Below are 56333 nucleotides of genomic sequence, written 5' to 3' on the forward strand. Positions count from 1 at the left end.
GCATAATGGCATTCGCCAGCTTATTTGCCAGCATATAACTCAGCGCGCCGCCGAGGTTCTCGTGCTTAAGCAACGTCGCGTGAAAAAAACTCGCCAGCATGGGTTCACAATCGGCAAGGGCGCGCCCTTCCGCTTTAATGTTATTCCAGACCAGCTGTAACTCTTCATCCGACATTGCTCTCTCCCGATAAAAAAATAGCGTCCGGTTGGCCCGGAACGCCACAGATATTCAGCCGGGCTTCCTGCCTCAGCGACTGCTCTTTTCATCCTTGCGGGTACGGCCCAGCAGATTTAATGCTGCCTCGCGCGCCGATTTTTCGCAATACAATACCTGATAAATTTGCTCGGTTATTGGCATTTCCACGCCGTAGCGGGCCGCCAGCGCACGTACCTCTTTGGTATTGCGATAGCCTTCCACAACCTGGCCTATTTTGGTCTGCGCGCTTTCCACGTCTTCGCCCTGCCCCAGCATGATGCCGAAACGGCGGTTACGTGACTGATTATCGGTACAGGTCAGCACTAAATCGCCCAGCCCCGCCATGCCCATAAAGGTGGTGGGATCGGCGCCCAGCGCCTCGCCAAGACGGCTCATTTCCGCCAGTCCACGGGTAATCAATGCGGTACGCGCATTCGCGCCAAAGCCGATACCGTCAGAGATGCCCGCGCCGATGGCGATCACGTTTTTCACCGCGCCGCCCAGCTGTACGCCAATAAAGTCAGGGTTGTTATACACGCGGAAGCTTTTCCCGCAGTGCAGCAGCTGTTGCAGATCGTCCGCAAACTGCGGATCGGTCGCGGCCAGCGCAATAGCAGTGGGCAGCCCTGCCGCCAGCTCTTTCGCGAAGGTCGGGCCGGATATCACCGCCAGCGGCAGCGTATCGCCAACAATTTCGCGCGCTACATCCTGCAACAGCCGTCCCGTTTCGCGCTCCAGCCCTTTGGTCGCCCATACAAGACGCGAGTCGGCACGCAAATGCGGCTTAACCTGCTGCAAAACTTCGCCGAAAACATGGCTCGGTACCACAATCAGCAAATCACGGCTGGCGGCAACGGCCTCGGCAAGGTCGGGTTCGGTAGAAAGGGTGGCGGGAAAAGCGACGTCCGGCAGAAAGGCCGCATTGCAGCGATCCGCTTCCAGCTGGGACAAATGTTGAGGATTATGGCCCCACAACAGCACCTGATGGCCGTTGCGGGCTAAGGTAATCGCCAGCGCGGTGCCGTAAGATCCGGCACCGAGCACGGTAACTGCTGCGTTACGCTTATTCATCAGGCATCCTGACGGGGTTCTTCGCCTTCTTGCTGCTGCAGATAGTTCATAAACAGCGCATCGAAGTTAACTGGCGCAAGGTTAAGCTGCGGGAAGGTGCCGCGTGAAACCAGATTGGTGATGCATTCACGGGCATACGGGAACAGAATATTCGGGCAGTAAGCGCCAAGGCAATGCGCCATCTGGGTGCCTTCGATACCGGAAATGGTGAAGATACCCGCCTGCTGCACTTCGCACAGGAACGCCGTTTCCGTACCAACGGACGCGGTTACCGTTACGCGCAGTACCACTTCGTAGATGCCTTCAGAGAGCTGGCTGGATGCGGTATCCAGATCCAGTTTTACTTCCGGCTCCCACTCTTTCTGGAAAACCTGCGGTGCGTTAGGCGCTTCAAAGGAAATATCTTTCGTATAGATACGCTGGATCTGGAATGACATTTCGCTGGTGTTTTGTTCTGACATTTTTATTGAGTCCTGTTAGTTAAAAAAATCCATCGTGGTGCCAGTTAAGCCATTATTTCAGCAAAGGATCAAGGCCTTCGCGGCTGTCCAGCGCATAAAGATCGTCACAACCACCGATGTGTTGTGCATCGATAAAAATCTGCGGTACGGTGGTGCGGCCGCTGCGCTTGATCATCTCTTCACGCTTATCTGCATCGCCATCGATCGGAATTTCCTGGAAAACGACGCCTTTCTGAGCCAGCAGCGCTTTCGCCCGATGGCAATAAGGGCAGGTCGCTTTGGTATACATCTCTACGTTAGCCATTTTCAGCACCTTTTAAGGTTATTTGCCGCGTACCAGCGGCAGATTTTCACTGCTCCAGCCAGCGATACCGTCTTTCAGTACGCTCACCTGCTCGAAACCTGCTGCGTTCAGCTGAGAAGCAGCATCAAAAGCGGAAGTCCCCGTCGCGCAGACTACAATTATGGGCTGAGCTTTATGCTTTTCCAATTCGCCGAAAGTGCCCTTCTTAATATCCGCCGCCAGAATGTTGTGCGCACCGGAAATATGGCCTTTACGAAAATCGTCGCGGGCGCGGGTATCCACAACCACCGCGTCTTCCTTGTTAATCAGGCGAGTCGCTTCGCCGCGGCTGATGGTTTTAACTTTAGAAAACATGCCCTTAAACGTGGCCACGAGCACCAAAACCAGCAATGCGACCCATGCCAGACAAAGAATGGGGTGATTGCTTGCGAATTGCATAATTTCTTGCATGAGGGGTAACAGCTCCCGACAGGGTTAATAAGCGAAAAATAGGTTTCTGAGTATACCTGCGCCACCTCGCATGTACAGTCGCGAAGCGGTGAGAGTCGTGTTTTCTGTGGCATAAAACGGAAAAAATTTGCCGTGGCGCAAACAATCCCGTGGCCTGACGATAAAAAGACGCGGCAGAGGCGGCAATTATCCGCTAATGTCCTTTTAATAGAGCCAATTGTCTCTTGCACCGCCTGTTGTACGGCAAAGAGAGACGTTTGAAACGAACAGAAACGCAAAAGCCTTGCCCATCGCTGGCAAGCGGCTATTCATCATGGAATAATCGCCCCCTTATGAGGGAAAAAGCATCGGTTTTACATACATGGACTTCAGGTAATTTTATGGCCGGTTATGCGCCGTTACGCACCAGCCTGTCCGCGATCTCCGCCAGCCTGTTATGTGCTGGCGTGTTGCTGTTGCCGCTGTATGCCAGCGCCGCGGATGACAATAAATCCCAGCTTAAATCGATTCAACAAGATATCGCTGAAAAAGAGAAAAGCGTTCGTTTACAAAAAGAACAGCGCAGCAAGCTGCTGGATGCCTTACAAAGTCAGGAAAAAATCATTGCCGAAGCCAGCCGGAAGCTGCGGCAAACGCAGCAGCTGCTGACGCGCCTGAACAAAGAGATCGACGCCCTCAACCGCTCTATCGCCCAGTTGCAAAAGCAGCAGACGCAGCAGGAAACTCTGCTGGCACAGCAGCTTGATGCGGCGTTCCGCCAGGGCAAGCACAGCGGGCTTCAGCTGCTGCTTAGCGGCGAAGAGAGCCAGCGCAACGAACGTATTCTTTCTTACTTCGGTTACCTCAACGAAGCGCGACAAAAAAGCATTGATGAACTGCAAAAAACGCGACGCGATCTCGCCACGCAAAAGGCGGATTTGCTGAACAAACAGAGCCAGCAAAAATCATTGCTCAGTGACCAGCAAACGCAACAGACGCGGCTGGAGCAGGCGCGCGCCGCCAGACAAAAAACGCTCACCACGCTGGAAAGCGCGCTGGAAAAAGACCAGGCCGACCTGGTAGAGATGCGCCAGAATGAAAGCCGCCTGCAGGATAAAATCGCCCGGGCCGAGCGCGAAGCAAAAGCGCGCGCCGAACGTGAGGCGCGTGAGGCGGAGCAGGTGCGTAAGCGCCAGGCGCAGGCGAAAGCCAAAGGCTCCACCTATAAACCCACTGAAAGCGAGCGTTCGCTGATGTCACGTACCGGCGGCCTGGGTCGTCCCGGTGGTCACGCGCTGTGGCCGGTACGCGGTCATATTGAGCATCGCTTTGGGGAAGCGCTTCAGGGCGAGCTGCGCTGGAAGGGCCTGGTGATCGACGCGCCGGAAGGCACCGAAGTCAAAGCGATCGCTGACGGGCGCGTGCTGATGGCCGACTGGCTGCAAGGTTACGGGCTGGTGGTGGTGGTTGAACACGGTAAAGGCGATATGAGCCTGTATGGTTATAACCAGAGCGCGCTGGTCACTACCGGCGCGCAGGTCAAGGCCGGACAGCCGATCGCGCTGGTCGGCACCAGCGGCGGCCGCGGCACGCCGTCACTCTATTTTGAAATCCGTCGTCAGGGACAGGCGGTCAATCCACTTCCGTGGTTAGGAAAATAAGTGTTGTTTTCAGTTAAAAAAATGGCCGTAGCGCTAAGCGGCCTGCTTTTCGCTTGCTCGGCAAACGCCGGTAAGCTGGCTATCGTGATTGATGATTTTGGCTATCGTCCACACCAGGAAAACCAGGTGTTGCAGATGCCGAACGCCATTTCGGTGGCGGTGTTGCCCACTGCGCCGCACGCGCGTGAAATGGCGACCAAAGCCCACCAGCACGGACACGAAGTGCTGATCCATCTGCCGATGGCGCCGCTCAGCAAGCAGCCGCTGGAGCGGGATACGCTTCAGCCGGAGATGAGCGCTGAAGAAATCGCGCGCATTATTCACAACGCGGTAGAGAACGTGCCCTACGCCGTCGGCATGAATAATCATATGGGCAGTAAAATGACCTCCAGCCTGCCGGGAATGCAGAAAGTCATGCAGGTGCTGGATCACTACAGCTTCTACTTTCTCGACAGCATGACCATCGGCAATAGCCAGGCGACGCGCGCTGCCGCTGGCACCAGCGTCAAAGTGATTAAGCGCCGCGTGTTTCTTGATGATAATCAGAATGAGGCGGAAATCCGTAAGCAGTTCAGCCGTGCGGTGCATCTGGCACAGCGTAACGGCTCGGCGATCGCCATTGGCCATCCGCATCCCAGTACCGTACGCGTTCTACAACAGATGCTGCCCAACCTGCCCGCCGACGTGACGCTGGTGCGTCCCAGCCAGCTGCTGAACGAGCCGCAATCTAGCCCTGCCGCGCCTGCACCAACCGTGCCGAAAGCCGCGCCGAAGCCGCGCAATCCGTTCCGTGGCGTGGCGGTTTGTCGCCCGCCGCAGCCGTTAGCGCCGGTACCGGCAACGCGCGCGCTGAGCGTGGTTGGCGAGAGCATTGAACAAAGCCCGGTGGTGAAGAAGATCGGCAGCCTGTTCTGACATATTGTCCATCGTCAGGGCGGCAGGAAATCTCTATAATGCCGCCCTGATAATTTCTCCCTGCGTGGACGTAAGGATATGGCACGATGACGCAAGCTCGACAAAAAATCCTGTTGCTGGATAACGGCAGAGAATGGGGCGGCGGCACCAACAGTATGCTGGAGCTGCTGAAGCGCATCGACCGCGATCGTTTCGATGTTACCTGCTGTTTTTATTACAATTACCAGCGCGGCGAGGGGGAAACCATCGAGTCGGTGCTACAGGCCATCGGCATTCCGGTCATCTTTATTCCACAGCGCAAGCAACCCCTCGCGGCCAAGCTACAAAAAGAGCTGCTGCGCTCGCTGCTGTTTTTCAGTCGCCCGCTGAAAAAGCGCGTGGCAGAGGTTATCGATCGCCGCTGGCGCGTTGAGCCTAACGCCCACAAACTGCGTGAGCTGCTGCGGGCGGGCAATTACGATACGCTTTATATGAATAACCAGCCCAGCACCAACATTGAAGGTTATCTGGCGGTGGCCGATATGCCCGTTGGTCTGGTGCAGCATTGCCGTATCGAACCGCTGCTGACGCCGCAGCTGGTGAAAATAATCAATCAGCGGGTGAATGCGGTGATTGCCGTTTCTCATGGCGTTTGCCAGGCGTTGCGTGCAGGCGGCGTTGACGCTGCGCGCTGCTTTACGGTCTCCAACGCCATTGATATCCATCAGCCGCTGCCCGATCGCCATGCGGTACGCGCGCGTCTTGGCCTGCCGGAGAGCAGTTTTTTATTTGGCAGCATCGGTTCACTGATTGCCCGCAAGTCGACGCATCATACTTTGCAGGCGTTGGGGGCGTTTCACCAGGCCTGCCCGCAGGTTAACTGGCATATGGTGGTGGTCGGCGCAGGCCCAGAGCTGAATCGTCTGGAGCAGTTGGCTGCGCGCGAAGGCATTGCCGATCGCGTCACCTTTACCGGTTTTCGTAATAACGCGCTTGATTATCTGGCGGCCATGGATGTGTTTGTGTTGGCCTCGAAAAGCGAAGGCCTGCCGCGCGTGGTACTGGAAGCGATGCTGGTCAATACCGCAGTGATCGGCTCCAACGTGGTGGGCACCGCCGAGCTGGTTGATGATGGTCAAACCGGTTTGCTGTTTGAATATGGCGATACCGCGCGCCTCTGCGCGCATATGCAGGCGCTTGCTCAGGATAACGCCCTGCGCCAGCAGCTGATTTCACAGGCGAACGCCAACGTTAAAGACCACTACGCTATTGAAAATTATGTTGCGGGCGTCGAAGCTCTGCTGCAAAGCGTGGCAAAGGAATCTTCTTCTCATGTTTAACTTTTTAAATCCTCAATACCGTTATATTCAGTCGCGCCACAATATTCCCTATACGCAGGCGGATGTTCAGGGCGAGACGCCTGTCACCTCTATCGTGATCCCCTGTACCGGCGCGGACTTTATCGAGGAAGCGGAGCTAAGCGCGCTGTTCGCTGCGCGCTATGCCAGCCAGGCGGAAGAGATTGTGATTGTCAGCGACCAGCCTGCCGCACTGTTCCGCAATTTGCCGCCGAAGGCGCGCGTGGTCACGTTGACGGTGCCAGATCGCGAAGAGAGCTATCGCTACCGGCAGATCTATCGCAGCCGGTTGATTAAGCTACAGGCGCCGCTTCAGGCGCAAACCGACGGTATTTTGATGATCGATTCCGATCTTAACCTGCTGCAAATGCCTGAAATTAATATGAAAGCAGGCCATATCTATTCCAGCTTCCGCCAGGGAAAGATGATTGCCAAACTGGATAAGGCCGCGCCTGAGAAGCAACCCGCCTATTATGCACGGTCCGTGCGCCCTTATCTGGTCGATCACGTTAACGGCGCTTTTCTCGCCGCGACGCGTCAGTGCTGGAAGCGTATCTGCCCGCTGTGGCTGACGCTGTTTCAGGATACCTGGGAGTTAATGGACGATTCACAGCCGCCGACGGATCAGCTGCCGCTGGCTGCGCTGCTGGATTTGCTGGATCTAAAAACCGTTAACCTCGGCGAATGGATGAACTGGCCGGTGTCCAAACGTATTGGCGGTCAGGAAGCCATGATTCCAAAAGAGGTGATTGGCGCGCACGGCGGCTTTCCGCTGAGCGAATGGCAGAAATATCTGCAATCCGCTGATGCCCCGCTGCTGTTTAAAGGTCAGGACTATACGCGCAAGGTGCGCTACCTGACCGATGCGGAAAAGAAACAGTAAGCGTACATTTGCCCGCATCGCGTTGATGCGGGCAACCGTTCATGCTTAATCCCAGCTCAGCACCACTTTACCTGAGCGGCCCGAGCGCATTTCATCGAATCCCTGCTGAAAATCATCAATGCCATAGCGATGGGTAATAATCGGTTTCAGGTCGAGGCCCGACTGGATCAGCGCGGCCATTTTGTACCAGGTTTCAAACATCTCCCGGCCATAAATCCCTTTAATAAATAGCCCTTTAAAGATCACCTGATTCCAGTCGATAGCCATATCCGACGGTGGAATACCCAGCAGCGCAATACGTCCGCCGTGATTCATCGCTTCCAGCATGGTGCGAAACGCCGGTGGCGCGCCGGACATCTCCAGCCCGACATCAAAACCTTCGGTCATACCCAATTCGCTCATCACCTGACGCAGCGATTCACGGCTGACGTTAACCGCCCGCGTGACGCCCATTTGACGCGCCAGCCCCAGACGATATTCATTCACATCGGTGATCACCACGTGACGCGCGCCGACATGCTTACATACCGCCGCCGCCATAATCCCGATCGGCCCGGCGCCGGTAATCAGCACATCTTCGCCCACCAGATCAAACGAGAGCGCGGTATGCACCGCGTTGCCGAACGGATCGAATATCGCCGCCAGCTCATCGGAAATGTTATCGGGAATTTTGAAGGCGTTAAACGCCGGAATCACCAGATATTCAGCGAAGCAGCCCTGGCGGTTAACGCCCACGCCAACGGTGTTACGGCAAAGGTGCGTGCGTCCGGCACGGCAGTTGCGGCAGTGACCGCAGGTGATGTGCCCTTCTCCCGAAACGCGATCGCCCACGGCGAAGCCTTTCACCTCCTGCCCTATCGCCACCACTTCGCCGACATATTCATGCCCGACAATCATCGGCACCGGAATGGTTTTTTGTGACCACTCATCCCAGTTGTAAATATGAATATCGGTGCCGCAGATGGCGGTTTTACGGATTTTAATCAGCAGATCGTTGTGGCCCGGTTCCGGAACCGGCGCATCGGTGACCATCCAGATCCCTTCCGTCGCCTTGAGTTTTGCCAGTGCTTTCATTGCCGCTCTCCTCAGGCGATCACGCCAAGCTGTTTACCGATACGCGTAAAGGCATCAACCGCACGCTCCAGCTGCTGATGCGTATGTCCGGCCGAAATCTGCGTACGAATACGCGCCTGCCCCTGCGGCACCACCGGATAGAAAAAGCCGGTTACGTAGATGCCTTCTTGCTGTAGCAAACGCGCAAACTCCTGCGCCACTTTCGCCTCGCCCAGCATCACCGGAATAATGGCGTGATCGGCACCGGCCAGCGTAAAGCCTGCGTCGGTGAGCGCCTGGCGGAAGTAACGGGCGTTATCCCACAGACGCTGCCGCAGCCCATCGCCGTCGCTCAACATCTCCAGCACCCGCAGCGAGGCGCTGACAATCGCCGGAGCCAGCGAATTAGAAAACAGATAAGGGCGCGAGCGCTGACGCAGCCACTCCACCACCTCTTTTTTCGCCGCCGTATAGCCGCCGGAAGCGCCGCCGAGCGCTTTACCCAGCGTGCCGGTAATGATATCGACGCGCCCCATGACTTCGCAGTACTCATGCGTGCCGCGACCGCCCGCGCCGACAAAGCCCACCGCGTGCGAATCATCCACCATCACCAACGCATCAAACTCTTCGGCGAGATCGCAGATGCCGCGCAAATTAGCGATGACGCCATCCATAGAAAACACGCCATCGGTAGCGATAAGAATATGGCGCGCGCCCGCCGCCCGTGCCTCTTCCAGCCGGACGCGCAGTTCGGTCATATCGTTATTGGCATAGCGGTAGCGCCGCGCCTTGCACAGACGCACGCCGTCAATAATCGAGGCATGATTCAGCGCATCGGAAATCACCGCATCTTCCGCCCCCAGCAGGGTTTCAAACAGCCCGCCATTGGCATCGAAACAGGAAGAGTAAAGAATGGCGTCTTCCATACCGAGGAACTCAGCCAGCCGCTGCTCCAGCTGCTTGTGGATATCCTGCGTGCCGCAGATAAAGCGCACCGAGGCCATCCCAAAACCGTGACTCTCCATCCCCTCCTGAGCCGCGAGGATTAGCGCGGGATGGTTAGCCAGCCCCAGATAGTTATTGGCGCAGAAGTTCACCACCTCCTGACCCGCAGCGAGACGAATATCGGCCTGCTGCGCCGACGTAATAATGCGCTCCTGCTTAAACAAACCTTCCTGTTGCGTCACTGCCAGCTGTTGCTCAATTTGACGATAAAAATCCGCAGGCATTTTTATTCTCCATGACCGGCTTATAGTTGGCACATCATACTGAACGCTTAGTAAGCAAACGATAATTGACGCAACAGAATGTCAATTTTGCAGCATATATCACGCCTGCGATCGGGGTTACATTTGGTTACGGACTCCTCTGGCTGTCTGGATGCTGATGAAATGTTATGATGATAATTATTTAGGTGTGGAACCCCCCGTTCCGCCTCACTGTTTAAGGTTAAGCACATGATTATTGTGACTGGCGGCGCCGGTATGATCGGCAGCAATATTGTTAAAGCGCTCAACGATGAAGGGATCACCGATATTCTGGTGGTGGATAACCTGAAAGACGGGACGAAGTTCGTCAATCTGGTTGACCTGGATATCACCGACTACATGGATAAAGAAGATTTCATCGCCAGCGTGATGGCGGGCGATGATTTAGGCGATATCGACGCGGTTTTCCATGAAGGTGCCTGTTCGTCCACCACCGAGTGGGACGGCAAGTACATGATGGAAAACAACTATCAGTATTCGAAAGAGCTGCTGCATTTCTGCCTGGAGCGCGAAATTCCTTTCCTCTACGCCTCTTCCGCCGCCACCTACGGCGGGCGCAACGATAACTTTATCGAAGCGCGTGAGTATGAGCAGCCGCTGAATGTCTACGGCTATTCAAAAATGCTGTTTGACCACTATGTGCGCCAAATCCTGCCGGAAGCGAACTCACAGGTATGCGGCTTCCGCTACTTCAACGTTTACGGCCCGCGTGAAGGCCATAAAGGCAGCATGGCAAGCGTTGCGTTCCATCTCAATACGCAGCTGAATAACGGCGAAAACCCTAAGCTGTTTGAAGGCAGCGATAGCTTCAAGCGCGACTTTATCCACGTCAGCGATGTGGCGGCGGTTAATTTGTGGTTCTGGAAAAATGGCGTGTCCGGCATTTTTAACTGCGGAACCGGCCGTGCCGAATCGTTCCAGGCCGTGGCGGATGCCGCGCTGGCTTACCATCAGAAAGGCGCGATTGAATACATTCCTTTCCCGGAAAAACTGAAAGGCCGTTATCAGGCTTATACCAAAGCGGATTTAACTAATCTGCAGGCGGCAGGCTATGACAAGCCGTTCAAAACCGTGGCCGAAGGCGTGGCTGAGTACATGGCCTGGCTGAACCGAGACGCATAAGGAAGGCGCATCCGGCATGAAAATACTGGTTATCGGCCCTTCCTGGGTCGGCGATATGATGATGTCGCAAAGTCTCTATCGCACGCTGAAGGCCGAGCATCCTGATGCCGAAATCGACGTGATGGCGCCCGCCTGGTGCCGTCCGTTGCTGTCGCGCATGCCGGAAGTGAACGACGCGCTGGCGATGCCGCTGGGGCACGGCGCGCTGGCGCTGGGCGAGCGCTATCGTCTTGGTAAAGCGCTGCGCGATAAAAAGTATCAGCGCGCCTATGTGTTGCCCGGCTCGTTTAAATCAGCGCTGGTGCCTTTTTTCGCCGGTATCCCGCAACGCGTGGGCTGGCGCGGAGAAATGCGCTACGGCCTGTTAAACGATCTGCGCGTGCTGGATAAACCCGCGTTTCCGCTGATGGTGGAGCGCTATGCCGCGTTAGCCTATGACGCATCGCGCATTAAAAGCGCCCGCGATCTGCCGCAGCCTCTGCTGTGGCCGCGCCTGCAGGTAGAAGAGCAGGAAAAAATTGAAACCGCCGCGCAGTTTGCGCTAAACGCCGAGCGGCCGATAATCGGCTTCTGTCCGGGCGCAGAATTTGGCCCTGCCAAGCGCTGGCCGCATTATCACTATGCCACGCTGGCGCAACAGCTGATCGCCGCGGGCTATCAGGTGGTGCTGTTTGGTTCGGCAAAAGATCGGGAAACCGGCGATCAGATTCGCCAAACGCTGGATGAAGCCGGACGCCACTATTGTCATAACCTCGCCGGTGAAACCAAACTGGAGCAGGCGGTGATCCTGCTGGCGCACTGCCATGCGGTGGTGACCAATGACTCCGGGCTGATGCATATCGCCGCCGCGCTGAATCGTCCGCTGGTAGCGCTGTACGGACCCAGCAGCCCTGACTTTACGCCGCCGCTGTCGAAACAGGCGCGCGTTATCCGCCTGATTACCGGCTATCACAAAGTGCGTAAAGGCGAGGCGGAACAGGGCTATCACCAAAGCCTGATTGATATTCAGCCCGCTCGCGTCATGGAAGAACTTACGGCGTTGCTAAGCCAGCAGGAGCGTGCATGAAGGTACTGATCGTTAAAACCTCTTCTATGGGGGATGTCCTGCATTCGCTACCGGCGCTGACTGACGCCATGCGGGCGATTCCCGCCATTCGCTTTGACTGGGTAGTGGAAGAGAACTTTGCGCAGATTCCTGGCTGGCATCCGGCGGTGGACCGGGTGCTGCCGGTCGCGATTCGTCGCTGGCGCAAGCACTGGTTCGGCAGCCAGCAGCGCGAGGAACGCGTGGCCTTTAAGCGGGCACTACAGGCGCGTGAATATGATGTGGTGATTGATGCCCAGGGCTTGATTAAAAGCGCCGCGCTGGTTACCCGGCTGGCGAAAGGCGTGAAGCATGGCCAGGACAGCCGCAGCGCACGCGAGCCTTTCGCCAGCTGGTGGTATGACAAACGTCATGAAATCGATAAGCGTCAACATGCCGTAGAGCGCACCCGCGAACTGTTTGCTAAAAGCCTTGGCTATGAGAAGCCGCAAACGCAGGGCGATTACGCCATTGCCTCGCATTTTCTTGCTCATCCACCGGCAGATGCGGGACGCTACCTGGTGTTTCTGCACGCCACCACCCGTGACAATAAACACTGGCCGGAAGATCACTGGCGCGAGCTGATAGCGCTGATTGAGCCAACCGGTTTACGTATCAAGCTGCCGTGGGGCGCAGAGCATGAGCACCAACGGGCACAGCGCCTGGCCGCAGGTTTTAACCATGTGGAGGTGCTGCCGAAGCTGACGCTGGAGCAGGTGGCGCAAACGCTGGCAGGCGCGAAAGCCGTGGTATCGGTGGATACCGGTCTGAGCCATCTTACCGCCGCGCTCGATCGTCCCAACATTACGCTCTACGGCCCGACCGACCCAGGCCTGATTGGTGGCTACGGGCTGAATCAACAGGCGTTGCGCGCACCTGAAGGCAATGAGATGGCGGCCATCACGCCCGACAGCGTCAATGCTGCGCTGCTGCCTTTGTTGAATATCAACCCATGATGACTACGCCGTATCGCCTGAGCGTTATTGTCACTGCGCATAACTGCGCAGGCTGGCTTGAGGAGACGCTAAACAGCGTGATCGCCTCGCTGGCAGAGGCCGGACCACGTTGTGAAATCGTTATTATTAATGATGCCTCAACAGATGACTCCCAGCGCATTATTGCGCGCTTTGCCGGGCAATATCCTCACGTCCGCCACCAGCAAACGCAGTTGCGTAATATCGGCAAGGTCAGAAACCATGCCGTCGCACTCGCCCAGGGCGACTACGTTTTGATGCTCGACGGAGACGACCGGCTGCTGCCGTGTGCCATCGCCGATCATTTACCGATACTGGATACGCAAGCGCCGGATATTTACCTCAGTAAAATCATCGAACAGCGTAGCGATAGCGCCGACAGGCTGCCGGAATGGCATTTTCGCCCGCCTGCGGAGTTAACCACCGATGATGCTATCACGCGTTTTCTCATCCATCGGGATTTTCAGGCGCATTTTATTGGTCAATATTTCCGGCGCGATCTATTACTGGCGAACCCTTTTCCGCCGTTTATCTGTTACGAAGATGCCTGGCTTTTTCCGCAGCTGCTGGCACAGAGTAAAAAAACGCTGTTTTCCGAGGCAGGTTTTTACCTTTACCGAAAACATGCCTCCAGCCTTTCAACCGTGATGACGCCGGAAAAAATCAGCTGCCTGTTGGCCGCCACCGCCCATATGGATGAGGTGCTGCCTGCTCATGTTAAGCCGTTGATTACCTGCCACTGGATTGATGTGATCAATCGTCACGCGGTGGTATTGAAACAGCAGGGAGAATGGGAAAAGGTAAAAAAACGGCTCCGCCAGCAGAAGCTATGCGCTTTCTTACTGAATGGCAAAATCAGAATGAGCTATAAAAGAAAGATGCTTAAAGTCAGGCGGCTCAGCTAGCCGCCTGACCGCGCCTTAACGCCGCTTTTGCGGCGTGGCGTTAAGGTTCTGCCACAGCAGGCAGAGAACAAGCAGCAGTGAAACGCAGACGGTTAGCTCACGGCTGATAAAAACCACATCCGTTAAGCCGCTGATCACCACCGCCAGCATCACAGAAAACAGCAGAGCATTATTTTTGCGCAGCGCATAAATAATGAGCGTCAGGTAAAACAGCACCATGATTAACGCTCCCGGAATGCCCTGTAAGGTCGCGCTATCGATCAGCTCATTATGCAAATGGATAGAAACAAAGTTTAACGCGCTGGCATCCTGGTGCGTTTCTTTAACGTACGCCTTAAACCACGCTGTGCGCTGTTCCATGTTCATACCCAACGGATTGGCGGCGAAGCAGGCTATGCCAATATTCCACATCGCCAGGCGGCTGGTAAGGGAGCCATGTTTATTACCATGATCCTGGCTATAACGGTTAAATTCAGCAATGGCGATATCAGCCCTGGGTTTGATCATTGGCTTGTAGCAGGCCGCCGCCAGCACCGCTACGGCGATAACAATACCTGCCGCCGCTTTCCAGCCTAAATGGCGGAACTGAAAAATCCCCACAAAGAAAATAATGAACGGGAACGTGGCGATCATATTTCGCGTGCCGGTCTGAATAATCACAAACCAGGCAATAATGAAAACGCCGAGGCAGAGCAACAGCTGGCCCTTCGCATGGCTTTTGGCGGCCAACATAAACAGCACCACCGCCGCCAGCATCGCGTAGCCATAAGCGGAGATCGTGGCGCGATCGAGCGCAAACTCCACCCGATGTGCGCTGCTGAAATATTGATAAAGCCCATACGCCGTGGTGCCAATAAAAGCAGCGATCAGCCCCCACTCCATCATGCGGCGAATAAGCTGCGGATGGCGTGTCCGCTGACTAAACAGATAATAACTAATCACGGCGGCAATCAGCAGACGTTTACCGGCGTTGAGGTAATCGTTAAACGGGTCATAGTCTGCATTGCCAAGATAGTGCCAGTAAAACCAGATCACTTTGCTGCAACCCAGCAAAGCCAGCGCTCCCGTAAACCAAAGATGGCGGCGACTCAGCTGCCGCCCGTTGGCGATAATGCCGATTAGCGAAAAATAGAACGCCCAGTAAAAAGAGACTTTTGCCGTTTTCTCGTTAATAAAAGTAAACATCACGGCAAATAACACCGCCGCTATCGCCATAAAATAGAGCGCATCGCGCCAGCGATTTTTAATCAGCGAGCGGCCCGTTTCGCCCGAATATGCGATTTCCCTGGTCATTTTCACCTTGCCTGAAAGTATTGATAATATTCTGCCAGCGTCATGCCCTGCGTACGCTGCTGTAGCCAGCTGAACAGCGCCTCTAACTCCTGGTATAAGCGCTCAATATCGGCTTCTGTTTTAAAGGTGGGGCTGCCATCCGGCATAAATTCGGAGGAGTGCAGCATAAACTCAACGTAATCATTGCCCTGCGCCAGGCTTTGCTCCGCCACACGCTTCATGGCCGCCAGGTTGCCGCCGGAAGGACGCAGCCAGTTAACCGACGGGCCGCGTTTTTTGCCGCGTAACCGATCGTAACCCTGCTTCAGCTGGTTCATAAAAGCGGAGTGCTTGTATTGGATGCTCATCGGCACTTCCAGCAGCGTGGAATCGCCGCTGCGTGAAATATCCTGCGCATCAAGAAAATAGGCGTGCTGCGGGAAGTGGCGATAGTCGGTGCCGCCCTGCCCCTGCGGCGCGCCGGGCGAGCTGCGCCAGCTCACGCGTGGGGTAACCGAGCAGTCAACCTGATAGCCCAGCTCACGCAGCACGGCGGCATAACGTTCATCAAAAGCCCATCGTCCGGCGCGATGGCTGAGCATTTTGGTCTGGAATTTCTCTTCCAGCAGATCGGTCATGAACCTGACTTTGTCCCGCAGCAGATGGTCCGGGAATTCAATCAGGTAAGGCTGCCAGCGCCAGTCGTCATCGGTCAGCGGCGTTTCCGGCGGGCTATTCCACGCATGCAGATGCATACCGACTTCGCCTTGACCACGCTGGATCACATCACGGGCAAATTCGACGTAGGCCGGGTCGCTGGCCATTTCATAGTTGGTCAGCCAGGTCGGCTTAAAGCCATATTTTTCACAGAGCGCCTGAAAACGCGGCAAAAAACGCGTGTTATGAGTAGTAATGGTCTGCCGATTGCGCCAAAGATTGTCGCCTTCGGTATCAATTGTGATGAGAAAAGCCGGTTTATTCATCTTACGTCCAACGCTCCACGAGTTGAGCCGCCATGTTACGCAGCCCCTGAAGGCAGAGCAAAATTATTTCATTACGATAATTCCCCTTCTTTTGCTGCCAATGGCAGGCTAAGCTTCGGCAGTTAAGCGCTCGCTGCGTTGCGTTGAGCGTTAGTCAGGCGCGTTACCCGGCTTGTAGAATGAGAAACTTAACGAATAACAAAATAACTCTTACACTTTTGCCAGTGACATTGCTGCACACATAAGGATTTCAAAATTGTCCAGGCGTATTTTGATGGTCATCGATGGCTTACCAGGAGGCGGCGCAGAGAAGGTGGTGCTGACGCTGGCGAAGGGCTTGCTGTCGCAGGGGCATCAGGTTTCGCTCTTTTCTTTACGCAGCGTATGTGATTATCCCCTACCTGCCGGGCTGGATTATCAGGTGATTCAGGATCGCTGCCGTAAGCCATGGCGTAAAATCACCGAGCTGCCACGGCGGGCTCGCCTGTTGGATCGGGCGGTGGTCAAGGCGGAACAACAAAGCGGCGCGTTTGATTTGGTTATTTCCCACTTGCACAAAACTGACCGCATTGTTAGCCGCTGCCGCCATCTCGATCCCACGAAAACCTGGTACTGCCTGCACGGCGTATTCTCTGCCTCTTATCTGGCGCGTCGCAAAGGCTTTTCCCGCTGGCTTAAGATCCAGAAAACCCGCCGCGTTTATCAACATCGCAACGTGATCGGTGTGTCCCAGTTTGTGCTTGACGATCTGAAGCAGCACTACGGCATCAGTCCGGCGAAAGAGGCGGTTATTTATAATCCCTTCGACATTGAGCATATCCGGCAACAGGCGCAGGAAGCATGCGAGCTGGCAGATCAGGATTATTTGCTGCACGTGGGGCGCTTTCATCCGACAAAACGGCACGACCGTCTGTTGCAGGCCTATGCGCTCAGTGGCTTGCAGGCGCCGCTGGTGCTGATTGGTCAGGGCGACGCCGCCCGCGTTAACGAATTAAAGCAGCTGGCGCAGCAGTTGAACATTGCCGATCGCGTCATTTTCAAAGGCTTTACCCCGAATCCCTATGCATGGATAAATCATGCACGTATGCTAATCGTTAGTTCCGATAGCGAAGGGTTCGGCAACGTGTTGGTTGAAGCACTGCTGTGTCAAACGCAGGTGGTCAGTACCCGCTGCCCCGGCGGCCCGGAGACCATCTTGCAGGGCGAACTGGCGCGTGGCCTGGCGGAAATGAACAGCGAATCACTGGCAGAAAGAATGAAGGACATTTATCATCGGCCCCTCGATCTGCAGCAGCTCGATCTCTCGCCTTATCATATCGAGACTATCTGCCTGCGCTATCTCGCCTTGATTGAGCACGAACGATGATGCGCAGTAATAGAATAATATTTTTAGCAGGGGATGGTTATGCTTTGCCCCGTTGCCAGTCCCACTGAGGAAACGGTGTGAATTACATTTTCATTTTTATTTTACTGCTGCCGATTAAAGGGCTTCGCAAGCTTCTCCATAAAAAGAGAGGGCGCAATCTGGTGATCCAGACGGCCAAAATTGGCGACTTCGTTAACATCACACCGTTACTGGCGCATCTGCAACACAGCGATGCGCTGCTCAGCCGTAGCGTTGCGCCGCTGGCAGAACACGACGCTACGCTGCAAAAAATCTGGTATATCGAAGATCATAAAAACAGTTTGCTGGCAAAAATCGGCCTGGCTTTGCAGTTAATGAACCGGTATGACAACGTCTATCTATTGCACCCCAACAACCTTAACCTGTTTTATGCCGCCTGCTGTAACGCGACGAATAAACGTTTTCTCTCTCACTATCGCCGGAAATGGTATCAAGGCCTGTTTTACTGGACGGCTAACGGGGTGGTAGAGCATGAGAAAAACACGCTGACGCTGGAAAATTACCTTAAGCTGGCCGACTCCCGCTTAACGAAAGACGCTTATCCGAAGCATGCCACGCATCCGCTCTATCCTCTCGCTTCGGTGCCTGCGGCGCTTCAGCGTCAGGATGGCATTAAAATCGGCTTAAGTATCTCTGCTGGTAATCAGGCGAAGACGATTCCGCCTGCAATCTGGAAAAAGCTGTTTGATCGCCTGTCTGACCTACCCTGCCTGTTTTATATTTTTGGTGCGCCGTCGGAACTGCCTCGGCTGCATGAGCTGTATAAAGAGGTAGGCGAACGCGAAAATATCATTAACCTGATCGGCTCCGTTCCGCTGGAAGGCTTGCCCCACGCCATCAGCATGATGGATTTTTATATCGCTTCTGATTCGGGCAATGTCTATATCGCTGATGCTGTCGGCGTGCCGGTTGTGCTGATTTATGGCCCTTGTTGCGTAGAAGAGCAACGGCCTTTGGGCGATGTGCTGTTAATTGGCCCCGACCATATTGCACCTTCTTCGTTTGTTTTCGCCGCGCTGTATCAGTTCCATCATCCGGCAGAGCAGCTTTATGCGCTTGATAACCGCAAACTTGACGATATTTACGCCTTTATCGCAGCCCGTCAGCCGGAGCGGCTGTGTCAAAACAAGCCTCATTAACTATGACTCAACAATCTGTAACCGCTTCGCCTTTACTGAGCGTCATTATTCCGATGTATAACGCCGGGAGCCTGTTTGACACCTTTATGGCATCGTTGCTGGCGCAAACCTTTACCGACCTTGAAATCATCATTGTGAATGATGGTTCCACCGACGGCAGCGCCGAGCGGGCCGCGGACTATGCCGCCCGTTATCAACATATCAGCGTCATCAATCAGGAAAACGGCGGGGTTTCGCGCGCGCGCAATGCGGGCCTGGCGGTGGCGCGCGGAAAATATGTCACCTTTCCCGACGCCGACGACACCCTGTCGCCCAGCATGTATCAGACACTGGTGGCGATGGCCGAGCAGGACGATCTGGATGCCGCGCAATGTAACGCAGAATGTTTTTACGTTGGCAGCCAGCGCGTCAGAACGCTGATTCCGCTTGATCGCCTGACCTCGACCGGGGTTCTGGAGGGTGCCGCCTGGCTGAGCAAAGCGCTGGCGACCCGGCGCTATCTGCATGTCGTCTGGATGGGCATTTATCGCTTATCTTTGATTAAATCCCGTGAGCTGCTGTTTGAGCCAGGGCTGCATCATCAGGATATCCCCTGGACCACCGAGTTTATGCTTAACGCCCGCCGGGTGCGTTACACCGATAGCGCGCTGTATCGCTATCATGTACACGATCAGTCAATCAGCAACCGCAAGCGCACCGGGCAGCGTAACGTAGAGTATCAGCGTCACTATTTGAAGATTGCGCGCATGCTGGAAGAGATTAATCAGCGTTACCGTGACAAGGTAAAAATCTATCCGCAGTTTCATTACCAAATCACGCATGAAGCGCTGAGCGTCTGTCATGCCGTGCGGCGCGAGCCGGAAGCCGATGCGCAACAGGCGATCATTGCGGATATATTCTCAACGCAAACCCACCGAAGAATGTTGCGTAACGCGCGCGGTCTGAAACAGTGGTATCAGCTATTGCTCTGGCTGAGCCGTCTTTATCGCTGGCGCAAACAATAAGCGGGCAAGGTCAGGGGAATGCCGCAAACTGCGCTTTCGTCCCTGGCCGCTTTGTCCTAAGATCGGCTCACTTCATTCTGAGACAGGTTTTGTATGGTAAATCAGATTCCTGCATCGTTTACCCCCCGCAATATTCTGGTGATTAAACTGCGTCACCATGGCGATATGCTGCTGACCACGCCGGTCATTAATGCGCTCCACCAGCGTTATCCCAATGCCGCCATTGATGTGCTGCTTTATCAGGAAACGCGCCCGATGCTACAGGCGCATCCGGCCATTCGTAAGCTGCATGTGATCGATCGTAAGTGGAAAAAACAGGGCATCTGGTATCAGGCCAAACAGGAACTGAAGCTGGTCAACGCGATTCGGGGCAGCCATTACGATGTGGTGATTAATCTGGCCGATCAGTGGCGCAGCGCGTTGTTGACGCGGCTTTCTGACGCGCCAGTGCGCATTGGCTTCGCGTACAACAAGCGCAATAACCGCTTCTGGCGCTTCTGCCATACGCATCTGATCTCGACGCAAAACTTCGGTCAATTGCATACGGTAGAGCAAAACCTGCTGGCGCTGACGCCGCTGGATGTGCCGACCAACCACGCGCCGGTCTCAATGTATTATGCCGATGAAGACTGGCAGGCCACGCAAAAACAGCTGCATGAGCAAGGCGTTAGCGGTGCTTACCTTGTGATTCAACCCACGTCGCGCTGGATGTTTAAATGCTGGGAAGATGAGAAAGTCGCGGCGTTAGTCGATCGGTTACAGCAGCCAGGGCTGCAAATTGTCTTAACCGCAGCGCCCGACCAGAAAGAGATGGCGATGATTACCCATATTCTCTCTCTGTGCCACAACCCTCCGGTCACGACGCTTGCAGGCCAGCTCAGCCTGACGCAGCTGGCAGCGCTTATCGATCACGCCCGGCTGTTTATCGGCGTCGATTCCGCCCCGATGCATATGGCGGCAGCGCTGCAAACGCCCTGTGTCGCGCTATTTGGCCCCACCAAGCTGCAACAGTGGCGGCCGTGGGGCGCGAACAATCGGGTTATCTGGGCGGGCGATTACGCTGCGCTACCCACGCCCGACTCGATTGATACCAAAACCGAGCAGCGCTATTTAAGCGCGATTCCGGTTGAAGATGTGGTTGCTGCGGCAAGGAGCTATCTGGATGCGTAAAATACGGCTGGCGATTGTGCGCCAAAAATATCGGCCCGACGGCGGCGCTGAGCGCTTTATCGCCCGGGCGCTGGAAGCGTTAAACAGTGACCAGCTCGATCTGAATATTATTACCCGCAGCTGGCAAGGCACCCCTAAACCTGACTGGCATCTGCATATCTGTAACCCGGCGAAACTGGGACGCATCTCCCGCGAGCGCGGCTTTGCCACGGCGGCGCGCGACTGCTGGCAGCGTGAGCAGTTTGATATTGTTCAAAGCCACGAACGCATTGCCGGTTGCGATATTTTCCGTGCCGGTGATGGCGTACACCGCGTCTGGCTCGAGCAGCGCGCGCGTATCGTTTCACCGCTGCAACGGCTGAGCGCAGCGCTCAGCCCCTATCATCGCTATGTGCTGAAAGCGGAAGAGGAAATGTTCCACTCCGCCGCGCTGAAAAAAGTGATCTGCAACTCTGAGATGGTGAAGCGAGATATTATTCGCTGTTTTAACCTGCCCGACGATCGCATTACCGTGATCTATAACGCCATCGACTCGCAGCGATTTCAGCCCGCCACGGACGCCACGCGGCATGCCAGCCGACAGCAACTGGCGATACCGCCGCAGGCTGTGGCGCTGATCTATGTTGGCTCTGGTTTTGAACGCAAAGGACTGAAGGCGGCGATCCAGGCGATCGCTAATAGCGATCGCTATCTGATCGTGGTGGGTCAGGACAAGCATCAGGCACGTTACCAACAGCTGGCCAATCAGCTGAACTGCCTGGATCGCCTGCGTTTTGTCGGCGTACAGCAGGATGTGCAGCCATTTTATCATGCGGCGGACGGCCTGATTCTGCCGACGCTATACGATCCTTTCCCTAACGTGATTCTGGAAGCGATGGCGTGCGGCCTGCCGGTTATCACCAGCACCGGCTGCGGCGGCGCGGAATTTATTATTCAGGGGAAAGAGGGGTTTGTATGCGATGCGCTGGATATCAAGGCATTGCATGAAGCCGTAACGTCGATTCCTGCAAAAACGCAGGATTCAACGATGGGCGATGCCGCACGCGCCAGAATTCTGCCTTATACGCCGCAGCGGCTCGGCGCGGAATTGCATTCGCTTTATCAGCAGCTGCTCTCCGGCGCGGCGGAAGATAGATGAGTGCAGGCAAGTTATCTGCTAACATGCCGCATTCCGCATATTTTGCTTAAGTCTGACGCATCAGTGTCGTAAAGATCGGTATGACAACGATTTACACCGCCCTGCTTTACCTCATACAGCCTCTGATCTGGCTGCGCCTTTGGCTGCGCGGCCGCAAAGCGCCGGCCTATCGTAAACGCTGGGCGGAGCGCTACGGCTTTTGTACAGGCAAAGTCAGCCCCGGCGGCATCCTGCTGCATTCGGTTTCCGTGGGCGAAACGCTGGCCGCCGTACCGCTGGTACGGGCGCTGCGTCATCGCTACCCAACGCTGCCCATCACCGTCACCACCATGACGCCAACAGGGTCGGAGCGCGCGCAGTCCGCGTTTGGCAAAGATGTGCATCACGTCTATTTGCCCTACGATCTACCCGGTGCGATTAACCGCTTTCTTAATACCGCCGATCCCCGCCTGGTCATCATTATGGAGACCGAGCTGTGGCCTAACTTTATTAAAGCGCTGCATGAACGTCAGGTGCCGCTGGTTATCGCCAATGCGCGGCTGTCGGCGCGTTCAGCGAAGGGGTATAAAAAGCTGGGGAAATTTATGCGCCAGCTATTGCAGCGCATTACGCTGATTGCGGCGCAGAACGAAGAAGACGGCGCGCGGTTTGTTGAGCTGGGCCTGAAGCGTTCTCAGCTGGCGATTACCGGCAGCCTGAAATTTGATATTTCAGTAACGCCTGAGCTGGCGGCACGCGCGGTCACGCTGCGTCGTCAATGGGCGCCGCGCCGTCCTGTCTGGATCGCCACCAGCACTCACGAAGGCGAAGAAGCGATCGTGCTGGAAGCGCATCGTCGCCTGCTGGCGCACTTCCCGGATCTGCTCTTGATTCTGGTGCCGCGTCACCCGGAGCGCTTCGATACCGCACGGGAAATGACGCAGAAAGGCGGCTTCAGCTATACCTTGCGCAGCAGCGGCGAAATTCCCTCCAGCAGCACGCAGGTAGTGATTGGCGATACCATGGGCGAACTGATGTTGCTGTACGGCATTGCCGATCTCGCCTTTGTGGGCGGCAGCCTGGTTGAGCGCGGCGGCCATAATCCGCTGGAACCGGCAGCGCATGCTATTCCGGTGCTGATGGGTCCGCATACGTTCAATTTTAAAGATATTTGCAGCAAGCTGAAGCAGGCGGATGGTCTGATTACGGTTACCGATACCGCCACGCTGGTGCATGAAGTGGGTAACCTGCTGATTGATGATGATTACCGGCGATATCATGGCCGCCACGCGGTGGATGTCCTGCATCAAAATCAGGGCGCGCTACAGCGTCTGCTCCAGCTGCTTGAACCCTACCTGCCGCCACGGAATCATTAAATGTCCACACGCCAACGCCTGTCAGTGGTGATGATCGTCAAAAACGAAGCTGCGCTGCTGCCGGATTGCCTGGCTTCAGTAAGCTGGGCCGATGAAATTATCCTGCTGGATTCCGGTAGCCAGGACGCCACGTCTGACGTCGCTCAACAGTATGGCGCAAAGGTTTTTCACTCTCAGGACTGGCCCGGCTATGGCCGCCAGCGCCAGCGAGCGCAGAGCCACGCCAGCGGCGATATGATTTTGATGATCGATGCCGATGAGCGCGTCACGCCAGCACTGCGCGCTGAGATTGAACAGGTGCTGGAGGCTGCGCCGCAGCCGAATAAGGTTTACAGCCTCGGCAGGCTCAATCTGTTTTTAGGGCGCTTTATGCGCCACAGCGGCTGGTATCCCGATCGTGTGGTGCGCCTTTATCCACACGCCTATAGTTATAACGATCATCAGGTGCATGAATCCCTGGAGACCCAGCAGGCGCAGGTGGTGCCGTTAACGGGTGATTTACAACATCTGACCTGCCGCGACTTTTGCGCTTTTCAGCGTAAACAGCTGGCCTATGCGGAAGCCTGGGCGCAGCAGCGCCATCAGCAGGGGAAACGCTGCGGCGTTTTCTCGGTGTTCAGCCATACGCTGGGCGCGTTCTGCAAAACGCTGCTGCTGCGTGCCGGTTTCCTTGATGGCAAACAGGGCTGGCTGCTGGCGGTGGTGAATGCGCAATACACCTTTAATAAATACGCGGCGCTGTGGGCGCTGGGTCAGTCAGCGAGCGGAGATAAAAAATGAGTACCAGAGCGATCTATCCCGGCACCTTTGATCCCTTTACCCTCGGTCATCTGGATATTCTGAGCCGCGCAGCGCTGATGTTTGACCATATTATTTTGGCGATTGCCGCCAGCCCGAGCAAAAAACCGCTGTTTACGCTGGAAGAGCGCGTTGCGCTGGCGCAGGAAGCCACTGCGCATTTACCCAACGTCGAAGTGACGGGTTTTAGTGATTTGATGGCGAATTTCGCCCGCGATCGTCAGGCCAACGTGCTGGTGCGCGGGCTGCGCGCGGTATCTGATTTTGAATATGAGATGCAGCTGGCGCATATGAATCGCCACCTTCTTCCGTCACTGGAAAGCGTTTTTCTGATGCCTGCAGAAGAGTATTCGTTTATCTCGTCTTCGCTGGTAAAAGAAGTTGCCCGCCACGGCGGCGAAGTAAAAGCGTTTCTGCCAGCGGCGGTTTATCAGGCTCTGCTGGCGAAACTGGCAGGCTAAATCGTCCGATCTTATTGCTGGCAGTGACGGCAGAAAAAGGTGCTGCGCTGCCCATGCTTAGCGCTTTCAATCGGCGTGCCACAGACGCGGCATGGCTCACCGGCGCGACCATAAACCTGTAGCTCCTGCGCGAAGTAGCCCGGCTTGCCATCGCTTTGCAAAAAGTCACGCAGCGTGGTGCCGCCCTGCTCAATAGAGCGCAGCAATACCGCCTTGATTACCTTGACCAGCAGCGCCGCTTCTTCCCAGGTTAGCGACATCGCGGGACGATCGGGCAAGATCCCGGCCGCAAACAGCGACTCGCTGGCGTAGATATTGCCCACGCCCACCACCAGCTTATTATCCATCAGCCAGGGTTTGATTGCGGTACGCTTTCCGCGTGATTTTTCAAACAGATAGTCGGTATTAAACGGCTCGCTTAACGGCTCCGGGCCCAGATGCGCCAGCACATTGCTTGCCTCCAGGTCACTACTCCACAGCCATGCGCCAAAGCGGCGTGGATCGGTGTAACGCAACACTTTACCGTTGCTCATCACCAGATCGACATGATCGTGTTTTGCCGCCGGGATCGCTTCAGGCAGGACGCGCAGGCTGCCAGACATGCCAAGGTGAATAATAATCCAGCCTTCAGGCAGCTCCAGCAGCAGATATTTTGCGCGACGCTGCACGCTCAGCACCGGCTGGTCGCTCAGTGCATGAATCTCCTGTGAGACAGGCCAGCGTAAACGCGGATTACGCACCACCGCGTGCAGAATGGTTTCGCCTACCAGGTGCGGTTCGATGCCGCGACGGCTGGTTTCTACCTCAGGTAATTCAGGCATGACAGCTCCTCACGTTTTACGGTTTCATAAAAACAAAAAACCCGGCCGAAGCCGGGTTTTTCGTGGAAGCCGCAATTATTTAATTTTAGCTTCTTTGTACATCACGTGCTGGCGTACAACCGGGTCGAACTTTTTCAGTTCCAGTTTTTCCGGTTTAGTACGTTTGTTCTTCGTGGTGGTATAGAAGTGACCTGTACCAGCAGAGGAAACCAGCTTGATCTTCTCACGAATACCTTTAGCCATGATTCAGTTCCTTAGTACTTCTCACCACGGGCACGCAGATCGGCCAGAACCGTATCGATGCCCTTCTTATCAATTACACGCATACCTTTAGCAGATACACGCAGAGTAACGAAACGTTTCTCGCTCTCAACCCAAAAACGGTGAGAGTGCAGGTTCGGCAGGAAACGGCGTTTCGTCGCGTTCATTGCGTGGGAACGGTTGTTACCCGTCACCGGACGCTTGCCAGTTACTTGGCAGACTCGTGACATGTCAATTCTCCAAAAATCAAATCAGCTCGAGCTTTAAAAATTAGGTCTTGGCCGCCTCGTCAGGCTGGTAGCCCATCCAGGCGAGTTCCATGTGAACCCGCTGAGCAGGCCTAAACGCCAAACCCGAGATTCTCAAAGGTGGCGTAGTATACGCCTTGTATCGCCAGCGCTCAAGTCCCGAACAGATAAAGATCCCGATGGATCGCCGAAATAGCACAGAAAAGCGGCAATATTTGCCGTTAAAGCCAGCCGCGCTCGGCGAAAGAGACGTATTCTCCCCTGCCAATCACTAAATGGTCGAGCACGCGAATATTCATCAGCAGGCAGGCTTGCTTGATACGTTGGGTGATTTCGCGGTCGGCGGCGCTGGGTTCCGCGTGGCCAGAAGGGTGATTGTGCGCCAGAATCAGCGCCGCTGCATTCAACTTTAACGCCACACGCACAATTTCCCGTGGATGTACCTCGACGCTGGCAAGGGTGCCGGTAAACATCTGCTGGGTCTGCAGCACCCGATGCTGATTATCCAGAAAGATAGTCATAAAAATCTCGCGCTCCTGATGCGCCAACTCGCTTTGCAGATACTGCTGCGTCAGTTGGGGACTTTCCAGCACGTTTTCGCGTGCCAGCTGCGCCTGAAAAAAACGCCGTCCCAGTTCCGCTACCGCATGCAGCTGCGCCAGTTTGGCGTCGCCCACGCCTTTGATGGCAGCGAACGCGCTTTTTTCTGCGCTCATTAGCAGATAGAGCGAGCCAAACGTCTCCAGCAGCTCATGCGCTAACGCCATTACCGGTTTGCCGCACGCGCCGGTACGTAAAAAGATGGCCAGCAACTCCGCATCGCTTAGCGCAGGCGCGCCCATTTGCACTAGTTTTTCCCTGGGTTTTAACACGCGCCTCTCCCGCTGGCTGTTTGCGCTATCCGGTCATTACTGTGCGCCTGCGGTGTTAATCGCGCCAGCGGCGAGATTTAACTTTTCGAGAAGCCTCGCAAAGGTGGCGGGATGCTAAACAGTATGTCCCCGTTAATGTGTTAAAATCGCGCCATTGTGACAGGCCTGGTTTATCTGAAGGTCAATAAGGGCGAGCGAATATGATGGGTTTAACCGGTAAACATATTGTACTGGGCGTCAGCGGCGGCATCGCGGCTTACAAAACGCCTGAACTGGTGCGGCGCTTACGCGATCGCGGCGCGGAAGTCCGTGTGGTCATGACCGAAGCCGCCAAAGCGTTTATCACGCCGTTAACGCTTCAGGCCGTTTCCGGTTATCCGGTGTATGACGATTTGCTCGACCCGGCCGCCGAGGCGGCAATGGGTCACATTGAACTGGGTAAATGGGCCGATCTGGTGATTCTTGCCCCCGCCACCGCCGATTTAATCGCACGCGTGGCGGCAGGCATGGCTAACGATTTGGTTACCACGCTCTGCCTGGCGACCGCCGCGCCCATTGCCGTGGTGCCGGCCATGAATCAACAGATGTACCGCGCCCTGCCGACGCAGGAAAACTTGCAGCGGTTGACCGGACGCGGCGTATTAATCTGGGGACCGGACAGCGGCAGCCAGGCGTGTGGCGATGTGGGTCCGGGCCGTATGCTTGACCCGCTGGCGATAGTTGATCGCGCCGTGGCCTGGTCAATGCCCGTCAACGATCTGCAACATCTCCGCATTATGATCAGCGCCGGTCCTACGCGCGAAGCGCTCGATCCGGTGCGCTATATCTCTAATCACAGCTCCGGCAAGATGGGTTTCGCTATTGCCGCCGCCGCCGCCGCACGCGGGGCCAGGGTTACGCTGGTTGCCGGTCCGGTTGCGCTGGTTACGCCTCCAGGCGTCACGCGCATTGATGTCACCAGCGCACTAGAGATGGAAAAAGCGGTAATGTTGCATATTACGCAGCAAGATATTTTCATTGGTAGCGCAGCCGTGGCAGACTACCGGGCAGTAGCGATAGCGCCAGACAAAATCAAAAAACAGGGTGATGAAATCACCCTGAACATGATCAAAAACCCCGATATCGTTGCAGGGGTGGGCGCAATGCATGAAGGGCGTCCGTATGTTGTAGGGTTTGCTGCTGAAACCCGTAATGTGGAAGAATACGCCCAACAAAAACGTGTGCGGAAAAATCTGGACCTTATCTGCGCCAATGATGTATCCAAATCGGGGCAAGGTTTCAACAGCGATACTAATGCTCTTCACCTTTTCTGGCAGGAGGGAGAAAAAGTTTTACCCCTCGCGGATAAAACACTCCTTGGCCAGCAGTTATTAGACGAGATTGTCAGCCGTTATGATGAAAAAAATCGACGTTAAGATTATTGATGCGCGCGTAGGCAAAGCGTTTCCTCTGCCGACTTACGCCACTTCCGGCTCCGCAGGTCTGGATTTGCGCGCCTGTCTTGATGCCCCGCAGGAGCTGGCGCCTGGCGCCACTATGCTGCTGCCAACCGGCCTGGCAATACATATTGCCGATCCCACTCTGGCCGCCGTTATTCTGCCGCGCTCTGGCCTTGGTCATAAGCATGGCATCGTACTCGGCAACCTGGTGGGGCTGATTGACTCTGATTACCAGGGGCAACTGATGGTTTCCGTCTGGAACCGTGGCCAGGAGAGTTTTACTATTCAGCCTGGCGAACGTATTGCTCAGCTGGTTTTCGTGCCGGTCGTGCAGGCAGAATTTAATCTGGTTGAAGATTTCGACGCCAGCGCGCGTGGTGAAGGCGGTTTCGGTCACTCCGGCCGGGAATAAACGCACAGCAACACCCTCCGCAACCCGACTTGTTTATTTTTCAGCACCGTGAGATGCCTTCTCACGGATGTTGCGTGGGCCTTTGCCCGTTTATGATAAATCTCAGGGGTTTATAACGTCATGGCAGAAAAAAAGAGCGCGAAAAGGAATCGTCGCGATGAAATCCTGCAGGCTCTGGCGCAGATGCTGGAATCCAGCGACGGAAGTCAGCGTATCACTACCGCTAAGCTGGCCGCCACGGTTGGTGTCTCTGAAGCTGCGCTTTACCGTCATTTTCCCAGCAAAACGCGGATGTTTGACAGCCTGATCGAGTTTATTGAAGACAGCCTGATTACACGTATCAATGCGATTCTGAAAGACGAAAAAGAGACCATGGCGCGTCTGCGCATGATCGTGCATCTGATTCTGGGTTTTGGCGAACTGAATCCTGGCCTGACGCGTATTCTTACCGGCCATGCGCTGATGTTCGAGCAGGATCGTTTGCAGGGGCGTATTAATCAGCTTTTCGAGCGTATTGAAGGCCAGCTGAAGCAGGTAATGCGCGAGCGCAAAATGCGTGAAGGGGAAGGCTTCACCACTGACGAAACGCTGCTTGCCAGCCAGCTGCTGGCTTTCTGCGAAGGCATTCTGTCGCGCTTTGTACGCTCAGAGTTTCGCTACCGTCCTACGCAGGAATTTGATGTGCGCTGGCCGCTGCTGGCGGCACAGCTGGTATAAGCATGCTAAACCTGAAGGCCGCCGGGTCAGCATCAGCCCGGCGACGTTCTACCGCAGGCGCTTAGATACCGTAGCTTTGACGATAGTTACGTACCGCCGCCAGATGATCGGCCATTTCAGGCTTTTCTTCGAGGTACTCAATCAGATCGCTTAGCGTGATGATCGCTGTTACGTGGCACTGATAATCGCGCTCCACTTCCTGAATAGCAGAGATATCACCGCGTCCACGCTCCTGACGATCGAGTGAAATCAGCACGCCAGCCAGGCTTGCATCGTTCGCGGCGATAATCTCCATTGATTCACGGATGGCGGTGCCTGCGGTGATTACATCATCGACCAGCATAACGCGCCCCTGTAGCGGGCTACCAACTAACGTTCCGCCTTCGCCATGATCTTTCGCTTCCTTACGGTTAAAGCAATAAGGGACGTCGCGCTGATGGTGATCCGCCAACGCAACGGCGGTAGTGGTGGCGATAGGAATCCCTTTATAGGCAGGGCCGAACAGCAGATCGAAATCAACGCCGGAATCAACCAGCGCCTGCGCGTAAAAACGGCCCAGCAAAGCCAAATCGCGTCCGGTATTAAACAGACCAGCATTAAAGAAGTAAGGGCTTTTACGTCCCGACTTCAGGGTAAATTCGCCAAATTTTAATACCTGCTTGTTTAAAGCAAACTCAATAAACTCACGCTGCCAGGCTTTCATCTTTACTCTCCGCAATTTAACGATATAAAAAAGGCGACTCTCTGGTCGCCTGAAATAATTAGTTGTTTAGCGCCGCCTTCTGCGCCTGAATCAAGGTATCGATGCCGTCTCGCGCCAGCGCCAGCAGCGCCAGCAGCTCCTCATGGCTGAAGGGTTCGCCTTCCGCCGTGCCCTGAACCTCGATCATGCGGCCATCTTCCATCATCACCACATTCATATCGGTTTCTGCGGCGGAGTCTTCGACATATTCCAGATCGCACAGCGCTTCGCCGTTAACGATACCCACGGAGATAGCTGCGACCATGCCTTTCATCGGATTTTTCGCCAGCTTACCGGCGGCAACCAGCGCATTTAGCGCATCCGCCAGCGCCACGCAGGCACCGGTAATGGAAGCGGTACGGGTACCGCCATCGGCCTGCAGCACATCGCAATCAAGGGTAATGGTATATTCACCCAGCGCTTTCAGATCGACCGCGGCGCGCAGTGAACGCGCAATCAGACGCTGGATCTCCAGCGTGCGCCCGCCCTGTTTGCCCTTCGCGGCTTCGCGCGCGTTGCGGCTATGGGTGGAACGCGGCAGCATGCCGTATTCGGCGGTAATCCAGCCCTGTCCCTGACCTTTAAGGAAGCGCGGCACGCCCTCTTCTACGGTCGCGTTACAGAGCACTTTGGTATCGCCGAATTCAACCAGTACAGAACCTTCTGCATGTTTGGTGTAGTGACGAGTCAGGGTAACGGGACGCACCTGCTGTGTGAGACGGCCTGCTGGACGCATGGTTTTTCTCCGGCTTGCTAATATTGGCTGCGCATTATACGGTTTTCAGCCCTGCCTGCCTACCGAACATGCTTTTTCAGTGCGCGAACCGGGTATAACCCTTTATTACTCACCACGATTAATGGCTATTTCCGTTAACCGGCGCTTATACCTGTTAAGGGAAGGCGCGCGTCGCTATAATTCCCTCATCTTTCCTGAATACGGGTACGCAAAATGATCCGCAGCATGACCGCCTACGCCCGGCGTGAAACCAAAGGCGAATGGGGCAGCGCAGCCTGGGAGCTGCGTTCCGTGAACCAGCGCTATCTTGAAACTTACATTCGCCTGCCGGAACAGTTCCGCAGCCTGGAGCCGGTTATTCGTGAGCGTCTGCGTAATCGCCTGACGCGCGGGAAGATTGAATGCAATTTACGCTTCGATGCCGATCCCAGCGCGCAAAGCGCATTAATTTTAAACCAGCCGCTGGCAAAGCAGTTGCTGGAAGCCGCGCAGTGGGTGAAACAGCAAAATGCTGACGGCGCGATCGATCCGGTTGATATTTTACGCTGGCCTGGCGTGATGTCTGCGCAGGAGCAAGATTTAGATGCGATTAACGCCGAGCTGATTGCCACGCTGGAGCTGGCGATTGACGACTTTATCGCCGCGCGTGAAAGCGAAGGCGCCGCGCTGAAGGGCATGATTGAGCAGCGTCTTGCAGGCGTTAGCACTGAAGTGCAGAAGGTTCGCGCCTGGATGCCGGAAGTGCTGAAGTGGCAACGCGATCGTCTGGTGACCAAGCTGGAAGAGGCTGAGCTACAGCTGGACAACAATCGTGTTGAGCAGGAGCTGTTGATGATGGCTCAACGCATTGATGTTGCCGAGGAGCTGGATCGCCTTGAAGCGCACGTTAAAGAAACCTATAACATTTTGAAAAAGAAAGAGGCCGTTGGCCGCCGTCTTGACTTTATGATGCAGGAATTTAACCGCGAATCGAATACGCTGGCGTCAAAATCAATTAATGCCGATATCACCGCATCAGCGATTGAGCTGAAGGTGCTTATTGAGCAAATGCGCGAACAGATTCAGAATATCGAATAAGGTTTTATTGACCTTTATTAAAAAGCAAAACCAAGCAAAGTCCGCATCCTAGCGGGCTTTTTTGTTATCATGAGCCATCAAAACGCATCATTGAAGCGCGTATTTAAGGTGTACCCAAGGGTGTACCTTTTGTAATTTCTGAATTTCATTTTGGGTACACCCTTATTCAATGCTCTGATAAATGATTAATGCTAAAGCTTACAGACATGCAGATCCGCGCCTGGATAAAGTCAGGAGAACGGTCTGAAGGCCGTTCAGATGGTAATGGGCTATATCTCAGGTTTAGGAAAGTAGATAAAACCTCTACTTGGCGGTTTCGCTACAAACTCGCCGGAAAATCACGAGCCATGCTCATAGGTTCCTATGCCAAGGTGTCACTTTCCAAAGCTAGAGAAATAGCAAAGCAGTTATCAGTTCGTATCGCGTTGGGTTATGACGTCGCAGCTAAGAAGCAGGAACGTAAAGCCGAAGCATTAGCAAAGCTTGAGGCAGAGAAAACCAATGCTTCAGTCTGTTCTGCATGATCATGTTTCTTAGGCTAGGTATCCCGCATTAGGATGGATTTGGATTATGCATTGTGTTCTTTCTCTCAATAGCTCTTTTTTTGAAAAACTCCAGCGTTGAATCAGCGCAATATTCTTGCAAGTATTTATAATTCTCTTCAAACTTTGGCAGATCTTTAGCCACTGTGAATTTTTTAGGAAGCATACGCGCAGGATCATCAACAACCTCAAAGGTGAGTGACTTATGTTTGCGATCTTCCTCAATTAGCTTCAATGTTGCGACTACCGGGCTTTTATCCATTGCGCCATCAACGAGTTGGCGAACTTGAAATTTTCTAGCAAAAACAAAGTTCTTGAACGTGGGACTCTCACCATTGAATGTTATACTCCATGTTAATGGCATTCCATCACATAACCCTTCGGAAATAATTTCACCATCAATAGAACCATCATCATCGACATTCATCTGTATAGTTACTAATGGTTCGTTGTTGTTAAGTCCGAGATCCTTACTGTTAATAATTAGATCAGCATCATTGGACCATTTACCAGTGAGGAATTTTTTCTGATAAAGGTTCTCATACATATCGTTTCGAAACTGAAAATAGAAGGTTGCTACACCAATCAACAGGCTTATGACTGTGCAAATTGATACAATACGAGCTGACATATTTATCCCTTTTTCATTGTGAACTTAGTCATTATTAGACAAAAATTAGTGAGAATTTCCAAGTAACATTTATACATGGTGTAATCGATACGTTAGCCCGGATGGTGACCGCCCAAAATAAACCAATTTAGTCCGGCAATTCCATTTTGCGTGTACACAAGAGTTTACCCAATTAAAAAATGTATAATAAGAAATCCAGTAACAGCAATGATTTGATACCTCTACTCTACAAGTAGATTCAGAGTCACTCCTCATCAGCATTCATATGACTTTATAATGGCAACAAAACCTGTAATTTACGGGTTTTATTGTCTCATCAAGAATCATCGCTTTTCGCTAAACTTCCCGCCTTTATTTTACTATCTGGTGTACCAATTGCCCTTTAATTGTTATCAGTTTTAGTGACCTGCGTGGAGTGATTACGCCGGAACTGCGTGCCGAACACAGCCAGCGTATCGCCAGTCGCGAGTTGGCTGAAGAGTTTACCGGCCTGATTAAGGAGCTGGAATTCGAGCATGAGGGGGAGATGATAGCAGCCGTGCATACCGGCCGCGCTTACGTTAACGCGCACAACACGGCCTTTACGCAGTATGTGGAGAGCCAGTGGGAAGCCGCCATGCGCAACGCCAGCCCAACCCTGATACACGCCATCCGGCTGAAACTTCTGTCGCTCAGGCTCAATGACCGTGGACGCCATACCGACCCGCAGCATGAAGAGCCGGAAGTGATACTTGCACGTGAAGTCGGAAAGCTGCTGACCAATAAGGCGGAGGGCGCGCGACTGGATATGAATGCTGAGCCGGTGCTCTCAGAGATTGGCATTTATCGTCCCGCGCTGACCGGTGTGGATATGCATCTGTATAACAGCCCGGCCGCCATCCAGAAGCTGATACAGGAGCGCAAGGAGAAGCGTGAAGTAAAGCAGCAGAAGGCGAGCCTGGCATGATGCACTGTCCGTACTGTAAAAGCCCGGCGCACGCCAAATCGAGTCGCTATATGTCCGAACAGGTTAAGGAACGTTATCATCAGTGCACCAACCTGGACTGTTCCTGCGCGTTCAAGACCAGCGAGAGCATTACGAAAGTGATTACCGCACCGCCGCTGCCAGAAACCTGCCAGGCACTACCTCCAACGCCGCCTCAGCGTCAACCGCATACGTTGGGACGCTATGGAAGCGCCTTCCGGCACTGACCCAAAATTCTATTCATTCCCTGCCACCAGGCGGGGATTTTTTTGAGCAAAGCTAAAGATTTTCTGTACGGTGACGAGTATAAATAGTGATGCATGCAAGAGCTGCATGGTTGTGCATGCAAAAAATGCGTACTAGAAGCACGAACAGGGCCAGTGCTGACGCGGCATGAGCCCGTGCATGCAGCTGCATGAAAAGCGGTGCATGAAGCGGGCAGGCGTGGCGGGGATAGCATTGCGCGCAGTTAAAGTAGATGCGGTGGTAGTAGCTACAAGGCTACCTAGATTTTAGTCGGCTATATTCTTGTTCTTTTTTTACACGTAGAATTGTAAATCTTCTTGAATCGTAAGTGTTGTTCAAAACAGCCTCTTTTAACGTTAGAATACGGAAATTTTATGCCCATAACTCAACAAGTTAATGTCAGGGATTTAACCATCGATTTGCAAAATTATCGCACAGTGCCCCAAAAAAATGAGACTGATGCTATACAGGCAATGATAACCATTAGTCCCGATTATTTTTGGGCGCTTATGGGCAGCCTGATTGATGACGGATATCTTCCTACAGAAAATATAATTGTAATCGATTACGGTAATAACAAAAAAGTGGTGAAAGAGGGTAATAGACGCATCGCCTCTCTTAAAATTATTCATGGCTATGTTAATGCTAGCCTTTTCGATATGCCCGATGCATTTAAACAGCGTATTTCTAGTCTTCCACAGAGCTGGCGTCAGGAAAACTTATCCATACCTTGCACGATCTATGATCAAAAAGACTCTAACCTAGTAGATAAAATTGTCACACTTACTCACGGTAAGGGACAGAAAGCTGGACGTGATGATTGGGAAACGGTAGCCAGAGCTCGCCATAACCAGAAAAATAATTCCTCGCCTGAGTATGGGCTAGTATTACTTGAAAAATATCTTGTAAGCGGCACTAATCATTCCACTGAGCAAAAACTTAGATGGTCTGGAAAATATAGCCTCTCGGTACTTGATGAAGCTTTACCAAAAATTTTCACTAGAGTCGGATGTAATTCAACTTCTGATCTTGCTTCAAAATATCCAAATATTAATTTCAAAAAAGAACTAGACAGTGTTCTTTTAGCTATCGGCCTTGGTGAGCTAAATTTCCCCGCAATTCGTGGCTCAGTTGATTTTCTTCTACGCTATGGGATACCACCTGTAACTCCCGCAAATACAAACGGCGGACTTACATCTACTGGAGCGAATATACCTACATCAAACCCCAGCCATCCCAGTAATCCGCAAGCAAATCCTGCATCGCCTACTACAGCTGTCACTAGTGTTGCAGGAACCACAACAGGCTCAGCATCTCCTGTAGTGAGCGCAGCTAAACCTACTAAAAAAGTAACTGCAACATCGACTCATGATATAAAAACTGTAAGAAGACACTTGCGTGGTTTAAAATTATACGGTAACCATAGAAGTAAGCTCGTTGATATAAAAAAAGAAATGCTTGAATTAAAGATTGATGCTACTCCTATTGCTTTTGTTTTTTTATTAAGGAGCATGGTTGAGCTTTCAGCTAAGGCTTTCTGTGAAGATAAAAAGTTAGAGCCTAATGCTCCTACCTGCAAGAAAAAAGATGGAAGTGATAAAACTCTAGGGGACACTTTGAGAGATATTGTGGATTTTTTAACACAGAAGAAGCAAGACAAACAAATGTTAAAGCTATTACACGGGCCGATTACTGAGCTAAACCGCCCTGATGGAATTTTATCAGTTACGTCCATGAATCAGTTGGTCCATAATCCAGCATTCATAATTAAAAGCACAGATATACCTGCTTTATTTTCAAGTATCTTTCCTCTCATAGAAAAAATGAATAAGTAATTATGGCAAACTATAGAACTCCATTAAGATATCCAGGTGGCAAACAAAAATTAGCCCCTTTTATTTTAGAGTTGGTTAGAACAAACTCGTTAGAAGGGGGAGATTATGTTGAGCCATATGCAGGAGGAGCCGGAGTTGCAATGCAACTTCTCATCGATGGTCACGTAAGCAGAGTTCATCTCAATGACTCATCGATCCACATTTATGCCTTTTGGCACTCCATACTTAATAGAACTGAAGATTTTTGCAAAGCCATATCAAAATCACTTATGACAATAGATGAGTGGAAAGCTCATCGTGAAGTCGTACGCCATCCCAATGACTATGATTTATTTGAGCTAGGTTTTTCAACGTTTTACCTTAATAGAACAAATCGTTCAGGCGTATTAAGCGGGGGAGTTATAGGTGGTTTAGCACAGGCAGGGAACTGGAAGTTAGATGCAAGATTCCCTCATAAAGCTTTGATTGAACGCATTGAATTAATAGCAACAAAGGGCAATGAAATTCATATATACAATAAAGACGCTGAAGATTTTTTCTCAAGCGTTTTACCAAATTTACCAAAGAAAACTTTAATGTATTGTGACCCACCTTACTTTGAGAAAGCTAGCGGTCTTTACCTTAATTTTTACAAAGCTGAAGATCATAAGCGCATAGCGAACATCATCAAAAGTATCACCAACGTCAATTGGGTAGTATCTTATGATGCTGTTAAAGATATTTTGGATTATTATAAATCAAAAAGAATGTTTCTGTATGATTTGCAATATAACGTATCAAAAGTTTATAAGGGAAGCGAAGCATTTATATTTTCTGACGACTTAGTAATACCAAAAAATTCTTCAGTTAAATTTATAGATTCAGCTTTGAAAAACAAAGGTTTATTATTCGAACAGGCCTAAAAGTTAGGGGTTGTGACTGTTTTCTTTACAACCCAAACTATCTTTAAGTATAGCTTGATTAAGATTCAATCGAAAAATCATATCTATAAATAATAAAAATATAATAAATTCATATGCATATCGGCGAATCTATCATTTTTTCAATTAACTAAGTTTAGTCAAGCATTCACACCTTGTACCATAGATCGTACCAATCGCAAGGAGTATGTAAAAAAAAACCATTAAAATCATCAGCTTAAAATTTAAAAAATATACAGATTCAGAATATCGAATAATTTTGCATATCATCGCATGAAATTGCAGATAATCACTATGGCCCGCTAAATGCGGGCTTTTTTATTTACATGCTGTCGCATATGGGTGCGTAACATCGCGGGTGAAGGGTTTACCCAAGTCTATTTACGAGAGCCATTCTGAGTACACCCTTCATTCGACATACAGGCGGCACATGCCAGAGATTAACCCTACCGGCGCTTGAATAGAAGGTATCTATAAAACCGCCACCAGTACTTTGATGAACGTCGGACAGGGCAGTGGTGCATTAAAAAGTACAGGATCACTTTGGCCTTGACAGCGACGATATACTGAAAACAAAATTCAGCCAGTTTCATTTCTTTCGTATCTGGTTTGTTCTTCAGCGGTACAATAAATTTGGCTTCAAGTCTTTCATAACCAACATGGAAGCTACTGTAGAGATTACCGGGGGCCGTAATGAAAGCTAACCTCAAAAAAACTCTGCTGATTCTCATTGTCGCTGGCGGTGTGTTAATGGACTATTTTTTGTGGTTAACCTCACGCCCGATAGAAATCATCGCCGTCCATCAGGAAGATAATTTTAGCGATGTTTTAGTGAATCATTTCCCGCCCACTATCAGAGGCAAAATTGACTGGTGGCTAAAGAACAAGGAAATACTGGAACAACGTTATGACATTCCTAAACCGGCCCCCTATGGTAATTATACTGTAAGCTTCTGGTTGTTTAGGGATGGTTATAAAGAGGAAGGAAAATATGACAGACTCTGTTTTAAAAATATGCAACCACCGATTAATTGTATAGAAAAAGAGCGAGTTTTCTGGGTGAGTTACAGTAAAAACAGAGGAATTATATATACAATAGATGATGGCGAATATCGCACCGGAAAAGATGGGGAAATAATAAAACTTAAAGATGAATAGAACCGCTCACCTCGCGTAGAGACAGCAATGAAATCATCCTCCCTGCCTGACTTGCATCAGCAAAGCGGAGGAAGCAAAATGCGGGAGAGGGTATCTCGGCGGAGAGAAAAGCGGCAACGCCTTACCGCCTGCCCCAGGCGCATCAACACGCAGATTCAAGCCCATTATCTGCCAGAACGAAAACGTTTGGCGCTAAGCATTGGCGATCAACGCTTTCTCCACCAGGCAGCATCAATTTTTACCGGCGATTTTCGCCCGGCCCATTCCTTTACGCTTTGCCTAATGTTTAAATCGTTTCAGGCCCAACTCCGGAGGTAACATGCTGCCATCACATACGCTGAGTCTGACCATTACTCGTCACTGGCTGGATCTCTATGAAACTATCTGGAAACCAGACTATTTCCCTAAATGGGTTGCCCAATTAGGCGAGGCGCCGTTACAGGCCGATGGAAGTTACTGGAAAGCGAAAGGAACGGATGGAACGTTGCGGGTGCGCTTTTCCGAGCATAACAGCTACGGGGTAATGGACTACTGGATTGATAATGGCTTCGGTAAAGAAATTTATATGCCGATGCGTATTGTACCTAACCAGGAAGGCGCGCAGGTGCTGCTGACGCTTTTTCGTCAACCCTTTACCTCTGACGAAAAATTCCAGCAAGAGCTGACGTCGTTAGAACAGAACCTGCAACGGCTTTATCAGCGGGTGACCGCCTGAAAGCCGCAATGCCTGCGGGGTGGTGGCTTCACTACCTTGCGGGCGTTCCCCCTTTAATCCCAGCATTGACCGTCATTTTGCGCTGCGCTGCCAGACGTCCTTCCTGTTACGATCCCTTAGTTACACAGAGAGGTTTAACTATGTCCGGAACTAATAAAAACTTAGCGCTCGCTAACCGTGCAGAAGCCTTACGCATTCTCCGGTAAAAAACAGGCGTAGCGTAACTTTACTTAATGAAACTCTGCGCGTCTAATTATTAACCAACCAATCTTAACCTCATGATAATCAACCGGTTAAAGACGAAAAAAATCAAACCCGCGTTAACTAAAAAAATAAGACATTAATATAATTACAGGTTTCCCCTTCCATTTTTTTAAAACCATTCATTTTTTACATCCATTTATTATTATGGTTGCAGTTTCAGATATTTCTTATGGTGCTTCTTGCAAGGAAAAAAGTTATAAATCTTCCCGCACACAGCAACTTCTTATAATCAGATCTTCCAGGACTTTCCTATGGAACGCATATCTCTGCAAGACTTTACTGAGCAAGAATTTATTAATTTTGCAAAAAAAATATTGTTAGCTGAGTTCGAAACCACAGAAGGATTGCTAAAAGCAGTGACGGAGTTTGTTTTATTATCAGGACACCCAGCTGGTACCGATCTTATTGTATATCCGCAAGATTTTAATATTACTACGCCACAAAGCATGGTGGAAGTGATCAAAAAATGGCGAAATGAGCATGGGCTGCCTTGCTTCCGGGAAGATTATTTCGCTATCGCCTTATAATAAAAAATTTACCTGCCATAAAAATTATAAAAATAGTTATTAGGTGTTCGCTTGCCGGCACCCTTTTTTTATCATCATGGGTATGTTATGTCTTTGAAGCAAAAAGCAATTAATGGCGCGAAATGGTCGGCCATTTCGTCAGTAATGACGATAGGGCTTGGCCTGTTACAGTTAACCCTGCTCGCCAGAATGATCGATCCGAAACAATTTGGTTTATTAACTATTGCTCTGGTTATTCTGACATTGGTGGATACGCTATCTGATTTTGGTTTATCCAATTCAGTTATACAGCGAAAATCCATGTCTGAAACTGAGTTATCAACCCTTTACTGGCTAAATATTTTTATTGGCCTGGTAGTTTTTGCCGTTATCTATTTTAGCAGCCATGCGATTAGCGCATTACTTCAACAACCCGATTTGAATGAGCTTATAGAAGCGCTATCTGTTGCCTTTATTATTATCCCGCAGGGACAACAGTTCCGTGCTTTATTGCAAAAAGAGCTGGCTTTCACGCAAATTGGTCGTACCGAAGTGCTGGCGGCGCTGGCGGGATTTGCCGTTACGTTGATTTCAGCGTTGTGGTCCCCCTCGGCGCTCTGCGCTATCTGGGGATATCTCACGATGATCTCGGTACGCATGCTGCTGTTTTGCTATTACGGCGGAAAAATTTACCGTCCTCAATTTGTGTTTGAATTAAAAAGCGTGCGCAGTAATTTACGCTATGGCGGCTACCTGACCGCAGACAGTTTAATTAATCAGCTGAGTATGAATATGCCGACCATGCTGCTCTCACGCCTGTTAGGCGCGATAGCGACCGGTGGGTATAACCTTGCCTACAACCTTGCCGTTATGCCGCCTGCGAAGCTTAACCCTATTCTGTCGCGCGTGTTATTTCCGGCTTTTGCGCAGATGCAGGACGATCGGCCACGCCTGCGCCATAACTTTTATAAAATGTTATCGATCATGAGTTTGCTGAATTTCGTGGCGCTGTTGGGCATGGCTGGCGTCGCGCATAACTTAGTGTTAAGCCTGTTTGGGGAACGCTGGTTGTTTATGGTTCCGGTGCTGCAAATACTCTGTATTGCGGGCATTATGCGAGCAATTAACAACCCGGTAGGCGCGCTGGTTATGGCAAAAGGCGCTGTTGATATCAGCTCAAAGCTTAATGCGCTTCGTCTGGCGCTTTCTGTACCGGTTATCTGGTCAGGCGCGCACTGGGGCGGGCTGATGGGCGCTACCGTTGGTTTTACCCTGTTGCAGGTGCTTACCGCCCTGATGAATTACTTCTTTTTAATTCGTCCGCTATTAGGTGCCAGCGCTAAAACCTATTTAGCCAGCCAGTGGATGCCGTTGCGTATGGCGCTGCCCACGCTTTGGATCAGTTATGCGCTTGGCTACGCCTTAGAAGGCATAACGCCGACGACGCTTACGCTTACCCTACAAATCGCCGCAGGCGGGCTGGTATGGGGCTTAATGCTTGTGGGTAGCCACGATCCACTGGTGCTTGAACTCAAACAGATTGTGCTGCGTAAAACGCGTCCGACTGGGGCGTTAAAAAACCAGGAAAAATTAATATAATAATAAAAGCTGTGATGGGTGGCTAAATGCCTGCAAACAGGTATTTTTATTAAGCGCGCTGCTATAGCGCGCTTTTTTTATGCCTTTTTGCCCAAGGCCTTTTCCGCTTCGCATAAACTGAGATAATCCGAAAGCGAATGCCTTAGAAATTTTCACTCGTCTACACTCAGAGAAGCGCTGTAGGCTTGCCACCGTGTTCCTGGAGCTGGCTATGTTACTGACCGTACTCTATATCATCGGCATTACTGCCGAAGCGATGACCGGCGCGCTTGCTGCCGGACGACGAAAAATGGATCTCTTTGGCGTGATCATTATTGCCTCGGTAACTGCTATTGGCGGCGGTTCCGTGCGTGACATGCTGTTAGGTCATTACCCGCTCGGCTGGGTAAAACATCCTGAATACATCATGATTGTCGCCGCCGCTGCCGTTATCACCACCTTTGTTGCCCCCCTGATGACCCATCTGCGCAAAGTTTTTCTGGTGCTGGATGCGTTAGGATTGGTGGTTTTCTCCATTATTGGCGCTCAGGTTGCGCTTGATATGGGGCACGCTTCGATTATCGCTGCCATCAGCGCGGTTATTACCGGTGTCTTTGGCGGCGTGCTGCGCGATATGTTTTGCAACCGCATTCCGCTGGTGTTTCAGAAAGAGCTGTACGCTGGCATCGCCTTTGCCGCAGGCTGGCTCTATATCCTGCTGTTAAAGACGCCGCTATCGCATGAAACGGTCATTCTGATTACGTTACTGTTCGGTTTTCTTTCCCGTTTGCTGGCGCTGCGTTTTCGGTTGGGGTTACCCATTTTCAATTACCCGCATCCGGAACATTGATGCCCTGCGTTTCTGGTGGATCGGGCTGCTCGGGCTGGGCTAACGTGGCCGAGGCCAGCCCTTTCTGCGCGGCTTGCCACCGCTGAATAAAATCTATCATCTTTCTCACCTGCTCATCCTTCAGCCAGGTATCAATTCGCTGTGCCAGCGTCGCGCCTACGCCGGGTAGCTGCTGCCAGCTTTGCAGGCTACGCGCCAGCAATTGAGGCCAGGTTGAATCCGGCAGCGCATTCAGCGCGCTAGCAGGCAGAGGAACGCCAAGTGCTTTTACCCAGCGGCGAAAAGGCTGATGCTGCACCTGATTAAAGTAATGGACGATTTGTTTGGCTCTTAACGGCGTAATGCCCGGCAAGGTTGCCAGCTGCTCGCTTTCCATTTCCAGCCAGGAAAAGAGATGCACAAAATCAGGCAGCTGAAGCAGGCGTTGCCAGGTGCTGCGCTGAATACCTGGCAGATCGAGTACGTCCCGCTGGCTTAGCCAACTCAGGCGGGAAAGAAACTGCTTGCGGCAATCGGCGCGGTTATAAAAGCAGCTCAGGCTATGATAATTTTCCGCGACGGGAGGCTCTGGGCGGGTACGCTCGATGACGCGCCAAATTACTTTTTTCAGATGTGGAATACCCTGCCCAGCCAGACCAATCGCCACCTGATCGCCGGGGACAATGTCCAGCGCCCGCCATCTTGCCAACGAGCCGAGGCTGACCCGCCGCACGGTTTTGTCATCCAACTGTACGGGCGCAACGTTTAGCACCGAGGAGATTTTCCCGGTACGCCCTATTGGAAAATCAATAGATTGCACTTCGCTGCTGACAACGGGCGGCGTATATTTCCAGGCGGCGGATTCATCGTTGCTGCCGGGTATCCATTGTTTAGCGGCTGAACGACGATCCTGATGAATCACGACGCCATCAGTGACAAAGGGCAGCGCCGAGCGGAACCAACGCATGCGCCATAGCGCTACTTCTTCCTCATCGCTGACCGGCTGCGTCCAGGCGCTGGCGACATCAAACCCTAACTGCTTAAGCGCCGCTTGCCGCTGCGTCATGGTTTGCGGCCCGTCAGGCCATGCCCAGATAAAGATACCCAGCTGCGAGAGTAAAGGAGACGGTTGCTGGCGCCTAAGCGCACCCGCAACCTGAGCGCGTGCATTTTGGCCGCCGTCTGTTACCTGACGATGATCGGTCATGGTTAAAAACAGTTCGCCCTGCAATATCAGTACAGGCCTTTTATCCGGAATAGCCTGCGGAAGCGCAGGGATATAAGCCGCTTTCTCCAGCCAGTTTTGCCCCTTCAGGCCATCGCCACGGCTAATCAACGAGACCAGCTTTCCCTGGCGATAGACCAGCGTCACCGCAACACCATCAACTTTTGGCTGCACCCAGAGCGGCCCTTTGCCCTGCATCCAGTACGCCACCGCCAGCTTGTCCGGCAGTTTCTTTACCCCCGTATGCGCAACGGGATGATCAACCGTACCGTTATCAGCCCAGACCGAGCGATCGGGTGCCGCTGCAGGCTGGAAACAGTGCTGCCATTGCCGCAGCCGGTGTTGCAGGTTGTCATAGAGGGCGTCCTCAATCAGCGTCTCACCATCGCCATAATAGGCGCGATCCCAACTGCGCAACTGCTGCTGTAGGCGGGCGATCTCTTCCGCCGCCCGCACCGGCGTCCAGCGCGGACATAGCGCCTGCGCCGTTCCGGCAAACAGACACAGCAACCATAAGGCTGTCTTTCCTGACATAGTTCCTCCTTGTTCTCGGCTGCGGCAGTAAAGCCGATTAACCGCAAGGCCGCGAGCAGCAGGAAACTAAACTGGAAAACCGCGCAAAAATTTTTACTGCAAAGCGTGCAAACCGCCGCGTCTTACGCGGCCTGCTTTCCATAAAACAAGAAAAACCACAGCGGAGCGGCGCAAACGCTGCATGGCGGCGGCAAGCTGTGTATACTGTGCAGGAAACAGACTCCGCTCTTTTAACACTTCAAGAACTATCATGGCTCAAGGCACGCTTTATATTATTTCCGCCCCCAGCGGCGCAGGCAAATCCAGTCTGATTCAGGCTATGCTGAAAACGCAGCCGCTTTACGATACGCAGGTATCCATTTCGCACACCACACGCGGAATGCGCCCCGGCGAGCAGCACGGCGAGCACTACTATTTCGTTGCTAAACAAGAGTTTGAAGCAATGATTGAGCAGGATGCTTTTCTTGAGCATGCTGAAGTGTTTGGTAATTACTACGGCACGTCGCGCGCGGCGATCGATCAAGTGCTGGCAACCGGTGTTGATGTCTTTCTGGATATTGACTGGCAGGGCGCGCAGCAGATCCGGCAGAAAATGCCGTCGGCGCGCAGTATCTTTGTTTTACCGCCCTCGAAAGAGGAGCTGGATCGCCGCTTACGCGGTCGTGGTCAGGATAGCGAAGAGGTGATTGCTCGCCGCATGGCGCAGGCCGTTGCCGAGATGAGCCACTACGCCGAGTACGACTATTTGATCGTTAATGATGATTTTGACCTCGCGCTATCGGATCTCAAAACCATTATTCGCGCTGAGCGTCTGCGTATGGGCCGTCAAAAAGCCCGGCATGATGCATTAATCAGCAAACTATTGGCAGACTGAAGTCACTTTCAGTATTATGCCCAGTCATTTCTTCACCTGTGGAGTAGCACACTTATGGCACGCGTAACCGTTCAGGACGCAGTAGAGAAAATTGGTAACCGTTTTGACCTGGTTCTGGTCGCTGCACGTCGCGCACGTCAGATGCAGGTGAGCGGTAAAGATCCGCTGGTACCGGAAGAGAACGATAAGCCGACCGTTATCGCTCTGCGTGAAATCGAAGAAGGCCTGATCACTAATCAGATCCTTGATGTTCGTGAGCGCCAGGAACAGCATGAGCAAGAAGCCGCCGAGTTGCAGGCTGTTACCGCTATTGCTGAAGGTCGTCGTTAATTAGCCGGAAGGCTCGCCCTTGTATCTTTTTGAAAGCCTCAATCAGCTGATTGAAAAATACTTGCCTGAGGAGCAGATCAAGCGCCTCAAGCAAGCTTACCTTGTCGCACGTGATGCTCACGAGGGGCAGACTCGCTCCAGCGGTGAGCCTTATATCACGCATCCCGTCGCCGTCGCCTGTATTCTGGCGGAAATGAAGCTCGACTATGAAACGCTCATGGCCGCGCTGCTGCACGACGTGATTGAAGACACGCCCGCCACCTATCAGGACATGGAGCAGCTGTTCGGCAAAAGCGTCGCCGAACTGGTTGAAGGCGTATCCAAGCTGGATAAGCTGAAGTTCCGTGATAAAAAAGAGGCGCAGGCGGAAAACTTCCGCAAAATGATCATGGCGATGGTGCAGGATATTCGCGTCATCCTGATCAAGCTGGCTGACCGTACGCATAATATGCGCACGCTGGGCTCGCTGCGACCAGATAAACGGCGGCGCATCGCGCGTGAAACGCTGGAAATCTACAGCCCGCTGGCGCACCGGTTAGGTATCCATCACCTGAAAACCGAGCTGGAAGAGCTGGGCTTCGAAGCGCTCTATCCCAATCGTTATCGCGTTATTAAAGAAGTGGTGAAAGCCGCGCGCGGTAACCGTAAGGAGATGATCCAGAAAATCCTTGCGGAGATCGAAGGGCGACTTCAGGAAGCCGGTATTCCCTGCCGCGTATTTGGTCGTGAAAAGCACCTCTATTCCATCTACTGCAAAATGAACCTGAAAGAGCAGCGTTTCCACTCGATTATGGATATCTACGCGTTTCGCGTCATTGTCCGTGATGTGGATACCTGTTATCGCGTGCTGGGTCAGATGCATAGCCTGTATAAGCCGCGTCCGGGTCGGGTGAAGGATTATATCGCCATCCCGAAAGCGAACGGCTATCAGTCGCTGCATACCTCAATGATTGGCCCGCATGGCGTGCCGGTTGAGGTGCAGATCCGTACGGAAGATATGGATCAGATGGCAGAGATGGGGGTTGCGGCGCACTGGGCTTATAAAGAACAGGGCGAGAGCGGCACTACCGCGCAGATACGTGCGCAACGCTGGCTGCAAAGCCTGCTGGAACTGCAACAGAGCGCCGGTAGCTCCTTTGAATTTATTGAAAGCGTTAAATCCGATCTGTTCCCGGATGAGATTTACGTTTTCACGCCGGAAGGGCGTATTGTCGAGCTGCCAGCTGGCGCGACGCCGGTGGATTTCGCCTATGCGGTGCATACCGATATTGGTCATGCCTGCGTGGGCGCGCGCGTCGACAGGCAGCCCTATCCCCTTTCGCAGCCGCTGGCCAGCGGTCAAACGGTGGAAATCATTACCGCGCCAGGCGCCCGTCCTAACGCCGCCTGGCTTAACTTTGTTGTCAGCTCCAAGGCGCGCGCCAAAATTCGTCAGCTGCTGAAAAACCTCAAGCGCGAAGATTCAGTAAGCCTGGGACGTCGCCTGCTTAACCATGCGCTCGGCGGCAGCCGTAAACTGGCTGAGATTGCGCCAGAAAGCATTGAGCAAGAGCTGGAGCGGATGAAGCTGGCATCGCTGGATGATCTGCTGGCAGAGATTGGCCTGGGCAACGCAATGAGCGTGGTGGTAGCGAAAAACCTGCTGGATACCGCAGGCGGCGTCTCCAGTAATGCCACCTCACGCAGCAAGCTGGCGATCAAAGGCGCTGATGGCGTACTGATTACCTTTGCCAAGTGCTGTCGTCCGATTCCTGGCGACCCGATTGTGGCGCACGTCAGTCCCGGTAAGGGATTGGTGGTTCACCATGAGTCGTGCCGTAATATTCGTGGCTATCAGAAAGAGCCCGAGAAGTTTATGGCGGTGGAATGGGATAAAGAAACCGAGCAGGAATTTGTCGCTGAGATTAAAGTCGATATGTTTAACCATCAGGGCGCGCTGGCGAACCTGACGGCGGCGATTAACACAGCCAAATCGAATATCCAAAGCCTGAACACGGAAGAGCGTGACGGCCGCGTTTACAGCGCCTTTATTCGTTTGACGGCACGCGATCGCGTTCATTTGGCGAATATTATGCGCAAAATTCGTGTAATGCCGGACGTAATCAAAGTTCACCGTAACCGAAATTAACGCATGAATGCTCAACGTTTTGCTCGTATACGCGAGATGCTGGCCGCGCGCCAGCATGATCTCACCGTCTGCATGGAGCAGGTACATAAACCCCACAACGTCTCCGCGATTATTCGTACGGCGGACGCGGTGGGCGTTCATGAAGTTCACGCTATCTGGCCCGCTAACCGCATGCGTACCGTGGTTTCGTCGGCGGCAGGCAGCAATAGCTGGGTGCAGGTCAAAACCCATCGCACCATTGCGGATGCGGTAACCCATCTGAAACAGCAGGATATGCAGATCCTGGCGACCAACCTTTCCGCCAAAGCGGTGGATTTCCGGGAAATCGACTATACCCGTCCAACCTGTGTTTTGATGGGACAGGAAAAAACCGGGATTACACAGGAAGCGCTGGCGCTGGCCGATCAAGACATCATTATCCCGATGGTGGGCATGGTGCAGTCGCTGAACGTTTCGGTCGCCTCCGCGCTGATTCTCTATGAAGCGCAACGCCAGCGGCAAAATGCCGGTATGTATCAGCGTGATATCAGCACGCTGCCGCATGCGGAACAGCAACGTTTGCTGTTTGAGGGCGGCTATCCGGTTCTGGCGCGCGTGGCTAAACAGAAAGGTTTGCCGCGCCCCGAAATCAGCGACAACGGCGAAGTGATTGCCGATGCCGAGTGGTGGGCCGCTATGCAGTCAACGGCTAAACGATGACAGGCCGCCTGCTGGATGCCGTTCCGCTCAATACCCTTTCCGGCGTAGGCGCAAGCCAGGCTGGAAAGCTGGCAAAGATCGGGCTGCATACCGTGCAGGATTTACTGCTGCACCTGCCGCTGCGTTATGAAGATCGCACGCAACTCTATCGTATTAACGATCTGTTGCCCGGCATCTGGGCAACGGTAGAAGGCGAGGTGCTGCATACCGATGTGACTTTTGGGCGGCGGCGGATGTTGGTCAGCCAGATCAGCGATGGCTCTGGCGTCGTAACGCTGCGCTTTTTCAACTTTAATGCCGGAATGAAAAACGGCTTGTCGCCCGGCGCGCGCGTAACGGCGTATGGCGAGATCAAACGGGGCCAGCGCGGCGCAGAGATGATTCATCCTGAATATCGTATTCAGGGTGAACACAGCGTAACCGAATTGCAGGAAACGTTAACGCCGGTTTATCCCACCACCGAAGGCATTCGCCAGGCCACGCTACGTAGCCTGACCGATCAGGCGCTGCAGTTGCTGGATACCTGCCCGATTGCCGAATTGCTGCCTGCCGAATTACGCGGCGGCCTGCTGAGCCTGCCCGATGCGCTACGCACGCTGCATCGCCCGCCGCCGGATATTCAGCTGGTCGATCTGGAAAGCGGTCGCCATCCTGCCCAGCGCCGCCTGATTCTGGAAGAGCTGCTGGCGCATAACCTGAGCATGCTGGCGGTGCGTGCAGGCGCGCAACGCTATCACGCGCTGGCTATGCCGCCGCGTCATCAGCTGCGCGATCGGCTGCTGGCGGCGCTGCCGTTTAAACCCACCGCCGCTCAGCAGCGGGTGGTAAAAGAGATCGAGCAGGATTTAAATCACGATTACCCCATGATGCGTCTGGTTCAGGGCGATGTCGGCTCCGGCAAAACGCTGGTGGCGGCTCTGGCCGCGCTGGATGTCATCGCTCACGGAAAGCAGGTTGCGCTGATGGCGCCGACCGAGCTGCTGGCCGAACAGCATGCTAACAACTTCCGCCAGTGGTTTGCGCCGTTGGGGCTGGAGGTGGGCTGGCTGGCTGGCAAGCAGAAGGGTAAAGCGCGCCTGGCGCAGCAGGAAGCCATTGCCAGCGGCAAGGTTTCTATGGTGGTGGGTACGCATGCGATTTTCCAGGAACAGGTACAGTTTAACGGCCTGGCGCTGGTGATTATTGATGAACAGCACCGCTTCGGCGTCCATCAGCGGCTGGCGCTGTGGGAAAAAGGTGAGGAGCAAGGTTTCCATCCTCATCAGCTGATCATGACCGCCACGCCCATTCCGCGTACGCTGGCGATGACCGCTTATGCCGATTTAGATACCTCAGTTATCGATGAGCTTCCTCCCGGACGTACGCCGGTGACCACGGTCGCCATTCCTGACACGCGGCGCGCAGATATCATTGAGCGGGTAAAAAGCGCCTGCCAGAAGGAAGGACGTCAGGCCTACTGGGTATGCACCCTGATTGAAGAGTCTGACCTGCTGGAAGCGCAGGCGGCAGAAGCAACCTGGGAAGAGTTAAAGCTGGCATTGCCCGATTTACAGGTCGGCCTGGTGCATGGGCGCATGAAGCCGAAGGAAAAACAGGACGTTATGCAGGCGTTCAAACAGGGCGCGATGCAGCTGCTGGTAGCAACGACTGTAATTGAAGTTGGCGTGGATGTGCCTAATGCCAGCCTGATGATTATCGAAAACCCGGAGCGTCTGGGCCTGGCTCAGCTGCATCAGCTGAGAGGGCGCGTGGGCCGTGGCGCGGTCGCCTCGCACTGTGTGCTGCTCTACAAATCGCCGTTAAGCAAAACGGCGCAAAAGCGATTGCAGGTGCTGCGGGACAGCAACGACGGCTTCGTTATTGCGCAGTGCGATCTGGAAATCCGCGGGCCAGGAGAGCTGCTGGGTACGCGGCAAACCGGCAACGCGGAATTTAAAGTGGCCGATCTGCTGCGCGATCAGGCGCTTATCCCTGAGGTACAGCGTATTGCGCGTCATATTCACCAGCATTATCCACAGCAGGCCCAGGCGTTGATTGAGCGCTGGCTACCGGAAACCGATCGCTACACCAACGCCTGAATTAAGAAACATAATTTATTGCGTATCGTTGTTTGTTTTTAAACGCTCTTGCTGTTGCGCTCTTCTGCTTAATCTCTCTTTAAGCTCATTCACAAACGCCTCACTCTTTTCTGGCTTTGAAAGGTTACTCTTTTTAGGGCTGATAGATGTTGCCTTTTTATTACCCACCGTCCCCGTTTGCCTTTTATCGCTAACTGGCCGTTTTTCGGCGGACGGCGGCGGCGGCGGTGGTGGCGGTACACCATCTTTGCACTTCTCAATAAACGCCTGCCTGTTTTTTAATTCATCGATCTTTTTTCGCGCCTCTTGCTGCGCTTCTTTCGCTTTGTCCGCAGCCTTTTTTTCGGCCAGCTCTTGATCGCTTTTCGCTTTAATAGCAGCGTTTTCCTGCATTTGTTGATAGATTTTTTTCTGGAATGGCGTCAGTTTATTCACGTCAAGATTGTTAAAAAAGGCACCCGGTGTTGTCACCTGCTCGTTACTGCCAGTTTTTTTTTGCATTACCCTACTATTTTTTCCTGCACCGTTGCTCGGTCTTTTAGTTAACTCGTTGTTATAAATAAGAAAATCCTGCGCCGGTAGTGGTGGTGGTGGTGGCGCGAGTTGTGCCGAGGAGGATGCTAACGGCGGCGCGGGCGGCGGCACAAGTTGCACAGACGACGGCGCAGGCTGTTTTGACGACGACACGGATGACGACGACAGCGGCGCGAGTTGTGCGGACTGTGCTAATGGCGATGCAGCCTGTATCGATGATGATGCGGACCGTGATGCCGGTTGCGCTGGCGTCGATACAAAAGGTTCTGTTATGGACGTCGTATTGCCAGATTGCATGCGATCCGTTGTCATGCTGCTATTATTATTCGACAAAGGCGGCGGCGGCGGTAACTTGGCAGGTGCCTGTTTGGAAGAGTGGAAAAAATTTTCCGCGCAAGGCGTAAACGCCGAGACTTTTTCATTACCGTTAAATGGTTTTATACTCGCTTTCGTTAATAAATTACGTAAGATTGAATCTTCGTTAAAGGATATGCGATTAACACTTATTACCTGCGCAGCAGAGTTTTCCTTATTGGACCTACGTCCCTTCAGAAATATACTAATATTTATTACTCTTTTTAATAAGTTACCTAAACGTGAAAATGAACTTTTTTTACTTTTCTCGGTAATGTTATTCTCTACCGCTTTACCCTTAACGCCTTCCTGATTAAAAAAACGGCTGGTAGACAATCCTGCCTGGCTAACTTTGCACATGTTTTTCCTTTTTAATAATTTTTAGACCAAAAACAGACAAACCGAAATACAACTGCGCGTTATAAACTAAACGTTCTAACAATAATTTCGAAAACCGCTTTTTCTGATGACGTTGCTAACGGGCCGTAACGCGAAACCCATAGGCAATCGATTGCTTTTGCCATAAAGAGGATTACAATCGCATCTTTGCTTTTCAGGGAATGTAGTGATGTCGGCCAACCCCAGTAAAACCCCCTCACCTGCGTCTGCGATTAAAACAAATAGCGAACTGATTTATCGTCTGGAAGATCGTCCGCCGCTGGCACAAACCTTGTTTGCTGCCTGCCAGCATCTGCTGGCCATGTTTGTCGCGGTGATCACCCCCGCTCTGCTGATTTGCCAGGCGCTTGGCCTGCCCGCTGAGGATACGCAGCACATTATCAGCATGTCGCTTTTCGCTTCTGGCGTTGCCTCGATTTTACAGATTAAAACCTGGGGGCCGGTTGGCTCAGGGCTGCTTTCTATTCAGGGCACCAGCTTTAACTTTGTTAGCCCGCTGATTATGGGCGGCCTGGCGTTAAAAAATGGCGGTGCCGATGTGCCGACGATGATGGCCGCGCTGTTCGGAACGCTGATGATCGCTTCCTGTACTGAAATGGTACTTTCGCGCGTGCTGCATCTGGCGCGGCGGATTATTACGCCGCTGGTCTCCGGGATTGTGGTGATGATTATCGGCCTGTCGCTGATTCAGGTGGGGTTAACCTCTATCGGCGGCGGCTTTGCCGCGATGAACGATCACACCTTCGGCGCGCCGAAAAACTTGCTGCTGGCGGGCGTGGTGCTGGCAGTGATCATTATTTTGAATCGTCAACGCAACCCATACCTGCGTGTCGCTTCGCTGGTCATTGCGATGGCGGTGGGTTATTTGCTGGCGTGGGCGCTGGATATGCTGCCGCAAAACAGCACATCGGGCAGCAGCGCGCTGATGGCCGTTCCGATACCGCTCTATTACGGTCTGGGCTTTGACTGGAACCTGCTGATTCCGCTGATGCTGGTCTTTATGGTGACATCGCTGGAAACCATCGGCGATATTACCGCCACCTCTGACGTCTCAGAGCAGCCGGTTAGCGGGCCGCTCTATATGAAGCGTCTGAAAGGCGGCGTGCTGGCGAACGGCCTGAACTCCTTTGTCTCGGCGTTGTTTAACACCTTCCCTAACTCCTGTTTCGGCCAGAACAATGGCGTTATCCAGCTGACCGGCGTAGCCAGCCGTTACGTGGGTTTTGTCGTGGCGCTGATGCTGATTGTGCTTGGCCTGTTTCCTGCGGTAAGCGGCTTTGTGCAGCATATCCCCGAGCCGGTACTGGGCGGCGCAACCATTGTGATGTTCGGCACCATCGCCGCTTCCGGCGTGCGCATTGTTTCACGCGAGCCGTTAAACCGTCGGGCAATCATGATCATGGCGCTTTCGCTGGCGGTGGGCCTTGGCGTATCGCAGCAACCGCTGATTTTACAGTTTGCGCCTGACTGGTTAAAAACACTGCTCTCTTCTGGTATCGCCGCCGGTGGCATTACCGCTATTCTGCTGAATCTGTTTTTTCCGCACGAGAAATAACCTTTGCGGGGCGGGCTACGGCTCGCCCTGCGCATCCTGATTATTCCAGCTTTACAACCAGGCGGTTGAGCTATGTCAGTAATTAAGGCATAACAGGCGGTACTGGAAATTCATACGGAAGGATGCAAATGAAGTTTGTCGGAAAGGTAACGCTTTCACTGCTATTGCTACTGTTGCTAACGCTATTGGCGGGCTATTTTTTACTGCAAACTCGTTGGGGTGCGGAATGGGCCAGCAGGCGAATAAGCGATGATACGGCATGGCATCTTTCCGTCGGCAAAATAGAGCATAATTTTTCCAGCCCTGCGCTGCTGACCTTACATAACATAAGCTTCGGCCATGACGGGCAGCCCGCTGTTATCGTGGCTAAAACCGTTAATCTCGGTTTGAGCTTCTCGCTGTTGAGCGATGCGCTGCATTTTACCCGCATTGAATTGCAGGATGGCGCACTGAACCTCGCCAATATGACGAAGGATATGGGCTGGTCGTTACAGGCCGATCGCCTTCAGCTGCGCAATATGAAGCTGAATAGCCCGCAGCAGGCCATTAAGGCAGTCGCGCTAAACGGCGGCGTGATCCCCTGGCAGCCTCGCGCAGGGGATGTTCTGGGCGCTAACGCCAGTTTTCAGGCCAGCGCGGAGAGCATGACGCTAAACGGTCTGGCGTTGTCCGATGCCTTAATCCAGGGGAAAACCAGCGATCGCCAGCTGGTCATTAATAATTTCGGTGCCGATCTGGCACGCGGCTCTGTCACCGGCAGCGCCCAACGCGATGCGCAGGGCAAGTGGGACGTCTCCGCGCTGCGCCTGAATGATATTCGCCTGCAAACCGATAAATCGCTTAGCGCATTCTTGCAGCCGCTTCGTGACCTGCCGCCGATCTATTTTTCCCGCGTGGATGTAACGGATGCGCGTCTACAGGGGCCGGACTGGGCGATTACCGATCTCGATTTAGTGCTAAAAAAACTGACGATCAGCCATGGCGACTGGCAAAGCGAGGATGGCTCGCTGGCCCTGAATGCCGACAACTTTATTAACGGTCAGCTGACGTTAAACGATCCGCTGCTGAACCTCGACTTCTCGCCGCAGGGCGTGACGGACGCACGCTTTAGTTCACGCTGGGTAAATGGTTTAGTTCGTGCGCAGGGCAATTGGCAACGACAGACCAGGCAGCTGACGCTGGATGAACTGGTGCTGGCGGGGCTGGAATATACGCTGCCGGAAAACTGGCGCGAGCGCTGGATGTCCACGTTACCGGCCTGGCTTGATAGCGTACGGGTGAAAAAGCTGAGTGGCAGCCGCAATCTGATTATTGATGTGAATCCGCAATATCCGTTTCAGATAACCGCGCTGGACATCACCGGCTCTGACCTGCTGCTGGCGCGCGATCATCAGTGGGGCATCTGGCAGGGTGCGCTGAACCTGAACGCTGCGGAAGCCACCTTCAACCGCACAGATGTGCGTCATCCTTCGCTGACGCTAAGCGCCAGTGACCAACAAATTTCGGTCACGGAGATGAGCGCGTTTGCGGAAAAAGGGATGCTGGAAGGGCTGGCGACGCTGGATCAAACGCCAGCGCGTCAGCTTTCATTAACGTTGAACGGTCGGGGCGTACCGGCGAATGTATTGCAGAATTGGGGCTGGCCCGCTCTGCCGCTAACCGGCGAGGCCACGTTACAGTTGCAGCTACAGGCGCGTCTGGCGGCGGAAACCGCCTTAAAGCCCAGCGCTAACGGCACCTTAACGCTGACCGCAGACGGAAAAACGCTCCAGCAAATAATGACTCGTGGGGAAGTCAGCAATCAGCCATGAGGCTCCAGCGGCCCGTCGGGATCGGCGGGCAGCACAATATAAACCCCGTTAAATATCGCCCCGCTCTCTTCACTGCCGAACAGCTCGACCTCAAGCTGCACGCGCGCTTTACGCCCACGTGCCAGACGATCGAGATCGCCGCTTAGCGAACCGAGATCGGCGGAGGCGCTGGGCTTGCCGCTGATGGGCTTGCTGTAACGAATATGGGCATCGGCCAGAATAATCGTGCCGCCTAAATGGCGCTCGCGCAGCAGCAGCCAGATCAACCCCCAGCCGGTTAACGTCGCCAGGGAAAACAGGCTGCCCGCAAACAGCGTATGGTGCGGGTTCTGATTGCCGGTTTCCGGCATGGTGGTCATGAATTTCTGCCCGGTGTATTGGGTGATGCGCACGCCCATTTTTTCACTGAGCGGGATATGTTCGTACCAGGCCTGCTGCAGCTGCCCGCACCAGTCCGCACGATGCAGAATGTCATCCAGCGTGATAACCGGTTTAATCATTAAAAAGTGGCGTACCGGCGTGGTGAGCGGTGCGGTGATCTCTCCCTGGTTAACGTAGCCCAGCTTGGCAAAGAACTCGACCGCATCTTCACGCGCGCTACATACCACCCGTTTCACGCCTTCCTGACGCGCCACCGATTCCAGCGTCATCGCCACCAGCGTGCCTAATCCTTTGCCCTGAACCGTAGGATGCACCGCCAGAAAGCGAATCGAGGCTTCATTGTCCGCATTGATATAAAGACGGCCCGCTGCGACAGGTTTGCCCTGCTCATCCACCACCATTTGATGATGGGCCATGGCGTCCCAGCCGTCCCGTTCGGAACCCTGCGGCTGGCGCAGCGGTTTACGTAACATTTCCCAGCGGAACTGATAATACATCTCCAGTTCTTCGGCAGTTTCCGGCACTCGTAGATGATACATAAAAGCACTCTCTCGTTCGGCGTGGGCGGGATGGTTCCAGGCGGTAGCGACCAGCGTCATACCTGTAGCCAGAAGGTTACCGGCCCATCATTTACTAAGGCAACCTGCATATCTGCGGCGAAACGCCCGTTTTCCACGGCGATCGCTTTTTGTCGGCAACAATCACTAAAGTAGTGATAGAGACGCTCCGCCTCCTGCGGCTCAGCGCCACGGGAAAAGCTGGGTCGCATGCCCTTTTGCGTATCGGCAGCCAGCGTAAACTGTGAAACCACTAATACGCTGCCGCCAGCCTGCTGGACATTCAGGTTCATTTTGCCGTTTTCATCGCTAAAAATACGGTAGCCCAGCACGCGGTCGCACAGGCGCTGCGCTTTTTGCTCATCATCCTCTTTTTCCACGCCCAGCAAGATCAACAAACCGGGCCCAATTTCTCCCACGGTTTCATTTGCTACCGTCACGCTGGCGTTTAGCACCCGCTGAATTAAGGCAATCATACTTCCTCACTGCTTTCTTTTTGTTGTTGTCGCTGACGATACTCGCCCAGCGTGACGGTTATTTCCGCCCCTAATAATACGATACACCACGTCCAGTAAACCCACAGGAACAGAATCGGCACCACCGCCAGCACGCCGTAAATCAACTGATACGAAGGGAACGTGGTGATGTACAGCGCAAACGCTTTTTTACCCAGCTCAAACAGCAAGCCCGCCACCAGCGCCCCGATTAAAGCATCGCGCTGTGGCACCCGCGTGGTGGGCACCAGACTGTATAACAGCCAGAAGGCCAGCCAGGAAAGCAGCAGCGGGAAGAGGCGCAGCGTCTGATCGATAAGCCCGGTTACGCCGCTGACCGTCACCCATTTCAGCGACAAAAGCCAGGTGCTAATCGCCAGACTGGCACCGGCCAGCAGCGGCCCCAGCGTCAGGATCATCCAGTAGACGGCAAACGAGTAGACCAGCGGACGTTTTTTCTGGCTGCGCCAGATGGCGTT

57 protein-coding genes and 2 pseudogenes (2 of these 59 cut by a window edge) are annotated in these 56333 nt (G+C 53.2%); 38 read left to right on the forward strand and 21 right to left on the reverse strand.

Features of this window, described 5'->3' with window-relative positions; genetic code table 11:
• From cysE to J2X14_RS17885, 5 genes are all read right to left on the reverse strand, one after another.
• On the reverse strand, positions 1–175 hold the beginning of the coding sequence (gene cysE / locus J2X14_RS17865) for a serine O-acetyltransferase (protein WP_352412523.1). The gene continues 647 nt to the left of window position 1, outside the view; the window shows 175 of its 822 coding nt (coding positions 1–175); its start codon is at positions 173–175; its stop codon lies beyond the left edge, outside the window.
• Between the two features lie 72 nt (positions 176–247).
• Positions 248–1267, reverse strand: a complete 1020-nt coding sequence (gene gpsA / locus J2X14_RS17870) for an NAD(P)H-dependent glycerol-3-phosphate dehydrogenase (protein ID WP_352412524.1) — start codon at positions 1265–1267, stop codon at positions 248–250.
• Positions 1267–1728, reverse strand: a complete 462-nt coding sequence (gene secB / locus J2X14_RS17875; protein ID WP_352412525.1) for a protein-export chaperone SecB — start codon at positions 1726–1728, stop codon at positions 1267–1269. Before secB ends, gpsA begins: the two co-directional genes overlap by 1 nt.
• A 52-nt stretch (positions 1729–1780) precedes the next feature.
• Positions 1781–2032 carry a glutaredoxin 3 gene (gene grxC, locus J2X14_RS17880; protein WP_352412526.1) on the reverse strand — a complete coding sequence of 84 codons (252 nt, stop codon included), beginning with the start codon at positions 2030–2032 and terminating at the stop codon, positions 1781–1783.
• An 18-nt stretch (positions 2033–2050) separates the two neighbouring features.
• Positions 2051–2482 carry a rhodanese-like domain-containing protein gene (locus J2X14_RS17885; protein ID WP_352412527.1) on the reverse strand — a complete coding sequence of 144 codons (432 nt, stop codon included), beginning with the start codon at positions 2480–2482 and terminating at the stop codon, positions 2051–2053.
• A gap of 332 nt (positions 2483–2814) precedes the next feature.
• Between J2X14_RS17885 and envC the strand changes: the two genes are divergently transcribed.
• The 4 genes from envC (at position 2815) to J2X14_RS17905 (ending at position 7257) form a co-directional block, all read left to right on the forward strand.
• The gene (gene envC / locus J2X14_RS17890) at positions 2815–4122 is read left to right on the forward strand and encodes a murein hydrolase activator EnvC (protein ID WP_352412528.1); all 1308 of its coding nucleotides are present in this window, start codon (positions 2815–2817) and stop codon (positions 4120–4122) included.
• Between the two features lie 21 nt (positions 4123–4143).
• A complete protein-coding gene (locus J2X14_RS17895; protein ID WP_352412592.1) occupies positions 4144–5037 on the forward strand; it encodes a divergent polysaccharide deacetylase family protein in 894 nt (297 codons plus the stop codon).
• 86 nt (positions 5038–5123) lie between these two features.
• The gene (locus J2X14_RS17900) at positions 5124–6356 is read left to right on the forward strand and encodes a glycosyltransferase (protein ID WP_352412529.1); all 1233 of its coding nucleotides are present in this window, start codon (positions 5124–5126) and stop codon (positions 6354–6356) included.
• Positions 6349–7257, forward strand: a complete 909-nt coding sequence (locus J2X14_RS17905; protein WP_352412530.1) for a hypothetical protein — start codon at positions 6349–6351, stop codon at positions 7255–7257. Before J2X14_RS17900 ends, J2X14_RS17905 begins: the two co-directional genes overlap by 8 nt.
• Before the next feature lie 45 nt (positions 7258–7302).
• Here the strand turns inward: J2X14_RS17905 and tdh are convergent, their stop codons facing one another.
• Together tdh and J2X14_RS17915 are read right to left on the reverse strand one after the other, a co-directional pair.
• Positions 7303–8331, reverse strand: coding sequence for an L-threonine 3-dehydrogenase (gene tdh / locus J2X14_RS17910; RefSeq protein ID WP_352412531.1), 1029 nt, complete (start codon positions 8329–8331; stop codon positions 7303–7305).
• An 11-nt stretch (positions 8332–8342) separates the two neighbouring features.
• Positions 8343–9539, reverse strand: a complete 1197-nt coding sequence (locus tag J2X14_RS17915; RefSeq protein ID WP_352412532.1) for a glycine C-acetyltransferase — start codon at positions 9537–9539, stop codon at positions 8343–8345.
• A gap of 228 nt (positions 9540–9767) precedes the next feature.
• On the opposite strand from J2X14_RS17915, the gene rfaD reads away from it, so the two are divergent.
• The 4 genes from rfaD to J2X14_RS17935 are packed head-to-tail and all read left to right on the forward strand — an operon-like array spanning position 9768 to position 13663.
• Positions 9768–10700, forward strand: a complete 933-nt coding sequence (gene rfaD, locus J2X14_RS17920) for an ADP-glyceromanno-heptose 6-epimerase (protein ID WP_352412533.1) — start codon at positions 9768–9770, stop codon at positions 10698–10700.
• 16 nt (positions 10701–10716) lie between these two features.
• Positions 10717–11766: an ADP-heptose--LPS heptosyltransferase RfaF gene (gene rfaF / locus J2X14_RS17925; RefSeq protein WP_352412534.1), complete on the forward strand. Its 1050-nt coding sequence runs from the start codon at positions 10717–10719 to the stop codon at positions 11764–11766.
• Positions 11763–12740 carry a lipopolysaccharide heptosyltransferase RfaC gene (gene rfaC, locus J2X14_RS17930; protein WP_352412535.1) on the forward strand — a complete coding sequence of 326 codons (978 nt, stop codon included), beginning with the start codon at positions 11763–11765 and terminating at the stop codon, positions 12738–12740. The genes rfaF and rfaC overlap by 4 nt, the downstream gene beginning before the upstream one ends.
• A complete protein-coding gene (locus J2X14_RS17935) occupies positions 12737–13663 on the forward strand; it encodes a glycosyltransferase family 2 protein (protein ID WP_352412536.1) in 927 nt (308 codons plus the stop codon). Before rfaC ends, J2X14_RS17935 begins: the two co-directional genes overlap by 4 nt.
• Positions 13664–13678: 15 nt before the next feature.
• Here J2X14_RS17935 and J2X14_RS17940 read toward each other — a convergent pair whose 3' ends face one another.
• Positions 13679–14956 (reverse strand): O-antigen ligase family protein, encoded by a 1278-nt coding sequence (locus tag J2X14_RS17940; protein WP_352412537.1) that lies wholly within the window; start codon positions 14954–14956, stop codon positions 13679–13681.
• 2 nt (positions 14957–14958) lie between these two features.
• Positions 14959–15918, reverse strand: a complete 960-nt coding sequence (locus J2X14_RS17945) for a polysaccharide deacetylase family protein (RefSeq protein WP_352412538.1) — start codon at positions 15916–15918, stop codon at positions 14959–14961.
• Between the two features lie 274 nt (positions 15919–16192).
• On the opposite strand from J2X14_RS17945, the gene J2X14_RS17950 reads away from it, so the two are divergent.
• From J2X14_RS17950 to coaD, 8 genes are all read left to right on the forward strand, one after another.
• A complete protein-coding gene (locus J2X14_RS17950) occupies positions 16193–17284 on the forward strand; it encodes a glycosyltransferase (RefSeq protein ID WP_352412593.1) in 1092 nt (363 codons plus the stop codon).
• Between the two features lie 77 nt (positions 17285–17361).
• A complete protein-coding gene (locus tag J2X14_RS17955) occupies positions 17362–18462 on the forward strand; it encodes a glycosyltransferase family 9 protein (protein ID WP_352412539.1) in 1101 nt (366 codons plus the stop codon).
• A 2-nt stretch (positions 18463–18464) separates the two neighbouring features.
• Positions 18465–19466 carry a glycosyltransferase gene (locus J2X14_RS17960; RefSeq protein ID WP_352412540.1) on the forward strand — a complete coding sequence of 334 codons (1002 nt, stop codon included), beginning with the start codon at positions 18465–18467 and terminating at the stop codon, positions 19464–19466.
• Positions 19467–19559: 93 nt separating this feature from the next.
• Entirely contained in the window at positions 19560–20636 is a 1077-nt protein-coding gene (rfaQ, locus tag J2X14_RS17965; protein ID WP_352412541.1) for a putative lipopolysaccharide heptosyltransferase III, read from the forward strand.
• Positions 20629–21774, forward strand: coding sequence for a glycosyltransferase family 4 protein (locus J2X14_RS17970; protein WP_352412542.1), 1146 nt, complete (start codon positions 20629–20631; stop codon positions 21772–21774). Before rfaQ ends, J2X14_RS17970 begins: the two co-directional genes overlap by 8 nt.
• Positions 21775–21854: 80 nt before the next feature.
• Positions 21855–23129 (forward strand): lipid IV(A) 3-deoxy-D-manno-octulosonic acid transferase, encoded by a 1275-nt coding sequence (gene waaA, locus J2X14_RS17975; RefSeq protein WP_352412543.1) that lies wholly within the window; start codon positions 21855–21857, stop codon positions 23127–23129.
• Positions 23130–23909, forward strand: coding sequence for a glycosyltransferase family 2 protein (locus J2X14_RS17980; RefSeq protein WP_352412544.1), 780 nt, complete (start codon positions 23130–23132; stop codon positions 23907–23909). It begins immediately after the preceding gene.
• Positions 23906–24388, forward strand: a complete 483-nt coding sequence (gene coaD, locus J2X14_RS17985; RefSeq protein ID WP_352412545.1) for a pantetheine-phosphate adenylyltransferase — start codon at positions 23906–23908, stop codon at positions 24386–24388. The genes J2X14_RS17980 and coaD overlap by 4 nt, the downstream gene beginning before the upstream one ends.
• A gap of 11 nt (positions 24389–24399) precedes the next feature.
• On the opposite strand, the gene mutM is transcribed toward coaD, so the two are convergent.
• From mutM to radC, 4 genes are all read right to left on the reverse strand, one after another.
• Positions 24400–25209: a bifunctional DNA-formamidopyrimidine glycosylase/DNA-(apurinic or apyrimidinic site) lyase gene (gene mutM / locus J2X14_RS17990; protein WP_352412546.1), complete on the reverse strand. Its 810-nt coding sequence runs from the start codon at positions 25207–25209 to the stop codon at positions 24400–24402.
• 75 nt (positions 25210–25284) lie between these two features.
• On the reverse strand, positions 25285–25452 hold the full coding sequence (rpmG, locus tag J2X14_RS17995) for a 50S ribosomal protein L33 (protein ID WP_013094893.1): 168 nt from the start codon (positions 25450–25452) through the stop codon (positions 25285–25287).
• Between the two features lie 11 nt (positions 25453–25463).
• Positions 25464–25700 (reverse strand): 50S ribosomal protein L28, encoded by a 237-nt coding sequence (rpmB, locus tag J2X14_RS18000; RefSeq protein ID WP_038629143.1) that lies wholly within the window; start codon positions 25698–25700, stop codon positions 25464–25466.
• 239 nt (positions 25701–25939) lie between these two features.
• A complete protein-coding gene (radC, locus tag J2X14_RS18005) occupies positions 25940–26590 on the reverse strand; it encodes a RadC family protein (protein ID WP_352412547.1) in 651 nt (216 codons plus the stop codon).
• A gap of 200 nt (positions 26591–26790) precedes the next feature.
• On the opposite strand from radC, the gene coaBC reads away from it, so the two are divergent.
• The 3 genes from coaBC to slmA all read left to right on the forward strand — a co-directional run bounded on the left by coaBC (position 26791) and on the right by slmA (position 29158).
• Complete coding sequence (coaBC, locus tag J2X14_RS18010) at positions 26791–28005, forward strand: bifunctional phosphopantothenoylcysteine decarboxylase/phosphopantothenate--cysteine ligase CoaBC (protein WP_352412548.1); 1215 nt, start codon at positions 26791–26793, stop codon at positions 28003–28005.
• Positions 27983–28441, forward strand: coding sequence for a dUTP diphosphatase (gene dut / locus J2X14_RS18015; protein WP_352412549.1), 459 nt, complete (start codon positions 27983–27985; stop codon positions 28439–28441). The genes coaBC and dut overlap by 23 nt, the downstream gene beginning before the upstream one ends.
• Positions 28442–28561: 120 nt before the next feature.
• The gene (gene slmA / locus J2X14_RS18020; RefSeq protein WP_352412550.1) at positions 28562–29158 is read left to right on the forward strand and encodes a nucleoid occlusion factor SlmA; all 597 of its coding nucleotides are present in this window, start codon (positions 28562–28564) and stop codon (positions 29156–29158) included.
• Positions 29159–29219: 61 nt separating this feature from the next.
• On the opposite strand, the gene pyrE is transcribed toward slmA, so the two are convergent.
• Both pyrE and rph read right to left on the reverse strand, forming a co-directional pair.
• Positions 29220–29861 (reverse strand): orotate phosphoribosyltransferase, encoded by a 642-nt coding sequence (gene pyrE, locus J2X14_RS18025; protein WP_352412551.1) that lies wholly within the window; start codon positions 29859–29861, stop codon positions 29220–29222.
• A 58-nt stretch (positions 29862–29919) separates the two neighbouring features.
• Positions 29920–30636 (reverse strand): ribonuclease PH, encoded by a 717-nt coding sequence (gene rph, locus J2X14_RS18030; protein WP_352412552.1) that lies wholly within the window; start codon positions 30634–30636, stop codon positions 29920–29922.
• Between the two features lie 213 nt (positions 30637–30849).
• Between rph and J2X14_RS18035 the strand changes: the two genes are divergently transcribed.
• Both J2X14_RS18035 and J2X14_RS18040 read left to right on the forward strand, forming a co-directional pair.
• Complete coding sequence (locus tag J2X14_RS18035) at positions 30850–31713, forward strand: YicC/YloC family endoribonuclease (RefSeq protein ID WP_352412553.1); 864 nt, start codon at positions 30850–30852, stop codon at positions 31711–31713.
• Between the two features lie 188 nt (positions 31714–31901).
• Positions 31902–32210: pseudogene (locus J2X14_RS18040) on the forward strand (Arm DNA-binding domain-containing protein); the annotation flags it as partial.
• Positions 32211–32265: 55 nt separating this feature from the next.
• Here the strand turns inward: J2X14_RS18040 and J2X14_RS18045 are convergent.
• A complete protein-coding gene (locus J2X14_RS18045; RefSeq protein WP_352412554.1) occupies positions 32266–32886 on the reverse strand; it encodes a hypothetical protein in 621 nt (206 codons plus the stop codon).
• Positions 32887–33292: 406 nt separating this feature from the next.
• On the opposite strand from J2X14_RS18045, the gene sid reads away from it, so the two are divergent.
• The 10 genes and pseudogenes from sid (at position 33293) to J2X14_RS18095 (ending at position 41922) form a co-directional block, all read left to right on the forward strand.
• Positions 33293–33832, forward strand: coding sequence for a capsid size-determining scaffold Sid (gene sid / locus J2X14_RS18050; RefSeq protein WP_502890030.1), 540 nt, complete (start codon positions 33293–33295; stop codon positions 33830–33832).
• A complete protein-coding gene (locus J2X14_RS18055; RefSeq protein ID WP_352412556.1) occupies positions 33829–34077 on the forward strand; it encodes an ogr/Delta-like zinc finger family protein in 249 nt (82 codons plus the stop codon). Before sid ends, J2X14_RS18055 begins: the two co-directional genes overlap by 4 nt.
• Before the next feature lie 393 nt (positions 34078–34470).
• Entirely contained in the window at positions 34471–35931 is a 1461-nt protein-coding gene (locus J2X14_RS18060; protein ID WP_352412557.1) for a hypothetical protein, read from the forward strand.
• 2 nt (positions 35932–35933) lie between these two features.
• Entirely contained in the window at positions 35934–36833 is a 900-nt protein-coding gene (locus tag J2X14_RS18065; protein ID WP_352412558.1) for a DNA adenine methylase, read from the forward strand.
• A gap of 545 nt (positions 36834–37378) precedes the next feature.
• Positions 37379–37555, forward strand: a pseudogene (locus J2X14_RS18070) (DUF3289 family protein); the annotation flags it as partial.
• Entirely contained in the window at positions 37545–38009 is a 465-nt protein-coding gene (locus tag J2X14_RS18075; RefSeq protein ID WP_352412559.1) for a DUF943 family protein, read from the forward strand. The pseudogene J2X14_RS18070 and the gene J2X14_RS18075, both read left to right, overlap by 11 nt.
• Positions 38010–38328: 319 nt before the next feature.
• Complete coding sequence (locus tag J2X14_RS18080; protein WP_352412560.1) at positions 38329–38724, forward strand: polyketide cyclase; 396 nt, start codon at positions 38329–38331, stop codon at positions 38722–38724.
• 515 nt (positions 38725–39239) lie between these two features.
• Positions 39240–39515 (forward strand): bacteriocin immunity protein, encoded by a 276-nt coding sequence (locus J2X14_RS18085; protein ID WP_352412561.1) that lies wholly within the window; start codon positions 39240–39242, stop codon positions 39513–39515.
• An 87-nt stretch (positions 39516–39602) separates the two neighbouring features.
• Complete coding sequence (locus J2X14_RS18090; RefSeq protein ID WP_352412562.1) at positions 39603–41093, forward strand: MOP flippase family protein; 1491 nt, start codon at positions 39603–39605, stop codon at positions 41091–41093.
• Between the two features lie 211 nt (positions 41094–41304).
• Positions 41305–41922, forward strand: coding sequence for a trimeric intracellular cation channel family protein (locus tag J2X14_RS18095; protein WP_352412563.1), 618 nt, complete (start codon positions 41305–41307; stop codon positions 41920–41922).
• On the opposite strand, the gene ligB is transcribed toward J2X14_RS18095, so the two are convergent.
• A complete protein-coding gene (ligB, locus tag J2X14_RS18100) occupies positions 41897–43660 on the reverse strand; it encodes an NAD-dependent DNA ligase LigB (protein WP_352412564.1) in 1764 nt (587 codons plus the stop codon). The genes J2X14_RS18095 and ligB overlap by 26 nt on opposite strands.
• 250 nt (positions 43661–43910) lie before the next feature.
• On the opposite strand from ligB, the gene gmk reads away from it, so the two are divergent.
• From gmk to recG, 5 genes are read left to right on the forward strand one after another with little or no spacing between them, the layout of a single operon-like run.
• Positions 43911–44534: a guanylate kinase gene (gmk, locus tag J2X14_RS18105; RefSeq protein WP_352412565.1), complete on the forward strand. Its 624-nt coding sequence runs from the start codon at positions 43911–43913 to the stop codon at positions 44532–44534.
• A 54-nt stretch (positions 44535–44588) separates the two neighbouring features.
• On the forward strand, positions 44589–44864 hold the full coding sequence (rpoZ, locus tag J2X14_RS18110; protein ID WP_085069262.1) for a DNA-directed RNA polymerase subunit omega: 276 nt from the start codon (positions 44589–44591) through the stop codon (positions 44862–44864).
• A gap of 19 nt (positions 44865–44883) precedes the next feature.
• A complete protein-coding gene (spoT, locus tag J2X14_RS18115; RefSeq protein WP_352412566.1) occupies positions 44884–46992 on the forward strand; it encodes a bifunctional GTP diphosphokinase/guanosine-3',5'-bis pyrophosphate 3'-pyrophosphohydrolase in 2109 nt (702 codons plus the stop codon).
• A gap of 3 nt (positions 46993–46995) precedes the next feature.
• The gene (gene trmH, locus J2X14_RS18120) at positions 46996–47691 is read left to right on the forward strand and encodes a tRNA (guanosine(18)-2'-O)-methyltransferase TrmH (protein ID WP_352412567.1); all 696 of its coding nucleotides are present in this window, start codon (positions 46996–46998) and stop codon (positions 47689–47691) included.
• Entirely contained in the window at positions 47688–49769 is a 2082-nt protein-coding gene (gene recG / locus J2X14_RS18125; RefSeq protein ID WP_352412568.1) for an ATP-dependent DNA helicase RecG, read from the forward strand. Before trmH ends, recG begins: the two co-directional genes overlap by 4 nt.
• Before the next feature lie 15 nt (positions 49770–49784).
• Here the strand turns inward: recG and J2X14_RS18130 are convergent, their stop codons facing one another.
• The gene (locus J2X14_RS18130; RefSeq protein WP_352412569.1) at positions 49785–51017 is read right to left on the reverse strand and encodes a hypothetical protein; all 1233 of its coding nucleotides are present in this window, start codon (positions 51015–51017) and stop codon (positions 49785–49787) included.
• Positions 51018–51225: 208 nt separating this feature from the next.
• Here J2X14_RS18130 and J2X14_RS18135 point away from each other — a divergent pair, with 208 nt between their 5' ends.
• Both J2X14_RS18135 and J2X14_RS18140 read left to right on the forward strand, forming a co-directional pair.
• A complete protein-coding gene (locus J2X14_RS18135; RefSeq protein WP_352412570.1) occupies positions 51226–52611 on the forward strand; it encodes a nucleobase:cation symporter-2 family protein in 1386 nt (461 codons plus the stop codon).
• Between the two features lie 128 nt (positions 52612–52739).
• A complete protein-coding gene (locus J2X14_RS18140) occupies positions 52740–54422 on the forward strand; it encodes an AsmA family protein (protein ID WP_352412571.1) in 1683 nt (560 codons plus the stop codon).
• On the opposite strand, the gene fabY is transcribed toward J2X14_RS18140, so the two are convergent.
• The 3 genes in view from fabY to J2X14_RS18155 are tightly spaced (at most 56 nt apart) and all read right to left on the reverse strand, a layout consistent with a single transcriptional unit that may run on beyond the window.
• On the reverse strand, positions 54413–55342 hold the full coding sequence (gene fabY, locus J2X14_RS18145; RefSeq protein WP_352412594.1) for a fatty acid biosynthesis protein FabY: 930 nt from the start codon (positions 55340–55342) through the stop codon (positions 54413–54415). The two genes, J2X14_RS18140 and fabY, sit on opposite strands and share 10 nt — an antisense overlap.
• A 56-nt stretch (positions 55343–55398) precedes the next feature.
• Entirely contained in the window at positions 55399–55836 is a 438-nt protein-coding gene (gene dtd, locus J2X14_RS18150; protein ID WP_352412572.1) for a D-aminoacyl-tRNA deacylase, read from the reverse strand.
• On the reverse strand, positions 55833–56333 hold the 3' portion of the coding sequence (locus J2X14_RS18155) for a virulence factor BrkB family protein (protein ID WP_352412573.1). It continues 363 nt past the right edge of the window; 501 of the gene's 864 nt are visible here — the last part of the coding sequence; the start codon falls outside the window, past its right edge; the stop codon is at positions 55833–55835. The genes dtd and J2X14_RS18155 overlap by 4 nt, the downstream gene beginning before the upstream one ends.

Origin of the sequence: Mixta sp. BE291 (assembly GCF_031457955.1) — a bacterium.
Classification (GTDB): Bacteria; Pseudomonadota; Gammaproteobacteria; order Enterobacterales; family Enterobacteriaceae; genus Mixta.

What these genes read in the sequence shown, in the direction of transcription:
- J2X14_RS18065 (WP_352412558.1), top strand. Translation starts at nt 35,934, where the DNA reads ATGGCAAACTATAGAACTCCATTAAGATATCCAGGTGGCAAACAAAAA.
- ligB (WP_352412564.1), bottom strand. Translation starts at nt 43,660, where the DNA reads ATGTCAGGAAAGACAGCCTTATGGTTGCTGTGTCTGTTTGCCGGAACG.
- J2X14_RS17960 (WP_352412540.1), top strand. Translation starts at nt 18,465, where the DNA reads ATGACTCAACAATCTGTAACCGCTTCGCCTTTACTGAGCGTCATTATT.
- J2X14_RS18075 (WP_352412559.1), top strand. Translation starts at nt 37,545, where the DNA reads ATGAAAGCTAACCTCAAAAAAACTCTGCTGATTCTCATTGTCGCTGGC.
- rfaF (WP_352412534.1), top strand. Translation starts at nt 10,717, where the DNA reads ATGAAAATACTGGTTATCGGCCCTTCCTGGGTCGGCGATATGATGATG.
- J2X14_RS18060 (WP_352412557.1), top strand. Translation starts at nt 34,471, where the DNA reads ATGCCCATAACTCAACAAGTTAATGTCAGGGATTTAACCATCGATTTG.
- waaA (WP_352412543.1), top strand. Translation starts at nt 21,855, where the DNA reads ATGACAACGATTTACACCGCCCTGCTTTACCTCATACAGCCTCTGATC.
- rpmG (WP_013094893.1), bottom strand. Translation starts at nt 25,452, where the DNA reads ATGGCTAAAGGTATTCGTGAGAAGATCAAGCTGGTTTCCTCTGCTGGT.
- J2X14_RS18035 (WP_352412553.1), top strand. Translation starts at nt 30,850, where the DNA reads ATGATCCGCAGCATGACCGCCTACGCCCGGCGTGAAACCAAAGGCGAA.
- J2X14_RS17895 (WP_352412592.1), top strand. Translation starts at nt 4,144, where the DNA reads ATGGCCGTAGCGCTAAGCGGCCTGCTTTTCGCTTGCTCGGCAAACGCC.
- gpsA (WP_352412524.1), bottom strand. Translation starts at nt 1,267, where the DNA reads ATGAATAAGCGTAACGCAGCAGTTACCGTGCTCGGTGCCGGATCTTAC.
- J2X14_RS17980 (WP_352412544.1), top strand. Translation starts at nt 23,130, where the DNA reads ATGTCCACACGCCAACGCCTGTCAGTGGTGATGATCGTCAAAAACGAA.
- grxC (WP_352412526.1), bottom strand. Translation starts at nt 2,032, where the DNA reads ATGGCTAACGTAGAGATGTATACCAAAGCGACCTGCCCTTATTGCCAT.
- recG (WP_352412568.1), top strand. Translation starts at nt 47,688, where the DNA reads ATGACAGGCCGCCTGCTGGATGCCGTTCCGCTCAATACCCTTTCCGGC.
- fabY (WP_352412594.1), bottom strand. Translation starts at nt 55,342, where the DNA reads ATGTATCATCTACGAGTGCCGGAAACTGCCGAAGAACTGGAGATGTAT.
- J2X14_RS17940 (WP_352412537.1), bottom strand. Translation starts at nt 14,956, where the DNA reads ATGACCAGGGAAATCGCATATTCGGGCGAAACGGGCCGCTCGCTGATT.
- J2X14_RS17885 (WP_352412527.1), bottom strand. Translation starts at nt 2,482, where the DNA reads ATGCAAGAAATTATGCAATTCGCAAGCAATCACCCCATTCTTTGTCTG.
- J2X14_RS17915 (WP_352412532.1), bottom strand. Translation starts at nt 9,539, where the DNA reads ATGCCTGCGGATTTTTATCGTCAAATTGAGCAACAGCTGGCAGTGACG.
- rpoZ (WP_085069262.1), top strand. Translation starts at nt 44,589, where the DNA reads ATGGCACGCGTAACCGTTCAGGACGCAGTAGAGAAAATTGGTAACCGT.
- J2X14_RS17905 (WP_352412530.1), top strand. Translation starts at nt 6,349, where the DNA reads ATGTTTAACTTTTTAAATCCTCAATACCGTTATATTCAGTCGCGCCAC.
- J2X14_RS18090 (WP_352412562.1), top strand. Translation starts at nt 39,603, where the DNA reads ATGTCTTTGAAGCAAAAAGCAATTAATGGCGCGAAATGGTCGGCCATT.
- J2X14_RS18130 (WP_352412569.1), bottom strand. Translation starts at nt 51,017, where the DNA reads ATGTGCAAAGTTAGCCAGGCAGGATTGTCTACCAGCCGTTTTTTTAAT.
- pyrE (WP_352412551.1), bottom strand. Translation starts at nt 29,861, where the DNA reads ATGAAAGCCTGGCAGCGTGAGTTTATTGAGTTTGCTTTAAACAAGCAG.
- J2X14_RS18055 (WP_352412556.1), top strand. Translation starts at nt 33,829, where the DNA reads ATGATGCACTGTCCGTACTGTAAAAGCCCGGCGCACGCCAAATCGAGT.
- slmA (WP_352412550.1), top strand. Translation starts at nt 28,562, where the DNA reads ATGGCAGAAAAAAAGAGCGCGAAAAGGAATCGTCGCGATGAAATCCTG.
- rfaQ (WP_352412541.1), top strand. Translation starts at nt 19,560, where the DNA reads ATGGTAAATCAGATTCCTGCATCGTTTACCCCCCGCAATATTCTGGTG.
- dut (WP_352412549.1), top strand. Translation starts at nt 27,983, where the DNA reads ATGATGAAAAAAATCGACGTTAAGATTATTGATGCGCGCGTAGGCAAA.
- J2X14_RS18140 (WP_352412571.1), top strand. Translation starts at nt 52,740, where the DNA reads ATGAAGTTTGTCGGAAAGGTAACGCTTTCACTGCTATTGCTACTGTTG.
- rph (WP_352412552.1), bottom strand. Translation starts at nt 30,636, where the DNA reads ATGCGTCCAGCAGGCCGTCTCACACAGCAGGTGCGTCCCGTTACCCTG.
- coaD (WP_352412545.1), top strand. Translation starts at nt 23,906, where the DNA reads ATGAGTACCAGAGCGATCTATCCCGGCACCTTTGATCCCTTTACCCTC.
- J2X14_RS17950 (WP_352412593.1), top strand. Translation starts at nt 16,193, where the DNA reads ATGGTCATCGATGGCTTACCAGGAGGCGGCGCAGAGAAGGTGGTGCTG.
- dtd (WP_352412572.1), bottom strand. Translation starts at nt 55,836, where the DNA reads ATGATTGCCTTAATTCAGCGGGTGCTAAACGCCAGCGTGACGGTAGCA.
- gmk (WP_352412565.1), top strand. Translation starts at nt 43,911, where the DNA reads ATGGCTCAAGGCACGCTTTATATTATTTCCGCCCCCAGCGGCGCAGGC.
- trmH (WP_352412567.1), top strand. Translation starts at nt 46,996, where the DNA reads ATGAATGCTCAACGTTTTGCTCGTATACGCGAGATGCTGGCCGCGCGC.
- rpmB (WP_038629143.1), bottom strand. Translation starts at nt 25,700, where the DNA reads ATGTCACGAGTCTGCCAAGTAACTGGCAAGCGTCCGGTGACGGGTAAC.
- J2X14_RS17935 (WP_352412536.1), top strand. Translation starts at nt 12,737, where the DNA reads ATGATGACTACGCCGTATCGCCTGAGCGTTATTGTCACTGCGCATAAC.
- J2X14_RS18045 (WP_352412554.1), bottom strand. Translation starts at nt 32,886, where the DNA reads ATGTCAGCTCGTATTGTATCAATTTGCACAGTCATAAGCCTGTTGATT.
- J2X14_RS18080 (WP_352412560.1), top strand. Translation starts at nt 38,329, where the DNA reads ATGCTGCCATCACATACGCTGAGTCTGACCATTACTCGTCACTGGCTG.
- J2X14_RS18095 (WP_352412563.1), top strand. Translation starts at nt 41,305, where the DNA reads ATGTTACTGACCGTACTCTATATCATCGGCATTACTGCCGAAGCGATG.
- J2X14_RS18085 (WP_352412561.1), top strand. Translation starts at nt 39,240, where the DNA reads ATGGAACGCATATCTCTGCAAGACTTTACTGAGCAAGAATTTATTAAT.
- J2X14_RS17900 (WP_352412529.1), top strand. Translation starts at nt 5,124, where the DNA reads ATGACGCAAGCTCGACAAAAAATCCTGTTGCTGGATAACGGCAGAGAA.
- rfaC (WP_352412535.1), top strand. Translation starts at nt 11,763, where the DNA reads ATGAAGGTACTGATCGTTAAAACCTCTTCTATGGGGGATGTCCTGCAT.
- secB (WP_352412525.1), bottom strand. Translation starts at nt 1,728, where the DNA reads ATGTCAGAACAAAACACCAGCGAAATGTCATTCCAGATCCAGCGTATC.
- mutM (WP_352412546.1), bottom strand. Translation starts at nt 25,209, where the DNA reads ATGCCTGAATTACCTGAGGTAGAAACCAGCCGTCGCGGCATCGAACCG.
- J2X14_RS18135 (WP_352412570.1), top strand. Translation starts at nt 51,226, where the DNA reads ATGTCGGCCAACCCCAGTAAAACCCCCTCACCTGCGTCTGCGATTAAA.
- coaBC (WP_352412548.1), top strand. Translation starts at nt 26,791, where the DNA reads ATGATGGGTTTAACCGGTAAACATATTGTACTGGGCGTCAGCGGCGGC.
- J2X14_RS17945 (WP_352412538.1), bottom strand. Translation starts at nt 15,918, where the DNA reads ATGAATAAACCGGCTTTTCTCATCACAATTGATACCGAAGGCGACAAT.
- tdh (WP_352412531.1), bottom strand. Translation starts at nt 8,331, where the DNA reads ATGAAAGCACTGGCAAAACTCAAGGCGACGGAAGGGATCTGGATGGTC.
- J2X14_RS17970 (WP_352412542.1), top strand. Translation starts at nt 20,629, where the DNA reads ATGCGTAAAATACGGCTGGCGATTGTGCGCCAAAAATATCGGCCCGAC.
- envC (WP_352412528.1), top strand. Translation starts at nt 2,815, where the DNA reads ATGAGGGAAAAAGCATCGGTTTTACATACATGGACTTCAGGTAATTTT.
- rfaD (WP_352412533.1), top strand. Translation starts at nt 9,768, where the DNA reads ATGATTATTGTGACTGGCGGCGCCGGTATGATCGGCAGCAATATTGTT.